At 65.8% G+C, this 54772-nt stretch carries 61 protein-coding genes (1 of these 61 cut by a window edge); 41 read left to right on the top strand and 20 right to left on the bottom strand.

Annotation, left to right across the window (positions count from 1 at the left end; all coding sequences use genetic code 11):
* Positions 1-172 (top strand): fasciclin domain-containing protein (locus GGR33_RS07630; RefSeq protein WP_183503634.1); only part of this gene is annotated, 172 nt, incomplete at its 5' end.
* 301 nt (positions 173-473) lie between these two features.
* On the top strand, positions 474-704 hold the full coding sequence (locus tag GGR33_RS07635; RefSeq protein ID WP_183505132.1) for a hypothetical protein: 231 nt from the start codon (positions 474-476) through the stop codon (positions 702-704).
* Positions 705-1487: 783 nt separating this feature from the next.
* Here the strand turns inward: GGR33_RS07635 and GGR33_RS26515 are convergent.
* From GGR33_RS26515 to GGR33_RS07645, 3 genes are all read right to left on the bottom strand, one after another.
* Positions 1488-1739, bottom strand: coding sequence for a DUF6894 family protein (locus GGR33_RS26515; RefSeq protein ID WP_425488755.1), 252 nt, complete (start codon positions 1737-1739; stop codon positions 1488-1490).
* Positions 1740-3013: 1274 nt separating this feature from the next.
* Positions 3014-3286: a hypothetical protein gene (locus tag GGR33_RS07640; RefSeq protein WP_183503636.1), complete on the bottom strand. Its 273-nt coding sequence runs from the start codon at positions 3284-3286 to the stop codon at positions 3014-3016.
* A complete protein-coding gene (locus GGR33_RS07645; protein WP_183503638.1) occupies positions 3270-3479 on the bottom strand; it encodes a hypothetical protein in 210 nt (69 codons plus the stop codon). Before GGR33_RS07645 ends, GGR33_RS07640 begins: the two co-directional genes overlap by 17 nt.
* Positions 3480-4170: 691 nt before the next feature.
* Between GGR33_RS07645 and GGR33_RS07650 the strand changes: the two genes are divergently transcribed.
* Positions 4171-4407, top strand: coding sequence for a hypothetical protein (locus GGR33_RS07650; RefSeq protein ID WP_183503640.1), 237 nt, complete (start codon positions 4171-4173; stop codon positions 4405-4407).
* A gap of 618 nt (positions 4408-5025) precedes the next feature.
* On the opposite strand, the gene GGR33_RS07655 is transcribed toward GGR33_RS07650, so the two are convergent.
* Positions 5026-5277 (bottom strand): hypothetical protein, encoded by a 252-nt coding sequence (locus GGR33_RS07655; protein ID WP_183503642.1) that lies wholly within the window; start codon positions 5275-5277, stop codon positions 5026-5028.
* Positions 5278-5375: 98 nt separating this feature from the next.
* On the opposite strand from GGR33_RS07655, the gene GGR33_RS07660 reads away from it, so the two are divergent.
* On the top strand, positions 5376-5831 hold the full coding sequence (locus GGR33_RS07660; RefSeq protein WP_183503644.1) for a LexA family protein: 456 nt from the start codon (positions 5376-5378) through the stop codon (positions 5829-5831).
* Positions 5828-6085 (top strand): hypothetical protein, encoded by a 258-nt coding sequence (locus GGR33_RS07665; RefSeq protein ID WP_183505134.1) that lies wholly within the window; start codon positions 5828-5830, stop codon positions 6083-6085. Before GGR33_RS07660 ends, GGR33_RS07665 begins: the two co-directional genes overlap by 4 nt.
* Before the next feature lie 411 nt (positions 6086-6496).
* On the opposite strand, the gene GGR33_RS07670 is transcribed toward GGR33_RS07665, so the two are convergent.
* The gene (locus tag GGR33_RS07670; protein WP_183503647.1) at positions 6497-7543 is read right to left on the bottom strand and encodes an IS110 family RNA-guided transposase; all 1047 of its coding nucleotides are present in this window, start codon (positions 7541-7543) and stop codon (positions 6497-6499) included.
* Positions 7544-7592: 49 nt separating this feature from the next.
* Between GGR33_RS07670 and GGR33_RS07675 the strand changes: the two genes are divergently transcribed.
* Positions 7593-8840 (top strand): Y-family DNA polymerase, encoded by a 1248-nt coding sequence (locus GGR33_RS07675; protein ID WP_183503649.1) that lies wholly within the window; start codon positions 7593-7595, stop codon positions 8838-8840.
* Here GGR33_RS07675 and GGR33_RS07680 read toward each other — a convergent pair.
* Together GGR33_RS07680 and GGR33_RS07685 are read right to left on the bottom strand one after the other, a co-directional pair.
* On the bottom strand, positions 8837-9061 hold the full coding sequence (locus GGR33_RS07680) for a hypothetical protein (RefSeq protein WP_183503652.1): 225 nt from the start codon (positions 9059-9061) through the stop codon (positions 8837-8839). The genes GGR33_RS07675 and GGR33_RS07680 overlap by 4 nt on opposite strands.
* Before the next feature lie 29 nt (positions 9062-9090).
* Entirely contained in the window at positions 9091-9282 is a 192-nt protein-coding gene (locus tag GGR33_RS07685; RefSeq protein ID WP_183503656.1) for a hypothetical protein, read from the bottom strand.
* Positions 9283-9375: 93 nt separating this feature from the next.
* Here GGR33_RS07685 and GGR33_RS07690 point away from each other — a divergent pair, with 93 nt between their 5' ends.
* The gene (locus GGR33_RS07690; RefSeq protein ID WP_183503659.1) at positions 9376-9564 is read left to right on the top strand and encodes a ribosome modulation factor; all 189 of its coding nucleotides are present in this window, start codon (positions 9376-9378) and stop codon (positions 9562-9564) included.
* 25 nt (positions 9565-9589) lie between these two features.
* Positions 9590-10252, top strand: coding sequence for an SOS response-associated peptidase (locus GGR33_RS07695; RefSeq protein WP_183503662.1), 663 nt, complete (start codon positions 9590-9592; stop codon positions 10250-10252).
* 42 nt (positions 10253-10294) lie between these two features.
* On the opposite strand, the gene GGR33_RS07700 is transcribed toward GGR33_RS07695, so the two are convergent.
* The 3 genes from GGR33_RS07700 to GGR33_RS07710 all read right to left on the bottom strand — a co-directional run bounded on the left by GGR33_RS07700 (position 10295) and on the right by GGR33_RS07710 (position 11519).
* A complete protein-coding gene (locus GGR33_RS07700) occupies positions 10295-10462 on the bottom strand; it encodes a hypothetical protein (RefSeq protein ID WP_183503664.1) in 168 nt (55 codons plus the stop codon).
* A 333-nt stretch (positions 10463-10795) separates the two neighbouring features.
* A complete protein-coding gene (locus tag GGR33_RS07705) occupies positions 10796-11026 on the bottom strand; it encodes a DUF6894 family protein (protein ID WP_183503666.1) in 231 nt (76 codons plus the stop codon).
* Positions 11027-11354: 328 nt separating this feature from the next.
* Entirely contained in the window at positions 11355-11519 is a 165-nt protein-coding gene (locus GGR33_RS07710) for a hypothetical protein (protein WP_183503669.1), read from the bottom strand.
* 425 nt (positions 11520-11944) lie between these two features.
* Between GGR33_RS07710 and GGR33_RS07715 the strand changes: the two genes are divergently transcribed.
* Positions 11945-12145 (top strand): hypothetical protein, encoded by a 201-nt coding sequence (locus tag GGR33_RS07715; protein ID WP_183503671.1) that lies wholly within the window; start codon positions 11945-11947, stop codon positions 12143-12145.
* A gap of 35 nt (positions 12146-12180) precedes the next feature.
* Here GGR33_RS07715 and GGR33_RS07720 read toward each other — a convergent pair whose 3' ends face one another.
* The 3 genes from GGR33_RS07720 to GGR33_RS07730 form a co-directional block, all read right to left on the bottom strand.
* Positions 12181-12864 carry a hypothetical protein gene (locus tag GGR33_RS07720; protein ID WP_183503673.1) on the bottom strand — a complete coding sequence of 228 codons (684 nt, stop codon included), beginning with the start codon at positions 12862-12864 and terminating at the stop codon, positions 12181-12183.
* A 3-nt stretch (positions 12865-12867) separates the two neighbouring features.
* Positions 12868-13266 (bottom strand): hypothetical protein, encoded by a 399-nt coding sequence (locus GGR33_RS07725; protein WP_183503676.1) that lies wholly within the window; start codon positions 13264-13266, stop codon positions 12868-12870.
* A gap of 71 nt (positions 13267-13337) precedes the next feature.
* Positions 13338-15302: a DNA cytosine methyltransferase gene (locus tag GGR33_RS07730; RefSeq protein WP_183503678.1), complete on the bottom strand. Its 1965-nt coding sequence runs from the start codon at positions 15300-15302 to the stop codon at positions 13338-13340.
* Between the two features lie 220 nt (positions 15303-15522).
* Here GGR33_RS07730 and GGR33_RS07735 point away from each other — a divergent pair, with 220 nt between their 5' ends.
* From GGR33_RS07735 to GGR33_RS07800, 14 genes are all read left to right on the top strand, one after another.
* The gene (locus GGR33_RS07735) at positions 15523-16122 is read left to right on the top strand and encodes a cysteine hydrolase family protein (RefSeq protein ID WP_183503681.1); all 600 of its coding nucleotides are present in this window, start codon (positions 15523-15525) and stop codon (positions 16120-16122) included.
* Between the two features lie 82 nt (positions 16123-16204).
* Positions 16205-17965 carry a ubiquinone-dependent pyruvate dehydrogenase gene (poxB, locus tag GGR33_RS07740; RefSeq protein WP_183503684.1) on the top strand — a complete coding sequence of 587 codons (1761 nt, stop codon included), beginning with the start codon at positions 16205-16207 and terminating at the stop codon, positions 17963-17965.
* 115 nt (positions 17966-18080) lie between these two features.
* On the top strand, positions 18081-18824 hold the full coding sequence (locus tag GGR33_RS07745; RefSeq protein WP_183503687.1) for a (Fe-S)-binding protein: 744 nt from the start codon (positions 18081-18083) through the stop codon (positions 18822-18824).
* Positions 18821-20386 carry a lactate utilization protein B gene (locus GGR33_RS07750; RefSeq protein ID WP_183503690.1) on the top strand — a complete coding sequence of 522 codons (1566 nt, stop codon included), beginning with the start codon at positions 18821-18823 and terminating at the stop codon, positions 20384-20386. Before GGR33_RS07745 ends, GGR33_RS07750 begins: the two co-directional genes overlap by 4 nt.
* Entirely contained in the window at positions 20383-20973 is a 591-nt protein-coding gene (locus GGR33_RS07755; RefSeq protein ID WP_183503693.1) for a LutC/YkgG family protein, read from the top strand. The genes GGR33_RS07750 and GGR33_RS07755 overlap by 4 nt, the downstream gene beginning before the upstream one ends.
* 67 nt (positions 20974-21040) lie before the next feature.
* Positions 21041-22423: an ethanolamine ammonia-lyase subunit EutB gene (locus GGR33_RS07760; RefSeq protein ID WP_183503696.1), complete on the top strand. Its 1383-nt coding sequence runs from the start codon at positions 21041-21043 to the stop codon at positions 22421-22423.
* Complete coding sequence (eutC, locus tag GGR33_RS07765; protein ID WP_183503698.1) at positions 22420-23199, top strand: ethanolamine ammonia-lyase subunit EutC; 780 nt, start codon at positions 22420-22422, stop codon at positions 23197-23199. The genes GGR33_RS07760 and eutC overlap by 4 nt, the downstream gene beginning before the upstream one ends.
* 119 nt (positions 23200-23318) lie before the next feature.
* The gene (locus GGR33_RS07770) at positions 23319-23696 is read left to right on the top strand and encodes a YcxB family protein (RefSeq protein ID WP_183503701.1); all 378 of its coding nucleotides are present in this window, start codon (positions 23319-23321) and stop codon (positions 23694-23696) included.
* Positions 23697-23786: 90 nt separating this feature from the next.
* Positions 23787-23954: a hypothetical protein gene (locus GGR33_RS07775; RefSeq protein ID WP_183503703.1), complete on the top strand. Its 168-nt coding sequence runs from the start codon at positions 23787-23789 to the stop codon at positions 23952-23954.
* A 5-nt stretch (positions 23955-23959) separates the two neighbouring features.
* Positions 23960-25345: a dihydrolipoyl dehydrogenase gene (locus tag GGR33_RS07780; protein WP_183503705.1), complete on the top strand. Its 1386-nt coding sequence runs from the start codon at positions 23960-23962 to the stop codon at positions 25343-25345.
* A 95-nt stretch (positions 25346-25440) separates the two neighbouring features.
* Complete coding sequence (locus GGR33_RS07785; RefSeq protein WP_183503707.1) at positions 25441-28053, top strand: histidine kinase dimerization/phosphoacceptor domain -containing protein; 2613 nt, start codon at positions 25441-25443, stop codon at positions 28051-28053.
* Positions 28050-28631: a biliverdin-producing heme oxygenase gene (locus GGR33_RS07790; protein ID WP_183503709.1), complete on the top strand. Its 582-nt coding sequence runs from the start codon at positions 28050-28052 to the stop codon at positions 28629-28631. Before GGR33_RS07785 ends, GGR33_RS07790 begins: the two co-directional genes overlap by 4 nt.
* Positions 28632-28792: 161 nt before the next feature.
* Positions 28793-29710 (top strand): hypothetical protein, encoded by a 918-nt coding sequence (locus GGR33_RS07795; protein WP_183503711.1) that lies wholly within the window; start codon positions 28793-28795, stop codon positions 29708-29710.
* A 97-nt stretch (positions 29711-29807) separates the two neighbouring features.
* Entirely contained in the window at positions 29808-30221 is a 414-nt protein-coding gene (locus GGR33_RS07800) for a hypothetical protein (RefSeq protein WP_183503713.1), read from the top strand.
* A gap of 205 nt (positions 30222-30426) precedes the next feature.
* Here GGR33_RS07800 and leuB read toward each other — a convergent pair whose 3' ends face one another.
* The 3 genes from leuB to GGR33_RS07815 form a co-directional block, all read right to left on the bottom strand.
* A complete protein-coding gene (gene leuB / locus GGR33_RS07805) occupies positions 30427-31527 on the bottom strand; it encodes a 3-isopropylmalate dehydrogenase (protein WP_183503715.1) in 1101 nt (366 codons plus the stop codon).
* Between the two features lie 102 nt (positions 31528-31629).
* The gene (locus tag GGR33_RS07810; protein WP_183503724.1) at positions 31630-33069 is read right to left on the bottom strand and encodes a diguanylate cyclase domain-containing protein; all 1440 of its coding nucleotides are present in this window, start codon (positions 33067-33069) and stop codon (positions 31630-31632) included.
* A 122-nt stretch (positions 33070-33191) separates the two neighbouring features.
* Positions 33192-35519: a hybrid sensor histidine kinase/response regulator gene (locus GGR33_RS07815; RefSeq protein ID WP_183503726.1), complete on the bottom strand. Its 2328-nt coding sequence runs from the start codon at positions 35517-35519 to the stop codon at positions 33192-33194.
* Positions 35520-35755: 236 nt separating this feature from the next.
* Between GGR33_RS07815 and GGR33_RS07820 the strand changes: the two genes are divergently transcribed.
* Both GGR33_RS07820 and GGR33_RS07825 read left to right on the top strand, forming a co-directional pair.
* Positions 35756-37297 carry a caspase family protein gene (locus GGR33_RS07820; protein ID WP_246412917.1) on the top strand — a complete coding sequence of 514 codons (1542 nt, stop codon included), beginning with the start codon at positions 35756-35758 and terminating at the stop codon, positions 37295-37297.
* 42 nt (positions 37298-37339) lie between these two features.
* Entirely contained in the window at positions 37340-38044 is a 705-nt protein-coding gene (locus tag GGR33_RS07825) for a DUF3053 family protein (protein WP_183503730.1), read from the top strand.
* 12 nt (positions 38045-38056) lie between these two features.
* Here GGR33_RS07825 and GGR33_RS07830 read toward each other — a convergent pair whose 3' ends face one another.
* A complete protein-coding gene (locus tag GGR33_RS07830) occupies positions 38057-39019 on the bottom strand; it encodes a polyprenyl synthetase family protein (RefSeq protein WP_183503732.1) in 963 nt (320 codons plus the stop codon).
* Positions 39020-39040: 21 nt separating this feature from the next.
* Between GGR33_RS07830 and mtgA the strand changes: the two genes are divergently transcribed.
* Both mtgA and GGR33_RS07840 read left to right on the top strand, forming a co-directional pair.
* Positions 39041-39814 (top strand): monofunctional biosynthetic peptidoglycan transglycosylase, encoded by a 774-nt coding sequence (gene mtgA, locus GGR33_RS07835; protein WP_306484287.1) that lies wholly within the window; start codon positions 39041-39043, stop codon positions 39812-39814.
* A 57-nt stretch (positions 39815-39871) separates the two neighbouring features.
* Positions 39872-40537 (top strand): hypothetical protein, encoded by a 666-nt coding sequence (locus GGR33_RS07840; RefSeq protein ID WP_183503734.1) that lies wholly within the window; start codon positions 39872-39874, stop codon positions 40535-40537.
* 36 nt (positions 40538-40573) lie between these two features.
* On the opposite strand, the gene GGR33_RS07845 is transcribed toward GGR33_RS07840, so the two are convergent.
* A complete protein-coding gene (locus tag GGR33_RS07845) occupies positions 40574-41818 on the bottom strand; it encodes an argininosuccinate synthase (protein ID WP_183503736.1) in 1245 nt (414 codons plus the stop codon).
* 198 nt (positions 41819-42016) lie between these two features.
* On the opposite strand from GGR33_RS07845, the gene GGR33_RS07850 reads away from it, so the two are divergent.
* The 9 genes from GGR33_RS07850 (at position 42017) to GGR33_RS07890 (ending at position 50445) form a co-directional block, all read left to right on the top strand.
* Positions 42017-42643, top strand: a complete 627-nt coding sequence (locus tag GGR33_RS07850) for a 2-hydroxychromene-2-carboxylate isomerase (protein WP_183503738.1) — start codon at positions 42017-42019, stop codon at positions 42641-42643.
* Between the two features lie 331 nt (positions 42644-42974).
* A complete protein-coding gene (gene oxlT, locus GGR33_RS07855; protein WP_183503740.1) occupies positions 42975-44264 on the top strand; it encodes an oxalate/formate MFS antiporter in 1290 nt (429 codons plus the stop codon).
* Positions 44265-44359: 95 nt separating this feature from the next.
* Positions 44360-44554, top strand: coding sequence for a hypothetical protein (locus tag GGR33_RS07860; protein WP_183503742.1), 195 nt, complete (start codon positions 44360-44362; stop codon positions 44552-44554).
* Between the two features lie 71 nt (positions 44555-44625).
* Positions 44626-45117 (top strand): 23S rRNA (pseudouridine(1915)-N(3))-methyltransferase RlmH, encoded by a 492-nt coding sequence (rlmH, locus tag GGR33_RS07865; protein ID WP_183503745.1) that lies wholly within the window; start codon positions 44626-44628, stop codon positions 45115-45117.
* A 7-nt stretch (positions 45118-45124) separates the two neighbouring features.
* Complete coding sequence (locus GGR33_RS07870; RefSeq protein WP_183503747.1) at positions 45125-46495, top strand: murein hydrolase activator EnvC family protein; 1371 nt, start codon at positions 45125-45127, stop codon at positions 46493-46495.
* The gene (locus GGR33_RS07875; protein ID WP_183503749.1) at positions 46495-47817 is read left to right on the top strand and encodes a S41 family peptidase; all 1323 of its coding nucleotides are present in this window, start codon (positions 46495-46497) and stop codon (positions 47815-47817) included. Before GGR33_RS07870 ends, GGR33_RS07875 begins: the two co-directional genes overlap by 1 nt.
* A 143-nt stretch (positions 47818-47960) precedes the next feature.
* On the top strand, positions 47961-49184 hold the full coding sequence (locus GGR33_RS07880; protein WP_183503751.1) for a divergent polysaccharide deacetylase family protein: 1224 nt from the start codon (positions 47961-47963) through the stop codon (positions 49182-49184).
* Positions 49185-49242: 58 nt separating this feature from the next.
* On the top strand, positions 49243-49788 hold the full coding sequence (locus tag GGR33_RS07885; RefSeq protein ID WP_183503752.1) for an RNA pyrophosphohydrolase: 546 nt from the start codon (positions 49243-49245) through the stop codon (positions 49786-49788).
* Between the two features lie 45 nt (positions 49789-49833).
* Positions 49834-50445, top strand: coding sequence for a DUF2939 domain-containing protein (locus GGR33_RS07890; protein ID WP_183503754.1), 612 nt, complete (start codon positions 49834-49836; stop codon positions 50443-50445).
* A 61-nt stretch (positions 50446-50506) separates the two neighbouring features.
* Here GGR33_RS07890 and GGR33_RS07895 read toward each other — a convergent pair whose 3' ends face one another.
* The gene (locus tag GGR33_RS07895; RefSeq protein ID WP_183503756.1) at positions 50507-50857 is read right to left on the bottom strand and encodes a photosystem reaction center subunit H; all 351 of its coding nucleotides are present in this window, start codon (positions 50855-50857) and stop codon (positions 50507-50509) included.
* A gap of 91 nt (positions 50858-50948) precedes the next feature.
* Entirely contained in the window at positions 50949-51383 is a 435-nt protein-coding gene (locus GGR33_RS07900; RefSeq protein WP_183504970.1) for a response regulator, read from the bottom strand.
* Positions 51384-51560: 177 nt separating this feature from the next.
* On the opposite strand from GGR33_RS07900, the gene GGR33_RS07905 reads away from it, so the two are divergent.
* From GGR33_RS07905 to GGR33_RS07925, 5 genes are all read left to right on the top strand, one after another.
* Entirely contained in the window at positions 51561-52232 is a 672-nt protein-coding gene (locus GGR33_RS07905) for a YoaK family protein (protein ID WP_183503758.1), read from the top strand.
* A 31-nt stretch (positions 52233-52263) separates the two neighbouring features.
* Complete coding sequence (locus tag GGR33_RS07910; RefSeq protein ID WP_183503760.1) at positions 52264-53271, top strand: WD40 repeat domain-containing protein; 1008 nt, start codon at positions 52264-52266, stop codon at positions 53269-53271.
* 7 nt (positions 53272-53278) lie between these two features.
* The gene (locus GGR33_RS07915; RefSeq protein ID WP_183503762.1) at positions 53279-53545 is read left to right on the top strand and encodes a hypothetical protein; all 267 of its coding nucleotides are present in this window, start codon (positions 53279-53281) and stop codon (positions 53543-53545) included.
* A 63-nt stretch (positions 53546-53608) separates the two neighbouring features.
* Positions 53609-54139 (top strand): DUF2937 family protein, encoded by a 531-nt coding sequence (locus tag GGR33_RS07920; protein ID WP_183503764.1) that lies wholly within the window; start codon positions 53609-53611, stop codon positions 54137-54139.
* Between the two features lie 127 nt (positions 54140-54266).
* On the top strand, positions 54267-54772 hold the 5' portion of the coding sequence (locus GGR33_RS07925; protein WP_183504972.1) for a peptide ABC transporter permease. It continues 736 nt past the right edge of the window; only the first 506 of its 1242 coding nucleotides appear in the window; it begins with the start codon at positions 54267-54269; its stop codon lies off the right edge, out of view.

Raw genomic sequence — 54772 nt, forward strand, 5'->3', positions numbered from 1 at the left:
CGGCGGACAGGCTACGCTCAAGACCGCCCAAGGCGAGCCCCTCACCGTCACCACCAAAGGCAAGAAGGTCTTGCTGACCGACGCCAAAGGCGGCATGGCCGTGGTCACGACCGCAAACGTGATGCAGTCAAACGGCGTAATCCACGTCATCAACGGTGTTCTACAGCCCTAAGGCTTTCTCACTCTCAATTATATGAACTGGTGCGGCGGAACGATCCGAAACCTTATCTAACCCACACCGTTAGCTGAGCGGATCTTCCACTCCAGCTTGAGGCGGCCCGGGTTCCGGTCCACCTCCTGGTTTCGGGAGCGTTTGATTCATCAAGCAGCCCGGCTGCAGAGCCCGCATCGGCCATCTGGCGTTTCACGGTGCTGGCTTTGTTGCGTCTGGCGCGACGCTTGCGACCACCTCAGCTTCCTCCCTGGGTACCTTGGCCCGCCCAGCGAAAGCCGGGCGGGCTTTTTCTGGTTTGATGCGTTGGCTTCTGCCGCCACGGGATGGCTGGCTGATCAGGCAGGAGCAACAAGTGGGCGACGTCGTCTCGAAGGACATCTACGAGGAAGGCAAGCGGGCGAAGGCAAACGGCACGTCGGACCAGGGCAATCCCTATCGGGCCGGCTCGCAGGAGAGCCTCGACTGGTTGGAGGGCTACACAGCCGGCGAGGCGGAGCCGAGCGCCACGGGTCCGGACACTGATCCGTGAGCCCATGAGGCCTGACGAAAAAAGTTTCAGCCCGCCCGGTTCGCCGTGGCGGGCTTTTTCGTTCCGCCTTCGGTTGCGTGACAAGTAATCGGGATGAAGGAATCGGCGGCCGCTATCCCTGCAATTCGAGACCTAAAACTCACTTCGCGCCAAGGACCGCGGAGATTTCAAATTACTTATTTTGATTGCATTCGCGATATGCCGCTTGATTATTTTAACGGGGTGATATTTGATATATTAGTCAATTGAAGGTATTTAATGTTATGGGTCTCTCACCATTATTGAACGATGTGCTGATGGCGCATATGTGCCCATCATGTGGGAAAAACAATAAAAAGCTAGGAAAATCTTTCAAAACGCTGTCATCTTATTCTTGCAAGCACTGCGCATCAAAAATTAGCATTCGGTACGAAGAAAAACTCAGTCTATTTTTAGCTCATAAGCATCTTGCTATAATTTGAACATGTATCGATGGAACTAATTGAGGTGGGCTGACGATTAATTTAGGTAATCCACTTAGCTGCTGCCTGAACGCTTTCGCCTTTAAGATGTCCAACTGTATCAAAAGCCGTCATTCGAATGGGTGGCCGCATAAGGCTTAATCTTAATCCGGCGACCCTACTTCGCCCGGCTCCGCGATCGCCAGCACGTTCCCTCCGGCATCCGTCAGAATTGAAACTGACTCACCCCGCCTGTCGCGAAACTCCTCCGCTCTTTCGCCAGATGGGCTTCGACGAACCCTGGCAGCGTGACCGGGATACAGCGCCGTGCCTCGTCGCAACTCTACGGCTCACGGGGACTTTTCGGCGACTCGATGTTGAAGGCCATTCGAACCGTCATTACGACTGTGTTCGGGGAACTGCGGATGACCACTACCACAGCCCCACCGCTGCTGCCCATCATGCTGGGCCTCGTTGCAAAAGACCCAGCGATCCGCACGGCTTCCATCTTCGCCGCCTCGAGATCCGGTAGCCTCTGGCCCACACTGTCCGTGACGTGGATGCCATCGTGAATGTCAAAAAAGAAGTAAGGCACGCTTCAGCTCCGGCCATCCGGCGGGAGCACGCTTTGCTCTCAGTCATCGACGCCGAGGACCAGCCGATGATGTCTCGGCATAGGCGCAAAAGCTCAGATTTTCTGTAACGTATGTTGGATTTCTAACCAAACTGAAACTGGCACCTGGGTTACGTCTTTCAGGAACACAAATTTTTCGAGCTTTTTCAAGCTGACTCACTACCGGGTTTCGCGTTGCTTGAGAGGTCGGTAGAGTGGCCGGACGTGGCTCGCGAGCCATAGCCGACCCGCTCGATCCCTCGTATCGCCACCACCATGCAAGCCGATCTCCCGACCGAGGTCGCCGCGTCGTGATACGCGCTCTGCGTCAACGCGCGCGGCGATCCCGATTGATGCCACAAAGCCGGGTTTCATTGAGACGGCGGCGCATGCCGCTCCAACCTCGAAACTGAGCCCGTCCGGCTTGCTGCGGCGGGTTTCTTTTTGCCAGTGAACATTCGGCCGCGCGGCCGGTTCTCCAAATGGTGGTGTTCCAGCATCCCTCCCTTAGATCGCGACTTGGCCCGCCCGGCGAAAGCTGGAGCGGGCTTTTCCGTGTCGTGCGGCTTGTAGGAGACATCTACGCAGCGCGGCGGGGGGTATGCTGGTGGGACGGTAGAGCCAAGCCCGATCAGGCCGAGCCGTTCCTACAAAGCCCGCCGGTTCGCCGAGCGGGCTTTTTGCTGCGTCTGAACCATCGCTCTCATGTCAGGTTCACCAGTCCTGGGCCCGGCTCATTCCTGTGAGCCCCCGGCTTCAAGGCCCGCCCGGGACCGTCCCCTGAGCGGTCTTTGTCGTGTCTCGCCTTCAATCATTCGGAACACCCGCAAAGGCGACCAGTTTGCAGAACGTCACGCTCAGGTGATGTGCCAAGTGAGATCGATATGAGTCAGCGCGAAACAGGAACTGGAGCGCGACAGGGCGAAAAGGGAAGACCCACGCTCGTAGCGCTGGTTATCGGCCTCGTCGTTGCCGTTGCGATTGGCGCGGTGATCCTCTCCTACCAGGGCTCTAAGTCGCCCTCCGACCCTTCAAGTCAGAGCGTGCAGGGTTCCGCGTCCGGTCCAACCGGCTCGAATGGTGCAGGTCCTGGCGAGCGCCCAGCGAACTAAACTAGTCCCTCTCGGTAGCAACCGAAGCCATAGGCTCGCTGCCCCATCTCCCGTGCTCGGGAGCGTTTCATTCAGCACGTAGCCCGGCGGCAGAGCCCGCCCGGCCATCCGGCGTTTCACGGGCGGACTTTGTTGCGCCTGGCATCAGCCAGGAAACACTTCGTCGAGACCTTGTGCGTCGTTGCTCATATGGTCATTGGTGGGCCGCCCGCGCGGTTCGGCCAAATCCTCGACGAAGGCCAGCGGTGGCCACATCGGGTGGCCGTCGTACTCGTCGAAGCCAAGTAGTCGAGCGCATAGGTCGGCGAAGCGGCGCTTTTGTTCGTCTGGAGTTGGCTCGCGGTCCATTACGCTCGACGTCGATGCTCGAGTTTTCGTTCCGTATGGCCCGGCGAACGATCTACGAAGAAACTTCATCGTTCCAGTTTACGATGCGATACGGGAGGCCATCGAGCTTCGTTGCAAGAAGAGCGTGCAGATCGTCCGTGAGGTCTCGGACCTTAACCGTGACCCAGTCCGTGCCGCCAACGACGACGTAGCGACCCGGCATGCCCATCTGAGCCATCAACCGGTTTGCAGCTTCTTGCCGATCCACAGCGTCGCTCGTCATCGATGGTGCTCCTACCGGCGCTGGTAGGCCTGCAATCGCTCGTCCGGCTCCGGTGTTCCGCCGGCCGATCGGTTCGATGCGCCTGAACCATCGCTCGCATCTTGGGTTCACCATGCCTGGGTCCGTCTCACCCTCCTGTGAGATCCAGCTTCAGAGCCCGCCCGGCTGAACTCCCCGGTGCGGGCTTTGTTGTGTCTGCGCTGAACTAGACGACGAGCACCGCGTTGCCGCTCGCAACAAGGAGTTTGTCATGCTCACGGGTGGTCTTTTGTGGCTCATCGGAATTCCGATTCCGGTCATTATCTTGGTCTGGCTCTTCTTCCTGCGCGGCCGCTAGGCGCATCAAGCTCGATATGCCGGTAGACTGTGAAATCTGGCTCGACGAAAAAACAGAGGTTGGTCGTTGCACTTTCGACCAGCTACCTCGCGCCGGTGACACCATATAGCTTCCAAGCGGCGAGGGTCACGCCTACCGGCACTTCCGCGTCGACAGCGTTACGCATCGAGCATCCGGGGAGACTTTGAGCGCCGCAACCTACCTTTTCGTATCCAAAGACGGCTGAGCGACCCGTTGGCTACGCTCCATCTCTAATTTTAGCCCGCCAGGTTCGCCGAGCGGGCTTTTTCATATCTGCTGAACTATCGATGCGAGCACGGGTTAGGTGGGCACTCGCACTTTTTAGGATCACCTATGAAAAAGCTCACGATCGCCGCTTGCGCCGCGGCACTGTCATCGCTGGTCATGGCCCAAATGACGGCCCCTGCGGATGCCCGCAGCCGCCACAAGCGCATGACCACCACCAAGAGTATGAGCCAGAGCAACACAGGCGGACGCGGCGCCTCGTCATCGGCAGCCGGCGGCAATTCGGCTTCGCCCTCCCAGCCGGGCGCTCGTGGAAGCGGCGGTGGCGGCAGCAACTCGAACTGAGCTGCGATCAATCAAGCTGACCCCGGCCAGCACCCGCTGAGCCGGGCTTTTTCGTGCGCCCTGAACCGACCTGCTCCACACGCGGTTTGCCTACTTTCTCCGGAGCGAGCCGATGTCCGAGACCCAAATCAGATGCGAGTGCGGAGCGATTTACCAGCGGGTCGAGGACGAGCAGGCTCTTGACGAGAAGGGCAGCTTCGAATGCGGGCTCTGCGGCAAGGAGATCGAGTCCTGGTACACTAATCGCTGGCCGAGGTTCGTCTTACTGGAGAAGCCAGGGCCATCGCCTTCGGCATAGCAATCCAGCGTTGCGTGGAGTTCGTAGCTGCTCGCTTTCGTAAGCGGCGGCCTATCCCTAGAAACCGAGGATGAAAGACCCACAGCCACCTCAGTGTCAGGCCATACTCACTAAAAAGCAGGCTTCCGTCGTGAGGGGTGGCGTCCGAGTCCACGTGCCGAAGGTGATCAAGAGCCGGTGCACACAGTGGGCGCGTGAGCACGGCCTGTGCTTCATCCACGCGAAGATGCAGCGTGAGGGGAAGCAGATCGAGCGTGCTGAGGACTAACCTCAATCCCGATCCGGTGCCTTCACCTCGTGTGGCCCAGCGTTCGCAGCCCTCAGCCAGCGAGGTTCTCAGCAAAATCATCCGGCACGTCGCCGAATTGACCCAGGATTGTCGCGCTCTCGAGTTCGCCTGTCTTGTCGTCCGCCATGACGCGGATCGCGGCGGTGCCGGGAATGCGCTTGGCCATCGCCTCGGCCTTCTTCAGAGCGCCGCTCTCAGTCGGTGCCGTTTCACGGTCTCCCGGCACCAGCCGTTTCCGCTTGATCACGAAGCTCTGGACGAGGTGTGTCGTCTTGATCGCCATGGCGAGAAACCGTTGTCCACAAGCGCGGTCGGTCGCGTTGACCGATCGTCAGCCGTCTGTCTGTTCTCTATGTGTTCCGCTTCGCATGGGAGAACAAGGTGCACGTCGTCACGGTCGACCAACTTCCCGTGGATGGCCTCGGCTCGGTCTCCGTTCCTTTTCTGGGGCAGTCGGTTTGCGCCGGCTTTCCGTCTCCGGCCGATGACTTCCTGGAAGAGGCGCTGGGCCTGCCACGCTGGCTGGTGCCGAATCCGCCGGCCGCCTTCCTATGGCGGGTCGCGGGCTGGTCGGTGGTCGGCGCCGGGATCCACGATGGAGACATCGTCGTGGTCGATCGCAGCGTCGAGCCGAAGCAAGACGACATCGTGCTTGCCATCATCGACGGCGCCGCATCGCTGAAGCGCTACCGACTCGACGGCAATCGGGCTGTCCTCGCCTTCGACAATCCCGAGTTGCCGGCAGCCGCCATCGAGGACATCAGCGAGGCCGCGATCTGGGGCGTCGTAACCGTCACTCTTCGCCTGAATCGGCCACTGGTCCGACTACGGCGGTGAGCCGCGCCATCGCGCTGATCGACGGCAACAGCTTCTACTGCTCCTGCGAACGCGTCTTCGACGGCAAGCTGGCCGACGTTCCCGTGATCGTGCTGAGCAATAATGATGGCTTCTGTAATCGGGCCCTCTCCGTCAAGCCTTGTTTTATGCCTCTCCTTGTCGTGGAGGTAAGCGCTGAGTTCAGATTTTACCTGTCTGATGGCCCATACAAAGACATAGTAAAACTGTTGTACCGAATGCGTCTTCCCGGCTGATGATACGCGCTCTTTGTATAGAGCGGAGTTCTAGAATCTCCTCCGTCGCGCACCACGAAAAAGTCGATCATCATCAATCGCCGAGAGCCTTTTTGCTTCCAGCGTCGTAGGACTAGCTTGCGATACGCTCCACTGCTTGGATGCTTTATCTTTTCTGCCTGACTTCTCCGAAACTGGTGTTTCGTTAGCCTCATCCTGTTCGTCTCACGGGGCTCCTGGCTTCTGTCCGTAGTCGGCACGGTGGCCGCCACATGATCGCGTTCCGATGAGAGGCGAGCCTATATGCGACAGCGGACTTGACCCAGGGGCCAGCACAGCCGTCATTCCGGCTTCATCTCCCGCCCGTCCCCGTGAGGACGACCCGATGAGGTCGAGCGTACCCGACCTCGATCCCTGCAAACCGTGAGATGTCTACGCGGCGGTGGCGGCCGGAGCCTCGACCGCACTGAAGCGGAAGGTCGTGCCGTCCACCCACATCCGATGCATTACCACCGCCATCTTGCGAGCCAGCGCCACGGTCGCGCGCTTGTTGCCCTGTCGCTGTGCCACCTTCGTCGCCCACGCCTTCAGCCCGGACCACTTCTTGACACGGTGCAGCATGACGTGTGCCGCCTCGAACAGCGCGGCGCGCGCCTCCGTATCGCCCGTCTTGGTGATCCTCCCGTTCCGGTCGATCTCGCCGGATTGATGCTTGCGCGGCACCAATCCGAGGATCGCCCCGACCGAGCGCGACTTGGCGAACCGGGCCGGGTTCTCAATGGCCGCAATGAAGGACAGGCTAACCACCGCGCCGACGCCTGGCACCGTCATCAGTCTGCGGCAGACCGAGTGCTCGCGGGCGATCTCCAGCACCATGCGGTTGAGTCGGTCGAGCGAGAGCAGCATCGCCGCGTGCGCCTGCAATAGCACGTCGAGGATGGCAGCCACGCGTGGCAGGTCGGCCGTCAGCTCGCGCACCCGCTCCGAGAAGGTCCGGCGCTTGGCCGTGCCGAGCTTGATCCCGAACAGACAGAGTGAACCACGAATCTGGTTCTCGACGTCGCCGATCTTCAGCACCAGCGTTTTGCGGCTGGTCAGCAAGGTCCTCAACTCCATCGTCCGACGTGCCTTCACGTGGACTTGCCGGAACCAGCCTGTGCGCAGCATTTGCGCAAGGCCGCGTGCGTCATTGCGGTCGGTCTCGTGGGTCATCGCGACCATCGCGGCGCGGGCGTGACGCGCGTCCATGCAGACGACATTGGGCACGCCGAGTTCGGTCATCTCCTCAAAGAGCCAGCCTGCAAGCGCGCCGGTCTCCAGGCCGACACGGGTCAGCGGTAGACCGAGTGCGTCGAGCCATGTGGCCAGCGCCTCTGGCTCGCTCGCGACCTTGGCCTCCCGGACGATCTTCCCGTCTTCATCGACGACGCACACCGAGGTCTCGGCCAGCGAGACATCGAGACCGGCATAGTAGCGCATGAGCCTGCTCCCGGATGATCGGTCGCGGGCTCTGATCCCGGCAGACCGGATGGCACCTCAGGCAGCTTGCCACGATCCGCGACGTGGGGAAGGCTGGCGACGGCCCGATTACCCGATCTGCGCCATCGCCCGCACCGCTGAGGCCAAGGCGCTCGGGATCAAGATGGGCGACCCCTACTTCAAGATCCGCGAGCTCTGCCGATCAAAGGGCGTGCGCGTATTCTCCTCGAACTACACGCTCTATGGAGACATGTCGGCGCGCATTAACGCGATCTATCGAGACGCTGCCCCGAGGGTCGAGGTCTACTCGATCGACGAGAGCTTTCTCGACCTGTCCGATGTGCGTGAGGGCGAGCGCGTCGGCCTCGCTCGCGACATTCGCTCGACGGTCCGCGCCTGGACCGGCATCCCGACCTGCGTTGGCATCGGCCCGACGAAGACGCTGGCGAAACTCGCCAATCACATCGCCAAGTCGGTCGCCGAGCTTGGCGGTGTCTGCGATCTCACCGACCCGACAACCTACGATTTCTGGCTGCCCCGTATCCACGTCGGCGAGCTGTGGGGCGTCGGCCGAGCATCACTCGCAAAGCTCGAGGCGATGGGCGTCGACTCGGTCGCCGACCTACGCGACCTCGACACCCGTTCGGTGCGCAAGGCGCTGACCGTCGTCGGCGAACGCATGATTCACGAACTGCGCGGCCAGTCCTGCCTTTCCCTCGAAGCGCTGCCTGCAGTGCGGAAGGGCTGCGCGGTGACGCGTTCGTTCGGTAACCGCGTGGAAGATCGGGCGCGGCTAGAGCAGGCCGTGGCCACTCACGCAACGCGACTGGGCGAAAAGCTACGACGCGAAGGTCTCGGCACCGACCACGTCACGGTTTTCTTCCATACCTCGGAGCACGATCGGGACAGCCCACAGCGCTCAGTCTCCACGGTCGTGACGCTCCCGGAAGCCTCGAACGACACGATGGCGCTGATCAAAGCGGCGCTGCATGGCGTCGCGCGGACCTGGCGACCGCAGGGTGATCCGCCCTGGCGCTACAGCAAGGCCGGCGTGATCACCGTCGACTTGGTGCCACTAGAGAAGAGCCAGCGCGCTCTCATCGGCCAACTCGACCGTGAGCACGGCGCGGCGCTGATGGCGGCGATGGATACCTGCAATGCTCGCTTCGGCCGCGGCGCCGTCGTCCCGGCGCGGGCTGGGCTGGAACGGGCACGTGCTGGCTGGTCGACGAAGTTCGAGATGCGGACGCCGCACTACACGACGCAGATCGACGAACTACCGGTCGCAACCGCCTAGGCTGAATCGCTTTCGTCCAGGTTAGGTGGAAGCCGGCGCCTGATCTCCATCATCACCGGGCCGTGCTCGCTGTCTTCCCAGACTGCAGCGAGCCCGACATGCGCGAGTTCAAGATCGACTTGCCGAGCTTGGCGCTCCGGCGAATAGATACGATTGATGCGGTCGAGCGCTTCCTGCGGGAGGTAGGTCGCGAGAACGTCGATGGGGATTCGATCAGTCATGACGCCGCTTGGTGCTTACCGGGCGCCGATCACTCGCACTCACCCTTGGCTTCGACCTCGGGCGGACACTCGACGGGCTTGAGAAAGCCTTGCTGAGTCAGCCAGTCCCCAAGGATCGCGTTCACGGCTTCGTTCTGACTTTGCTTCGGCTCCTGGGCGGCAATGAAGCGGTCGATCGCTTCGTTGATTTCAGGGGTCAGGGTGACGGTGTTCGCGGCCATGAGGTTCTCCTGCGCGATCAACGGGAGATGTCCCCGCTCCGATCCATGCGAACTCTCGCGGCAGCTACGGGTTTTCAGGCAGGAGGCAATGAAATGGCCGAAAAGCTGGATCCGAACCGCGTGATCGAACTTACGCGGGAGGGAACCCGCGTTCGAGCGTCCGGTCGACCTAAGGACGCCTGCCCCTACCCACTCGACTCGCCAGAACGCATCGCATGGATGGAGGGCTTCGACGGCGAGCAAGCGGATCAAGCACCCGATCTGCCGATGGACCAAATCTGAAGCCAGCCAGAGGCAGACTACCGGAATGTGCGGACGCTTTACCCAATATCCGACCTGGGCTCAGGTTCACGAGGCGATGAGCATCATCGGCCCGCGGCGAAACCTGCGCGCCCGCTACAACATCGCTCCAACCACGACCGTCGAGGCGGTTCGTCAGGGCGAGGAAGGACGCGAGATCGTTCCGATGCGCTGGGGGCTCGTCCCAATGTGGTGGAAGAAGCCGCTAAAGAGCGTGCCGGCGACCTTCAACGCCCGCGCCGAGACCGTGGCCGAGAAGCCCATGTTCCGCGACGCGTTCAAGAAGCGGCGGTGCATCATCCCTGCGAGCGGTTTCTACGAATGGACCGGCGAGAAGGGTGACAAGCAGCCGCATCTCTTCACTGCGGCCGACGATGCCCCCGTATTGGCGATCGCAGGCCTATGGGACCGTTGGAGCGACCCGGATGGCGAGCAAATGCTCTCCTGCACGATGGTCGTCACAGAGCCGTCGGATTGGATGGAGCCCTATCACGACCGCATGCCGGTGATCCTCGACGGCAAGCAGATCGACGCTTGGCTCGACGGCTCGGCCGGCACCGAGATCCTGAAACCAGCTGAGGAGAGCGCGCTAAAGGAATTCCCGGTCTCGAAGCGCGTCAACAAGGTCGGTAATGACGATGACCCGACCTTGATTGAGGAAGCCGCCTAAGGCCGAGGCGATCAGAGAATACCGAAACGTTACTCGGCCAGCTTATTGTTCCTCCGCGGCAACAGCCAGAACCGCGGCAATTGCATTCTGCAGTTCCGCGATTTGTCGAAGCGTAGGAGCAGCTGGAATTATATTCAGCTCGGCCGCTTCCATAATTAGCTCGCGCTGACGAGCTTTCAGGCGTGCGAGAAGGACTTCGAGCTTTTCCATGGTGGTCACCTAGAGGCGACCAAGTCCTCTGCCAAGGCGCAATTGTCCGGAGTTGGGTAGCAAATTTACTACCGCGCCTAACGGTCATCAAATGTTAGAAAAACTACCTTCGCCGAAAAAATTCTGCTTGGGGGTAGTCGGTCCCGAGATAAGTTCTAAATCCTGGAACGCCGATAACTGACCCGGCAGGGGTATGGATGGCCGAGAAGCAAGACGTCACTGAGTTGGTGGGTGAGCTTTTCCGGGAGGCGAGAGAGAAGCTTGGACCGAATGCCAGCTTCCGCCTGCGTGTCCTGCTCGACATGGCCTTGGTTGAGCTTGATAGAGAGGCCGCTACAGCTCCTCGACCTGACAAACCAGCCGAACCTTCAGTGGAGTAACGCCGGCTGCATCCCGCACGGTGAGAACGAGGGTAGTTTCCCTAGCGTCGTCTGCCTCTGCCGCCATGAGTGCTGTCACCACCTTCAGGGCCTCCGCCCGCAGGATCGAGCCGCTTTCAAGGTCTCGCCCAATTTCGTCGCGCAGGTCGACCCCGTCATGCACGTCGAAGAAGTATCGGGGCATTGAAGCTGTCCTATATGGCGAGACGGAGCCCCCGTTCGTCTTGTTATTATCCTGGAAAATAGTGAAATATTAGGGGCAGACTACCCGCGTTTTTCGCCGAGCAGCGATACAAAGGATCGATAGTTCCATCCGCCACCTTCGTCAGCGCCCGCGCCACGGCCTTCCCGAGCGCAATGGCGTCCTCCTTGATGAGGCACCTTCGAACCGACCGCCGCACTTGGTCTCCTTCGTCGTAGCAGATCGAGCACACCGACGCGCTCTCCGAGTCGCTAATGGCGAAGGACTCGCCCGTTGGCCGGATGCGAAGCGACAGGGCGAAGGTCGAGGGTCACCGCTTCCGCTTCTCAGCCAGCGCTTTGATCGCGGCCACATAGAGATCGATGCTCGACGGTGGCACAAAGAACCCCGTCCCGCGGTAGCTCTCCGCGCGCTGGGCGATATTCTCCAAGTCGGCAGCAGTGTAGTCGGCGGGGTTCTTCAGGGACTCGGCCATGCCTCAAGCTACCACAATCCGATCGCCCTTGATGTCCAGTAGGCCATCGGCAAAACGCTCGCTCCGACCAGAAAGCTGGCGAGAAGCGTGAAGATCACGGTGCGGAGAGGGGTCGGGGATTCGGCCATGGCGATGCCTACCACCAATCGGCCAGCCATCCGATCAGGTAGACAACGAATGCCACTCCCGCCCAGACGCCCAATGCCGGGAGAACGATAGTCCAGCGGGGCTCGTGAGACTCGGCCATGACCCAGGTTATGCGGGATCGGGCGGGGAGGGGAGAGTGGCGCGCGAAAACGCAGACAAAGCCCGCTTTGTGTGCGTAAGCGCACAATAAACGTTCATTTCGTCTACAATATGCGCCAACACAGGCCCGCGCGGTGGCGATTCCCTCCCGGCGCCAGGCAGAGTTGGAGACTGTATCGATGACTGGTCGTATCGCTTTCTTCGCCGTGGCCGTGAGCCTAATGGCCGGCGCCGCTCAGGCGCAGTCGGTCCCGAACGTGCAGGGACAGCCCGCCTCGGACTTTTTCACCTCGTCGCACTCCGTCAGCCGGCGCGACGTGCCGGTGACGGGTTCGGTCACGACTCCTGTGCGCCGGAGCATCAAGCGCTCAGCGCGCTGATCGGCGCCACGCGCGCTTCAGTCCGTCGCCCATCTTCACTTCCCTCCCTGCGCGGGGGAGGGGAGCGGGGTGGCGTCAATGTTCGAGCGGATGACGGAAAACGAAACGGCGGCGACCCATGGATTGGCAGCCCAGGCGTCGGGGCCGTTAATCAAGCCCCACAGCTCGCGGAAGGCCTCGCGCGGTGTCGCGTAGCGCCAACCTTCGCGCTGCCACGTCCAGCGGTCATGCGAAGAACCATCGCCGACCGAGCCGCGCTCGTAGATGCCTTCCGCTTCTGAGTCGGCCTGGCTGATGTCCTGAAGCCGCTGCACGCGAATATCAGCGACGAGGAGCGTCAGGCGAGACGCCCAGCGAGGCATGTGGATGGAGGGGCGCCAGCGCGAGATCTCGCCATCGACCGTGCCCTGATCGGCTCGGTAGAAGCCCTTCTCGGCAAACGCTCTCGTGCCCGGATCGTTGTGGGTCAGAGCGTCCAGTGGTGCCCATGCCTCGCGGACGTAGAGACGATCGCCGACGACCCAGCGGTGAAGGCGGAGGAGTTCGGCATCGCTGATGCTGATCCTGCCGCCAATGCACCCACGAGCGTTCCAGTACGGCCGTCCATCAGTCACAAACGGGTAGGGCTGCGGCTTCAGGATACGCCTCGTCTGCGTTTTCCGACCGGCGAGCAGAGCCGAGATCATCGGCGCCGAGAAGATGAGGGGACGATCCGTCATCGCTCACCGCCCCCGTGCTTGTGCGGGGGAGGGGACGGCATCGGGAAGCTCGAAGCGAAGGCGCCGAAGCTTCAGCCGCATCGCACCCGAGTTCCTGACGACCGGACCAGTGTTACCGTCAATGCGGCCGCAGCCCTCGGTATCGGGATCGGTCGCAAGCGCTTCGATGTCCTCGCACCGAACGGCGAAGCGCTCCCCGACCCCAACGTGGTCCCTGAGCTTTTCCAGATAGCGGCGGCACGTGTGATAGCTGCCGCTCTTGATGATCTCCGACTCGGTGTAGCGGCCCGCCCATGGCAGGGGGTACGCGTACCCTGCGCTGTCTGGGCGCCAGAGCGTGATGTACGGGTTCTTCGTCCACTCGCGGCGAAGGTCGACGACGAAATAGAGCTGCTCACCCACGGCTCACCCCCTCTCGCTGGTTGATGACCGCGCGGGAAGGGGTGGGGGAGCCTGCTGGATCTCCATGGCCATCACTCCGCTGCGAACATTGGCATGGGCTCCAGCTCGCGCCGGCGCTCGGGCACGTGCACCTGGTCCTCGCGGTAATTCGGTAGGACAAGCGCTTCGGACATCTGCGGGCACACGCTGTTGCCGCACATCCGACCCTGCTGTTCGAGGGTCAGCGGCTGGATCGTGCCGTCTTCGAGCTCGCCACGATCGATGACGTAGTCGGTGCGGAACCCCTGAGCCGAGAAGCGCTCGCGCGGCGTCAGCATCCGCATGCCGATGTCGACGATGGCGTAGCGCTGGCCCTCGATCGTCACCGTGACGACGCCGTGCCGGGGTTTGGTGGTAACGGTATGCAGCGGCTCGCCGGCGGTCTGTCCGTCGAGTTCGGAGCCGTAGTAGGTCTGCAAAAAGGCGTAGACGGCAGCTGCGTGGTTGCCTCCGCTTGTCGCGGTCGGCGCCGGTGCATCGATGGGGCCGCCGCGGCGATCCGAGCCCCGCAAGTTGAGCATGTGGCTGGCGACGACGGTCTGGTGGCCGCCGCCAGACGTGATGGTCGAGATGGGCTCGCGCACGTCACTCCCGGCTTTGATGCCGGCGCCGCGCTCGGTGTTGTGCTGAGCGAGGAAAGCCGCGACGACGCCAGCCTTGCCCGCGCCTCCGGCGGTGATCGTGCCGACGGGCTCCTCAGCAGCCGAACCTACCGAAGCGCCGAACTGACGCGTCATGTGGATCGCTGCGAGGCTGCCCTCGTTGCCGGTTGGCACGATGACGGGTGCGGGTTGATCAACGGCACGAGCTCGCGGCTCTTGGCCGGCGCGCTCGCCGTACCGAGGCACCAAGATCCCCGACACGAGGCCGAGAGGCGCCGCGCCGCCACCGTGCGTGTCGCTCGAATGCGAGGTGACGGTGTTCACCGGCTCGTCGATGCCGCGTCCGACCGACCCGGTGTTGAATTCGGTGATGAAGGGCGCGACGACCGCGTTCTGATCCTTCGGGCTCGCGGTGATCGTGTGCAGTGGATCGGATGGGTCCCGGCTGGCACCGCCCTGCTGGCCGTAGCTGACGAACGGTGCGACCAGAGCATCCCCGCCGTAGTGCGTCGCCGTCGGCATCGGCTCGTCGAGTCCACGGTCGCGCCGGCCCCCACTGTCACCGTGGTTGACGCGCACGAGGAACGGCTTCGCCGCAGTGATGACGTAGCGCCACGTGCCCTTGGCGATCCGGGCCATCGTCGCCTCGGCGAGCGGGCGCTTCGAGGCGGTGCCGTGCTTCGCCTTGATCTCGGTGGACGTCTCGAAGATCGACGGACACGGAAGCGACCAGTCGATAATCTCGGCGGCGGTCCGCCATGGCTTCAGCCGGCCGGACAACACGCCTTCCGAGGTCGGGGCGCCATGCGTCGGCTCCGGCCACACGATCGGCTTGCCATCGCGGCGAGCGACGAGGAACAAGCGCTTCCGTATCGTCGGCGCGCCATAGTCGCAGGCCCGCAGCTCGCGCCACTCGACCGCGTAGCCCATGGCGTGGAAGGCCGCGACGAAGGACCGGAAGGTTGCGCCGCGCTGGAGAGGACACGGCTTGCCGTCATCGAGGAGGGGACCCCATTCCTGAAACTCCTCGACGTTCTCCAGGAAGACGACGCGCGGACGCTGCGCCTTCGGCAGGCTCTTGATCCAGCGCACGCCGACCCACGCGAGGCCGCGGATCTCCTTCTCGCGGGGCTTGCCGCCCTTCGCCTTTGAGAAGTGCTTGCAGTCGGGGCTCATCCAGAGAAGCCCGACCGAACGGCCGGCGCACAGTGAGCGCGCGTCGACGTTCCAGACGTCTTCCTCGATGTGATGCGTATCCGGATGGTTGATCCGGTGCATTGCGAGCGCGAGGCGATCGTGGTTCAGCGCATAGTCGGGGTCACGGCCGATCGCGGCACGGATGCCCTCTGATGCGCCACCGCCGCCGGCGAAGCTGTCGATGATCAGCGGGTGCATCCAGCGCCTCCCGAGGTCGAGAGGGCAGGGGCCGACGGCGTTCCGACAAATCCAAAAAACCCAACAAACTCAATGTTGGGGTAAACCGTGAAACTGTCGGAATGCGCTTTGCGCTTGCTCAGCGCGCAGATGACTTCTAAGCGGCAGGTCGAAGGTTCGAGCCCTTCCGGGGTCGCCATTGCCCCAAGTCATTGCAGACAAACGATAGAGAGCTTGGCCAATGTCGGATCTCAAGACGCTGCGCGATGTCTCCGGCCTCAGCCCGAGACCGGCTCCGCTGCGCGATTCCGCGCTGATCATGATCGACCTGCAGAACACCTATCGCGAAGGGCTGATGCAACTCTCGGGCGTCGAGCCTGCCATCGCCGAGGCCAAGGCGCTGCTGGAGCGGGCGCGCAAAGCGGGCATCCCGATCTTCCATGTGCGCCACAATGCCGGGGCCGGCTCGCCCTACGACGTCGAAGCACGGATCGGGCAGATCAGCGACGAGGTCGCACCGCAGGGCGACGAGCCTGTGATCACCAAGGGCTATCCGAGCTCCTTCGTCGGCACCGATCTGCAGGCGCAGCTTGAGAAGGCCGGAGCGAAGAACCTGATCCTCGCCGGCTTCATGACGCATATGTGCGTGAACTCGACGGCGCGCGGCGCCTTCAACCTCGGCTTCTCGCCGACCGTGGTGGCCGAGGCCACCGCGACGCGCGATCTGCCCTCTGCCGATGGTTCGGTGGTGAGGGCCGAGGCGCTGCAGTCTGCGAGCCTCGCCGCACTCGGCGATCTCTTCGCCGTGGTCACGCGCCGGCAGTCCGACGTCCCGGATTGAGGTTCGCGCCCTTCGCATTGCTGCAGCGCGGAACACGGCGCCGCTTCAACGGTTCAGGCTCCACGCAGCAGGAGCCGGACCGATGGCCATCACGAACGTTGCCGACCTTTTCGTCGAAACCCTCGTCCAGGCCGGCATCGAGCGCGTCTACGGCCTCGTCGGCGACAGCCTGAATGCGATCACGGAATCGATCCGTACCCGCGAGAGCATCGACTGGGTCCATGTCCGCCACGAGGAGGTCGCGGCTTTCGCGGCCGGCGCCGAGAGCCAGATCACCGGAAAGCTCGCCGTCTGTGCCGGATCTTGCGGGCCGGGCAATCTCCACCTGATCAACGGCCTGTTCGATTGCCACCGCTCGCGCACGCCAGTGCTCGCCATTGCAGCTCACATCCCCTCGGCCGAGATTGGCTCGGGCTACTTCCAGGAGACGCATCCGGAAAACCTGTTCCGCGAGTGCAGCCACTATTGCGAACTGGTCTCGGACGCGTCCCAGCTTCCTCAGGTCATTGAGGCCGCGATCCGAGCCGCCGTCGGCCAGAGCGGCGTCGCCGTCATCGTCATCCCTGGCGACGTTGCCATGGCCGAGGCGCCCTCGCGCGGCATCGCACCGAATGCCGGGCTGATCCCGCGCAAGCCCGTGGTGCGCCCGGCCGAGCCTGATCTCGACGCGCTCGCCGAGCTGCTGAACGGCTCCTCGCGCGTCACCCTGCTGTGCGGGCGCGGCTGCGCCGGAGTGCATGGCGACCTGCTGCGCCTCGCCGAGACCCTGAAGAGCCCGATCGTTCATGCGCTGGGCGGCAAGGAATTCGTCGAATACGACAACCCCTACGATGTCGGCATGACCGGACTGATCGGCTTCTCGTCCGGCTACGCGGCGATGATGAGCTGCGACGTGCTGCTGATGCTCGGCACGGATTTTCCGTACCGGCAGTTCTATCCGGGCAATGCCCGGATCGCGCAGGTCGACATCCGGCCCGAGAATCTCGGGCGGCGCTGCAAGCTCGACCTCGGCCTCGTCGGCGATGTCGGTGCCACGATCGATGCCCTGCTGCCGAAGCTGCGCACCAAGACCGACCGCGCCTTCCTCGACGACAGCCTCAAGCACTACGAGAAGGCCCGCGAGGGGCTCGACGAACTCGCGACGGCGAAGCCCGCGCGTGGCTGGCTCGGCCTGAAGCGCGGCAAGCCGGTGATCCATCCGCAATACGTGGCGAAGGTCATCAGCGAGACGGCGGCGGACGATGCCGTGTTCACGGTGGATGTCGGCACGCCGACGATCTGGGCCGCGCGCTACCTCAAGATGAACGGCCGGCGCCGGTTGCTCGGCTCCTTCGTGCACGGCTCGATGGCCAACGCCATGTGCCAGGCGATCGGTGTGCAGGCCTCGCATCCGAACCGTCAGGTGGTCTCGCTCTCTGGCGACGGCGGCTTCACCATGCTGATGGGTGACCTACTGACGCTGCGCCAGGAGAAGCTGCCGGCGAAGATCGTGATCTTCAACAATGGCTCGCTCGGCTTTGTCGAGATGGAGATGAAGGCGGCCGGCTATCTTGAGACGGGCGTGAGCCTCGAGAACCCGGACTTCGCCGCGATGGCGCGGGCCGTCGGCATCCACGGCATACGGGTCGAGGACCCGTCGGAATTGGCCTCGGCGGCTGCGGACGTGCTCGGCCATGACGGGCCGGCCCTGCTCGACGTGGTGGTCGCCCGCAACGAGCTCTCCATGCCCCCGAAAATCGCCGGCCAGCAGGTGAAAGGGTTCAGCCTCTACGTCCTGCGCGCGGTGATGAGCGGCCGCGGCGATTCCGTTCTCGATCTCGCCAAGACGAACCTGCTGCGATAGATCGCTCAGGTTACAAAGGTTCCAGTCTGCGAACCTCGCCCGTCATTCCGGGGCCGCGCAGCGGAACCCGGAATGACCGCGCTAAGACGTTCGCGGTCATCGAGTCGGAAAACCCATGCGCGTCGGGCTGTTCGTCCCCTGTTACGTCGATGCCTTCGAGCCCGAGGTCGGCATCGCCACGCTGGAGTTGCTGGAGCGCTTCGGCCTCAAGGTCGAATATCCCTACGACCAGACCTGCTGCGGCCAGCCGATGACCAATACCGGCTGCCACGCCGAGGCCGCTGCTACCGAAGCGCTGTTCGTGAAGAACTTTTCGGGGTTCGACTACATCGTCGCGCCGTCAGGCAGCTGCGTGCATCAGGTCCGCGAGCATCTAACCGCGATCCCGCAAACGGAGGAGGTGAAGGCGGTGCGCAGTCGGACCTTCGAGCTCGTCGAATTCCTGCACGATGTCCTGAAGATCGAAGAATTGCCCTGGGCGGAATTCCCGCACCGGGTCGCCTATCACAACAACTGCAACTCGCTGCGCGGCATCCATCACGCACGGCCCTCGGAGCTGAACAAGCCGTTCTTCTCCAAGCCCCTCGACCTCCTGAAGAAGGTGAAGGGTATCGAGATCGTCGACCTCGCCCGGCCCGACGAGTGCTGCGGCTTCGGCGGCACCTTCTCCGTGTTCGAGCCGGCCGTCTCGGCCAAGATGGGCTACGACAAGGTCACCGATCAGTCGAAGGCCGGTGCTGATTACGTCGTCTCCGCCGATTCCTCCTGCCTGATGCACCAGAAGGGCTGCGCCGAGCGTCTCGGACTGCCGACGAAGTATATCCACATCGCGCAAGTGCTGAACGGAGCCGCCGCATGAGCGCCGAAGGCATGAACCCACAAAAGGACCCGCTCCACCCGCAGGTCCAACCGCCCACCGACGAGAGCGCCCGCGGCCAGGACGGCCAGCGCTTGCAGCATGCCGAGGGTGCCTCGAAGCCCGTGCGCGCACCCGCCGCCCGCGAGGCCCAGCCCCGCGGCGCCAAGATCCGCGGCGACCGGCCGATCGATCAGGCCGAGGCGGCCGAGCGCTTTATCGCCGCGCCTTTGCACCAGGCCGCGCACGATGCCCGGCTCTGGGACGTGCGCAAGAAGCGCGATGCCGCCACCCAGGCGATCCCGGAATGGGAGGAACTCCGCGAACTCGCCTCGCAGATCAAGACCCACACGTTGGCCAACCTCGATACCTACCTCGAACAGTTCGAGGCGGCGGCGAAGGCGAATGGCGTCCATGTCCACTGGGCGGCGGACGGGGCCGAGCACAACCGCATCGTCCACGGCATCCTGCGCGATCACGGCGCCAAGACGCTGATCAAGTCGAAGTCGATGCTCACCGAGGAGTGCGGCTTCCGCCACTACATGGCGGCCAACGGCATCGACATCATCGAGACCGATCTCGGCGAGCGCATCCAGCAACTCGACGACGAGGAGCCGAGCCACGTCGTGATGCCGGCGGTCCACAAGACCCGGATCGACGTCGCCGAGGTCTTCGCCCGCACGCTGGGCACCGACCCGACCAACGACGACGCGCATTACCTCGCCGAGAGTCAGCGCGTGACGACGCGCCCGCTCATCCTGCAGGCCGATGCCGGCATGACCGGCTGCAACTTCGCCATCGCCGAAACCGGCACCGTCGTCACCTGCACCAACGAGGGCAATGCCGACCTCTCCGGCAACGTCCCGAAGCTTCAGATTCACTCTATCGGCATCGAGAAGTTGATCCCGCGGATCGAGCATCTCGGCGTGTTCATCCGGGTGCTCGCGCGCTCGGCGCTCGGCTCGACCATCACCCAATACACCTCGCATTTCCGCGCGCCCCGCAAGGGCACCGAGATGCACATGGTGCTCGTCGATAACGGCCGCTCGGCCCGGCTCGGGATGGAGGAATTCTGGACCTCGCTGAAGTGCATCCGCTGCGGCGCCTGCATGAACACCTGCCCGGTCTACCGGCGCTCGGGCGGGCTCTCCTACGGCGCGACCTATTCGGGGCCGATCGGACTGATCATCGACCCGACCTTCAACAAGCGAAAGTATTCGACGCTGCCGTTCTCCTCGACGATGAACGGCTCCTGCACCAACGTCTGCCCGGTGAAGATCAACATTCACGAGCAGATTTTTGCCTGGCGCAAGGTGCTGGCCGAGGAGCACCAGATCCCGCTGCTCAAGCAGGGCATGATGAAGGCGGCCGGCGCCGTGCTCAGCCGCCCGGCCGCCTACCGCGCCGCGATCGGCGCCGCGGATTCCGCTCTCAAGGCGCTGCCCCGCTTCGCCGTCTACAACCCGGCGAACACCTGGGGGAAGAAGCGCGAGATGCCCGAGACCCCGAAGCAGAGCTTCCACGCCTGGTACAAGCAGAACCGCATGAAGGGCGGCGCGAAATGACAAGCCGCGAAGCGACGCTCGCCGCCATCCGGGCGAACCGGCCGAAGGGCGATTTCCCGCTGCCGCCGATCCCGGCCTTCACGCCGCTGGTCGGCGAGGATCTCGTCGCCGAGTTCGGCGAGCGGCTGAAGCGCATGGGCGGCCGCATCGAGCCGGTGGCCGAGGGCAGCGACCCGCTGGCCGGCATCCGCGAGCGACTTGCCGGCGCCAAGGTCGTGGCCTCGGCGGTGCCCGAGGTCACCGGCAACCGAGACCTCACGATGGTCGCCAAACCCGGCGACCTCGAAGACGTCGACATCGCCGTGGTGCGCGCGGTCTTCGGGATCGCAGAATCGGGCTCCGTGCTGTTCACGGAAGGAGAGCTGATCGTGAACTCGGTCGCGTATCTCGCCCAGCATCTCATCGTGCTGCTCGACCCGACCGACCTCGTCGACACGGTGCAGTCGGCCTATCGCCGGCCGGAATTCGCGAGTTCAGCCTATGCCGTGCTGCATACCGGGCCGTCGGCGACCGCGGATATCGAGGGCGTGCTCATCCACGGTGCACAGGGCGTGCGCTCGCTGACGGTGGTGATGCTGCCGCGCTGAGGCGGCCAGGCTCGACAGCTGGCCCAATCCTGGCATCCTGCCGGCCGATGACATCAGGAGACACCGGATGGCTTTTCGCCATGTCGTCGGCCCGCGTACCCATGTCTTCGGCGACCTCGCCACACTCCTGGCCAAGGCGACGCCTGTGCGCTCCGGCGACCGGTTGGCCGGCCTCGCGGCGGAGTCGGCGGAAGAGGCCATGGCGGCGCGCTGGTGCCTCGCCGAGGTGCCGCTGTCGCAGATTCTCGCGCAGCCGCTGATCCCATACGAGGACGACGACGTCACGCGGCTGATCCTCGACACGCACGATCAGGCTGCCTTCGCCGAGATCGCCCACCTCACCGTCGGCGATTTTCGCGAGTTCCTGCTCACGGCCTCGTCGGGGACGCTCGCTCGCATCGCTCCGGCCGTGACGCCGGAGATCGCGGCAGCGGTCTCCAAGATCATGCGCAATCAGGATTTGATCCTCGTCGCCCGCAAATGCCGGGTCGTCACGAAGTTCCGCAACACGATCGGCCTGCCCGGCACCCTGGCGGTCCGGTTGCAGCCGAACCATCCCACCGACGATCCGAAGGGTATCACCGCCTCGATCCTCGACGGCCTCTCCTATGGCTGCGGCGATGCGGTGATCGGCATCAACCCGGCCTCGGATTCGATCCGAACGTTGTCCGACCTGCTGCGCCTACTCGACGACGTGATCCAGCGTCTCGCCATCCCGACGCAGTCCTGCGTGCTGACGCACGTCACCACGACGCTCGACGCGATGAATCGCGGCCTCCCGGTGGATCTCGTCTTCCAGTCGATCGCAGGCACGCAGGCCGCCAATGCGAGTTTCGGCGTCACGCTGCCGCTCCTCAAGGAGGCGCACGAGGCGGCCTTGGCGTTGAAACGCGGGCCGCTCGGCGACAACGTCATGTATTTCGAGACCGGGCAGGGTTCGGCCCTCTCGGCCGACGCGCATCACGGCATCGACCAGCAGACGCTGGAGGCGCGGGCCTATGCGGTCGCCCGCGTCTACAGGCCGCTTCTGGTCAACACCGTCGTCGGCTTCATCGGCCCCGAATATCTCTATGACGGCAAGGAGATCATAAGGGCGGGACTGGAGGACCATTTCTGCGGCAAGCTCATGGGCGTGCCGCTCGGCGTGGACGTCTGCTACACAAACCATGCCGAGGCCGATCAGGACGACATGGACACCCTGCTGACGCTGCTCGGTGCGGCCGGCTGCACCTACATCATGGGCGTGCCGGGCGCCGACGACGTCATGCTGAACTACCAATCCACGTCGTTCCATGACGCGCTCTATGTCCGCGAAGTTCTCGGCCTCAGGCGCGCGCCCGAATTCGAAACCTGGCTCGAACGCATCGGTCTGACGGACGGGGAGGGCGCCCTGCTTCCCGGCGATGCGGCCACCGCCTTGCTCACTGCTGCGCCGGATCTCGCCGCGTGAGCGAGGACGATCTCTGGAAAAGGCTCTCGCGGCTGACGCCGGCCCGCATCGGCCTCGGCCGCGCCGGGGCGGGCTTGCCGACGCGAGAGGTGCTGAGCTTCGGCCTCGCCCATGCCCAGGCGCGCGACGCCGTGCATGCGCCCCTCGATGCCGACGCGATCGTGTCCGCCATCGAGAGACTGGGGTTCGCCTCGCTCACGGTGGCATCCCATGCCGTCGATCGCGCGACTTATCTGCGCCGCCCGGATCATGGCCGCCGGTTATCGGAGGAGAGCGAGGCCGCGCTGAGGCAGTCCGTGAGCGAGCCCGTCGACCTCGCCGTCGTCGTCGCGGATGGTCTCTCCGCTCGCGCCGTCCACGAGGGCGCCGCTCCGATGCTCGCGGCGCTGAAGCCGCTCGTCGAAAAGTCCGGCTGGAGCCTTGCTCCGATCGTGGTGGCGCTGCAGGCGCGGGTCGCGCTCGGCGACGCCGTCGGTGCGCTCTTGAAGGCGCGGGCGGTCGTTGTGCTGATCGGGGAGCGGCCGGGCCTATCTTCGCCCGACAGCCTCGGGCTCTACCTCACCTTCGGTCCTCGACCGGGGCGATCAGATGCCGAGCGCAACTGCATCTCGAACGTTCGCCCGGCCGGGCTTTCGCACGAACTGGCGGCGAACAAGCTGCACTGGCTGATCGCGCAGGCTCTCACGCGCGGTCTGACGGGCGTGAACCTCAAGGACGAGAGCGACGCGTTGCTGGCCGCTCCCGAGACGCATGCCGAACTCGACGGCCCCCGTTGATAGGGCCGCCCTACCGCTTCGAGGTGCGGTACGACGAAACGATCGTCCGTCAGGCGGCCTGGCAGTTCGCCCGTCGTCGGCTTGGGGGCCGATGGGGGGTGTGGTGCCTCGTTCTCCTCGTGAGCGCGGTCCACGTCGTCCTGATCGTCCATTCCGGGGAATGGACCTTCGTCAGTGCGGTCTTGGCTGCCCTGTGGATCATCCTGATCGGCCTCTCCCTCGCCGGTTGGCTGATGCATCGGCAGGCGGCGATGCGAAAGCTGAAGGCCCTCGACGCTATGCGGGCGAGCCTCGCCTTCGAGGAATCCGGCGTCACGATGACGTCCCCATTGGGCTCGACCCATCTCGTCTGGGCGGCTCTGGAGCAGGTCAGGGTCCACGAACGGTTCTGGATCGTGGCCACGGCAGCCAACTCCTATTTCACGCTTCCCCTCGAGGGAGCACCGCCCGCGGCCTTGGACTTCGCCCGTGCCAAGCTCGGCGGGCGCCTGTCGTAGCTTTCGGTCGGCGGTGAATGCGCGAACCGCCGCAGGAACGTTCGAAGGGGCGCCGGGTTGGCCGACGACCGGGCAACGGAACGAGCGCTCATGGATATCGTCATCATCGTCGGCATCGCCGTCGTCCCCGACAATCTCTTCGAGGTCGACATCGAAGGTCGGCGCGACATCACGGCCGTCGTCCAGATGGCATCCGGCGACATCGCTGCCTCCATGATGGACCTCATCGTCGCCACCGCCATGACCAAGGCCGCCTAATGCCGATGCGGGACATCACCTGTGACGTCGCGGTGATCGGGGCCGGCACAGCGGGCATTGCCGCGCACCGGGCTGCGCTCGATGCCGGCGTGCGATCGGTACTGATCGAGCAGGGGCCGGGCGGAACGACCTGCGCCCGGGTCGGCTGCATGCCGTCGAAACTCCTGATCACGGCGGCCCATGCAGCGCAGGCGGCGCGTGAGGTGCAGGTGTTCGGCGTCCATGTCGGGGCCGTCCGGATCGAAGGCCGCGAGGTCCTACAGCGGGTTCGGCGAGAGCGCGACCGTTTCGTCGCCAGTGTGTTCGAGGGGCTGGATCGATTGCCGGCAGAGAGCCGGATCACGGGCCGAGCCGTATTCGAGGGAGACGGGTGCCTGCGCATCGACGAGGCGACCCGTCTGCACTTCAAGGCGGCCGTGATCGCCACTGGGTCGAGCCCGAGCGTGCCGGAACCGCTGAGCGGCCTCGGCGACCGGCTGCTCACCACCGACACGATCTTCGAGATGGCCGATCTTCCCCGGTCCATCGCGATCCTCGGCGCCGGCGCAATCGGGCTGGAACTCGCCCAGGCGTTGTCTCGCCTCGGCGTCGAGACCACCGTGATCGAGCCGGGCGCGGTGGCCGGCGGGCTCCGGGATCCCGTCCTAGCGAGCGCCGCCATCGAGATTTTCGGAGAACACATCACATTGCGTCTAGGCGCCCGGGTCGACCGTGCGGAGGCGGTGCAGGGTGGCGCGGTGCTGCACTGGTCGCAAGAAGACGGCGAGAGCGGATCGGGCCGGTTCGAGCGGGTTCTGGCCGCTGCGGGCCGGCCGCCGAATCTGCGCGGGATCGGGCTCGATACGACTCGTCTGCGCCTTGATGAGGCCGGGATGCCGGCTTTCGACCGGTCCTCGCTACTTTGTGAAGGCGCGCCGATCCTGATCGCGGGCGACGCGAACGCGGAGCGGCCCGTCCTGCACGAGGCTAGCCGACAGGGCGGCCTCGCGGGGCGGAACGCGGCTGCGATCGCACGTTCGGAGAGCGCCAAGATCGAGCAGCCGCGGCACTGGGTGAACCTCGCCATCGTCTTCACCGATCCGCAGATCGCCGCAATCGGCGAACTCGACGACGATGCGATCGTCGGAAAAGCCGACTTCGGCGATCAGGGTCGTGCGCGGGTGATGGGCCGCAATCAGGGTGGCCTGCGCCTCTACGCGGACCGGGCCGGCCGGCTCCTGGGGGCAGAGATGCTGGGGCCCGAGATCGAGCATCTCGCGCACATTCTTGCCTTCGCGATCCAGGACGGACAGGCGGCTCAGGCATTGTCGGACAGGCCGTTCTACCACCCGACTCTCGAAGAGGGGCTGAGGTCCGCACTGTCTGATATCATACGCCAAGTCACGGGCTGAGCACGATATTTTGCTGCGACGTCTACACCGCAGATGTCGAACCGTGGCGTTCCGAGGATTGCGCCTGGGGCTGGGCGCGGTCATACCGGGGCCGAATGAGCGACCCGTCTCCATCCCGGACCCAGGACGTCCTCGACGGGTCCGTCGATCTCGACGGCCTGTCTCCCGAAGATCTCGACCGTCTCGACCAAGGCGTCATCGCGCTGAGCGCCGACGGCCGCGTGCTGTCCTACAGCGAGGGGGCAGCGAGCCAGTCGGGCCTCTCGGCCGAGGCCGTGGTCGGGCGGCATTATTTCCGCGAGGTCTCTCCCAGCACGAACGTCCCGGGCTTCCATGGCCGCTTCCTGAGCGGTGTGCGCCGCGGTCGGCTCGATGAGGCTTTCGAGTTCGTTTTCGGCCGCACGCCGCATCCGCTGCGGACCCGCATCGAGATGCGCAGCTCCGCCAGCCCCGGCCGGTACTGGATGGTGATCACGCCGCTGGAGCAGGTGGGCGCCGGTCGTTCGCGCGAGGCGGTGATGGCTGCCGTCGGCCAGCGTGTCCGGGCCGAGCCCGTCGATCCGGGCCTGTGCGAGCGCGAGCCGATCCACATCCCGGGCTCGATCCAGCCGAATGCCATCATGGTCGCGGCCGACGCGGAGAGCCTCGAAGTCCTCGCCCACAGCGCCAACATCGGCGACATCCTCTCCGACGGTGTGCCGATCGAGGGCCGGCCGCTGAGCGCGATCCTGCCGGCGCCCTTCATAGCGTCGATCGAAGCGGGCATCGTGGCGCACAGCCTGGAGGACGGCCGGCTGCTGCGTCAGACCATCGCCCTGGCCGGGCGTCCGGACGAACGCTTCTATGCCGTGGCGCATGTCCAGGGCGGCCGGGTCATCGTCGAACTCGAGCGCGCGCCGGAGCGGCCGGACGATTTCGGGTCCGCCAGCCCACTCGATCTGGAGCTTGCGGTGGTGCGGTTGCGTGCTGCCGGCACCCTCGACGAGGCGGCGCGGATCGCTGCGAGCGAGCTGCGGCTCCTCACGGGGTTCGAATCCGTCCTCGTCTATCGCTTTGACGAGGAGTGGAACGGCGAGGCCATTGCCGAGGATATGGTCCCGGACTGGGACCGTCCCCTGATCGGATTGCGCTTTCCCTCCTCCGACATCCCGGCCCAGGCGCGCGCGCTGTATCACAAGGCCAAGAGCCGGTTCGTGATCGATCGCGACTGCGTGCCGGTGCCGCTGGTGGCGGGCAAGGCTGCCGGAAACGGCCCGATCGACCTGACCTTCGCGCAAAATCGCACGCTCTCGCCGATCCACCTTGAGTATCAGCGCAATCTTGGCGTGAACGGCTCGATGTCGATCTCGATCCTGGTCGAGGGCCGGCTCTGGGGGCTGATGATCGGCCATCACCGGCAGCAGCACTACGTCGCGCCGGAGACCCGGGCGGCCTCGACCGTGCTCACCGACGCCTTCGCCATGCGCGTGCAGGAGATCGAGGCCCACGCTCAATGGGCCGAGCAGCAGTCGCATCTCGACATTGAGGGGCGGCTCGTTCGCAGCCTCGCCCAGTCCGACGATTTCGTGCAGGCACTGACCGTAGGGTCGACTACGCTGCTCGATCTGTTCGAGGCCGGCGGGGCCGGCATCGTCTCGGAGGATCACATCAGCCTGATCGGGGCTTGTCCGAGCGAGCGAGAGGTCCTCGCGCTTGCCGCATGGCTCAAGGAGACCCTGCCGTCGGGACAGCCGAGCTACACCACCGATGCCCTCGGCAGCGCGCATCCGCGCGCCGGCGCCTACGCTCAGACAGCGAGCGGACTGCTCGCGGCTTTCGTCGATGCGCAGCGGATGCATCTGCTGCTCTGGTTCCGGCCGGAGGTTCCGAGCGCCGTGACCTGGGGTGGCGATCCGCGCAAGCCGGTCATCGCGGGATCCGGCTCGGTGGCCGTGCTGCCGCGCCGCTCCTTCGAGCGCTGGGTGGAGGAGCGGCGCGGCGTCTCGGCGCCCTTCCTGCATTGGCAGGTCTCGCTAGCGGAACAGCTGGCGCAAGCCGTCGAGGGCGTCGTCCTGCGCCAGCGGCGCAAGATCGAGGAGCTGACGCAGCTCCTCGTCGACAAGGAGCGCCTGCTCGCTCAGAAGGACCTGCTGACGCGCGAGATCGATCACCGGGTCAAGAACTCGCTGCAGATCGTTTCGGCCTTCCTGCACATGCAGCGCCGCCAGATTACCGACCCTGAGGCCCGGCAGGCCTTCGCCGAGACGTCGGGACGCGTCATGAGCGTCGCCCGGGTGCACGACAGCCTCTACCAGGCTGGTAGCGTGGAAGAGGTGGATCTCGGCCAGACGATCGAGAACCTGTGCAACGATCTCACCGGTCTCGCCGGCAACCAGCACAGCGTCGAGCTCACTGCGGAACCCGGGCTGATGGTCCCCTACCAGAAGGCCGTCTCGCTCTCGCTGATCGCCACCGAACTCGTGACCAACGCCTTCAAGTATGGCGGCAGCGAAGACCGTGGCGCACAGGTCAACGTCAGCGTCTCGGGCGTGGCGAACGGTGTCACGCTCAAGGTCTGCGACGACGGCGTGGGCCTGCCCGAAGGTTGGGACACCCGCGCCAAGGGCACCGGCCTCGGCATGAAGTTGGTGCGCGCCATGCTCGAGCAGATCGATGCGCGGATCGAGGTCGAGAACGTCCCTGGCGCCTGCTTCACAGTGCACGCGTGAGCAGCGGACTCCACGCCCGGCTTCGCGCGGCGACGGCGGACGCGCATCAGGCGCTCGAAGATGGGCTGCAGTGGGAAGCGCGCATCGCCACGCTCGACGGATACCGCATGCTGCTGGCGCTGATGCGCGGCTTCCATGCCGGTTTCGAGCCCGTAATCGGGCAGGCGCTCGACGACGAGGCCTTCTTCGCACCGCGCCGCCGGCTCGCGCTTCTCGATGCCGACCTGGACCGCCTCGGGCTCGACGCCGCGAACATCGCGGCTTTGCCGGTGATCACACCCATCACGCTCGCGACGAAAGCCTCGGCTTACGGAGCGCTCTATGTCCTGGAAGGCTCGACGCTGGGCGGCCAAGTCATCGGCCGCACCATCGCCGCGCGTCACGGACCCGCGGCCGAGGCGGCCTGCAGCTACTATCGCGGCCATGGCCGTGACACCGGCCGCATGTGGAACGCCTTCCGCGCCCACCTGGAGGCTCTCGACGACGACGAAGTTCTGGCGGCCGGTGTCGCGACCTTCGACGCCTTGAGGCTTTGGGTCGCCGAGCCGCGACCGGTACGAGCGGCCATCCCGGTTTAGGGACGCGACCAGCGCCAAGGTTCGATTCACCTTCGGGTGAAGTAGCGGGGGATAAATCGTCCTCGACCGTGCCCGCGGAAACCGGATCCTTCGCACCTGCGGGTCACAGCATCGGAGAGGGCTCAGCGCCGCTGCAGCCGATCCGATGCGAGGCGTTCACGATGCGGCGCGAACCGACCTTCGAAGACCTGGATCTCGATGAAGCGGACGGAGAAATCCATCCTCTGGCCTCGCCGAAGCCGTTCGGCCGTCTGCGGCTCGCAGCGCATCTCGTCCTGGCCGCCGCAGCAGTTGCGGGTTTGACGGTGTTCGCGCGCGACCGAGCCTCCCCAGATCCGTCGCCGCGCGCCTGGACCGAGCCGCCGCGCGTTCCCTCTGCGCCCGCTGCCCGCGCCGCGACCCCGGCGAGCACAGCCGGTCCGCTGCTCGCCATGGACGCGGCCGAGCCGCCGGGCCGGCCCGAACCCCCACGCTGGAATGCGGCGACCGGGCTTCGCGAGGATGCGCTGACGCAGGGCGGCTTCGACGCGATCGAAGTGCCGTTCCTGCGTCTGACCTTGACCGAGGCGCCGCAGGCGCCCGAGCCCGCGACAAGCCTGTTCGTCACGCTCGCGCGGCGCGCGGCCGAGATGCAAGGCCTGTCCGTGCTCCGCACCGGAATGAGGGGCACAATCGAGACCAAGTTCGGGGCGTTCGAGACCGTCGAGACCACGCTCAGCGGCAACGGCACGCGACTCTGTACCGGGTTTTCAGGTATCGGGACCAAGGCGATGCGGATCGACGGCTGGCTCTGCGGCGTGCTCGGCCAGCCGCCGGAGCCTCAGGCCGTCGCCTGCGCCATCGATTCCGTCAGGCTCGCCATCTCCGCGACGCCGACGATCGAGGTGGCCTTCGGGGAGGCGGAGCTGCGCCGCACTGCCGGCTGTGCCGCTCCTCCCGCCGCCACCACCGCGAGCGGCCGCGGCGGCGACCAGACTGGATCGATCACCAGCCGCAAAACTGCAACAGGCGAACGCAATCCGCGCCGTGCTCGAAAAAATGAGGCGGAACTGCGGCGAAATACGGAAGCGCGGCTGTAAGGATGGAACAACGGCTCAGCTCGGGCGTCTTATTCACAACGGGCTAAATGTTAACGAGCCCCCCGTAGCTTCAGCCCACGCAAATCAGGGTTCCGCCATGCGCCTCACCAAGATCGCCCTTCTGGGCGCCCTCTCGCTCACCGCCATCGGGTTCGGCTCGGCCGCCGAGGCGCAGGGTCCGTATGGCGGTCCGGGTTACGTCCGCGTCAGCCGTCCGCTGCCGATCCGCATCCGTCCGCGCAGCTGGCTCGATGCTGGCCGCACGACCGAGCCCTATAACGGTTCCGTCTCGAACCCGGCGACCAGCCCCTACCTGATCCAGGCCAGCAACATGCTGTCGCCGGTCTATGGCCGCAACGACATGTACGGCGGCTCCAACCTGCCCGACCCGATCACCAACGGCCCGTTCATCGGCGCCCGCAGCACGGCGATCCGCAACATCGACTTCTCGGCCGTCGACGTGATCGATCCGACCTCCTACCGCTCGCGTACGGGCATGTCGCCCTACTAGGATCGAGCGAGCCTCTGAAACGGAAACGGGCCCCTTCACGGGGCCCGTTTTCGTTTGAACTGTCTCAGTCGTCATGCCGGGCTCGCGCGAGCGAGAACCCGGAATCCACCGGAGAGGCCGCGTGGGGCGTCGCTTCCCGTTATGGATTCCGAGCTCGCCTTCGGCGCCCCGGAATGACGATGACTGTTTGGGCGCTCAGGCGCCGCTACGCGCCCAGCTCGCGCAGGATGGCATCGCCCATCTCGGCGGTGCTGATGACCTTGCCGCCCTTGCTGGCGATGTCGCGGGTGCGGGCACCGGAGGCGAGGGTGCGCGTGATCGCGGCGTCCAGCTGGTCGGCGGCGTCGCCCAGACCGAAGGAATAGCGCAGGCACATCGCGAGCGAGCCGATCATCGCGATCGGGTTGGCGAAACCCTTGCCGGCGATATCGGGTGCCGAGCCGTGGACCGGCTCGTAGAGTGCCTTGCGCGTCCCCTTGGCGTCGATGGCGCCGAGCGAGGCCGAGGGCAGCATACCGAGCGAGCCCGTCAACATCGCCGCGACGTCCGAGAGCACGTCTCCAAACAGGTTGTCGGTGACGAGCACGTCGAACTGCTTGGGCCGACGCACGAGCTGCATGGCGCAGTTGTCGGCGAGCACATGCTCCAGCTCGACCTCGGCATAGTGCTCCTGGTGGACGCGGGTGACGACCTCCTTCCAGAGGACGCCGGTCTTCATCACGTTGTTTTTCTCGGCCGAGGCGACGCGGCCCGAGCGTTTGCGGGCAAGGTCGAAGGCGACGTGGGCGATGCGCTCGATCTCAGCGGTGGTGTAGACCTGGGTGTCGACGGCGCGCTTGGAGCCGTCCGGCAGCGTCGTGATCTCCTTCGGTTCCCCGAAATAGACACCTCCGGTCAGCTCGCGCACGATCATCATGTCGAGGCCTTCGACTAGCTCGGGCTTGAGCGCGGAGGCCGAAGCCAGGGCCGGGTAGCAGATCGCCGGGCGCAGGTTGGCGAACAGGCCGAGTTCCTTGCGCAGGCGCAGCAGGCCGGCTTCGGGGCGGTTCTCGTAGGCGACGCCGGTCCATTTCGGGCCACCGACCGCCCCGAGCAGAATCGCGTCGGCGGCATCGGCCTTGGCCAGCGTCGCGTCGGCGAGCGGCTTGCCGTGCACGTCGATGGCCGCGCCGCCAACGAGGTCGGTCTCAGTCTCGAACGTGGCAAGGCCGGCTTTCCCGAGCCAGGCCACCACCTTCTCGACCTCGGCCATCACCTCGGGGCCAATTCCGTCGCCGGGCAGGAGCAGGAGCTTGTAGCTGGTCATGGTCGCCGTGGCCTTCTCGCACCCGGGCTGCGTCGTGCCGGGCCGTTGCTGCGGCGGCTGTAAAGTTCACATCCCCGTGCTGGCAAGCCCGGCGGCTGCGGATCAGTGCGTCGTCGTCCCGGGGAAGCCACGGCGCTCGCCAACCTGTGCGATCGGCCAGGGGATGCGCCGCTCGCTGTCGGCGCCCATCCCGGCGACGAAAGTTCGCACGGTACCGCGGCCTGCAGCCTTGGCAGCGTAGAGGGCGATGTCGGCCTGGGTGAACAGGTCGGAGGGCGTGCAAGGCCCGTCGACATGGGCGATGCCGACGGAGGCGCCGACGTGCAGGACATGGGCCGCGGACGCCATCGGTTTCGCGAGGCCGGTCACGATCTCTCGCCCCAGGGTCTCGATGGCGTCCCGTTCGAAAACCGGACCGAGCAGAACTGCGAACTCGTCTCCGCCGATCCGTGCGACGAGCTCGGCTTGCGCGCAGATCGCGCTCAGCCGGAGAGCGGATTCCTTAAGGCACGCATCGCCGGCCGCGTGACCGAAGCCATCATTGACCTGCTTGAAGCCGTCGAGATCCACCAGGATCAAGGCCTCGATCGGAGAATGGCCCAGTGGGTCGCCGTCGAGGGTCGCGAAGCGCTCCTCGAATTGCGTTCGGTTGGCGAGGCCGGTCATGGCGTCGCGTTGCGCGAGGAATCGCGTCTGTTCGAGCTGGAGCTTCTGCTCGGTGATGTCCTGTTTCATCCCGAACAGGCGGAAGGGTCGTCCAGCCCGACAATCGACCGCTGCGTTGATCCGGATCCAGCGGTTCGCGCCTCTGGTCGTGGTGATCTCGGCATCGAGCTGGAAGCCGTGGCGCCGTTCGAGCGCTTCTCGGCGGATGCGCTCCAGTAATCCGCGCGAGGCGTCGGCATAGCATTCGAGCGATTGCTGGCGAACGAGGCGGCCGCCTCGCGCGATGCCGAACATGTCGTAGACCTGACCGCTCCAGGTCAGGCTTTCGTCGTGCAGCGCGCATTCCCACAGGCCGACACGTGCCCCCGTTGCGGCCCGCTCGAAGGTGTCGCGGCTTCGCGCGAACATTTCGGCCTGTTTCTCGATCCGTTGCCTCAGGCGCGCGATCGTCACCGCATCGCGCCGGCGCTGGGCGAGGGGAGCGAGTTCGGCCGCCAGGTCCTCGAAGACGCGCACGTGCTCGGGCGAGAGCCAGCGCGGGTGAGAGTGGAACAGGCTGAGGACTCCGAAGACCTGCCCCGTGTCGGAGAGGAGAGGGATGCCCGCAAAGAAGCGGATGCGCGCCTTGTCGAGGAACTCGTCCGGCACATCCGCTTCGAAGCCGACGTCCGACACGATGACGGTCTCGGTCGCCGCGAGCCTCTGGAGGCGATGGATGGTCGAGCTTGCGGCCCGGGCGATCGGCGCGCCGGCGTAGAGCTCGATGGGGCCGACTTCCTCGTCGATCAGACGGAGCTGGGCGGCACGAACGTAAAAGCTGCAGCGAACGCGCTCCAGCATCGAGGCCAGCGGATCGGATGTGCTGACGGCACTCACGCCAAGAACGACATTCGTGTGAAGTCTCCGTCACGCCGGACGGACCGCCCAGCTCACGACTTTTCAAAGACTTAGCGGTGATCCGTTAATCCGCACTTAACCATTGGGAAAACGTGTCGGAGTCAAGCGGCTGCGGCAGCGCGGCCGCGCGACCAGCGCTCGACGGCGGCGGTGAGATCGGTGCGCTTGAACGGCTTGCCGACATGGTCATCCATTCCGGCCTCTCGGAACCGGGTGATCTCGGCTGGCAGCACGTTTGCCGTCATCGCGACGATGATCACGGAGTTGCAGGGGTGGTCGAGGTCGCGGATGGCGCGGCTCGCGGCGAGCCCGTCCATGCGCGGCATCTGCACGTCCATCAGCACGAGGTCGTATGCCTTCGCCTGAACCGCGGCGACCGCCTCGACGCCGTCGGCGACGACATCCACGGAATATCCGGCCATCTCCAAGAGCTTGCAGGCGATCTCCTGGTTGATGGCGACGTCCTCGGCGAGCAGGATTTGCAACCGTTCGGGTCGCGCCGACTCGGCGCCAGGCGCGGAAGGCGCCGCGATCTCAGGCGCTCGGGGCAGGCTCACCGTGAAGGTGAAGCACGATCCGCGATCGACTTCGCTTTCTACGCTCATCGTGCCGCCCATCAACTCCGCCAACTGCCGGGAGATGGCGAGGCCGAGGCCGGTGCCGCCGAATTCGCGCCCGATCGAGCCGTCGACCTGGGAGAAGCGATGGAACAGGCGGTCGAGCTTGTCGGCGGGGATGCCGATGCCGGTATCCGTCACCGTGAAGAGCAGGGTGCAGCCGTCATTTTCGCCCGCAGCTCCGGTGACCGCGAGTGAGACCGAGCCGTGACGGGTGAACTTGATCGCGTTGTTGAGGAGGTTCAGCAGGATCTGTCGCAGCCGGCTCTCGTCGCCGACGAGGCGCCCGGGCAGGTCTGGGGCGACGCTGACGGTGAGGGCGAGCCCCTTGGCCGCTGCGCCGAGCGCCACGATGGAGGAGGCCTCGTCGACCAGAGCGGAGAGAGCGAAGGGCCGCAGGTCGAGGGCGATCTCGCCGGATTCCACCTTCGAGAAGTCGAGAATGTCATTGACGATGGTCAGTAGCGCGTTGCCGGCGCCGCGGATGCGCTCGACCGAGCGGCGCTGCTCGGGGGGCAGCCCGTTCTCCTCCAGCAGGATCTCGGTGTAGCCGATCACGCCGTTGAGCGGCGTGCGGATCTCGTGGCTCATCGTGGCCAGGAACTCGGTCTTGGCCTGGCTCGCCTGCTCGGCGGTCCGGCGCATGCCTTCCAGCTCGCGCGTGCGGTCCTCGACGCGGCGTTCGAGCTGCTCGTTGGCTTCGGCGAGCCTGCGGTCGCGCTCGGCCACGGCCTCTCCCATCCGCGTGAAGGCCGCCGCGAGCCGGCGGACCTCCACCGTGCCGCTCGGCGCCAGGGTGGTCGCCGAGTCGGGCGAGCGGGCGAGGGCGTCGGCGGCTTCCGTCAGGCGCACCAGCGGTCGCGAGATCCGCCGTCCGATCAGGACGCCGAGGCATGCCGCGACGAGCGCCAGGATGAGGCCGCCGGTGAACAGGCGGCTCGCGAGCCGGTGCGCGGGCGCGAAGGCGAGGGCCACCGGCTGACGCACGATCACGGTCCAGCCGAGCCCGGGATAGTCGTTGACGCCGATCGTACGGCTCGCGCCGACGAGATAGGTGACGCCGTCGGGCCAGTGCTCGACCGCGAATTTGTCCCCCGCCGTCGCCTTGCGCCATAGCTTGGCGGTGTCGGGCATCGCCGAGCCCTGCACGCTGGCGGGCCCGAGGATAATCGATCCGTCCTTGTCGACGATGAGCACTTCGATGCCGGGTGATTTCACCGCGTGCGGGTCTACGACGGACGAGGTCAGCCCTCGCGCCCAGGCCCAGCTCAGATGTGCGCCGACGACGCCGTCCGCGGAGCCGGCCGCATCGAGGAGCGGCGCCGAGACGTCGATGAAACGCCATGGCCCGCCGTCCTCGCTGGCCGGCATGTAGCGCTCCAGCAGCAGGGCCTTGTGCACGTCGCCCGCGAAGGGGGCGACCAGGCCTTTGGTGAACCACGGCCGCTCGGCGACGCTGGCGCCTTCGAGAACTCGTCCGGTGGAGGCCGTCACCACGCCATTGCGGTCGGCAAAGCCGATCCAGGCATAGGCCGGAAAGGAGCCTTTGACGGCCTCGAGCCAAGCTCTGCGGCTGTCCACGGTCGGCGCGATCGTATGAGCCACCGCCGACAGCACGCGGATGTCGCGCCAGCCGCCATAGACGCTGCGGTCGAGGACGCGGCGCACTTGCCCGGCAACGGTCGCCATCTCGCCGCCGATCTGGGCGCGCAACTGCTTGCCGGCGAGTTTCAGGGTGACTGCCGAGCCCAGCAGCGTGAGGATCAGCGCGATCGCTGCGAACAGCACCGCGTGGAGGGTTCGGAGGCGCATGCTGAAATCCGCGACGTCAATGGGATTTCATCCCTTACGGGCGTTAACGTCTCGTTAGCGAAACTTCGGAGGTCGCCCGTTCGCGGTGGCCACGCATCACCTGTGCGTCGTCGTACAAGCGCCGATGGTCCGCGCTGGTAGACCCGATGCGGCTGCCGGGTTGCGCGGCGGCGCTCGGCCGTTTCGCGCGTCCGAGCGATGCCTTAAGAGCGTTTCGACCAAACCGGGAGGATTCGATGAGGTGGCGCCTCGCGCTCTTGGCCGTGATCGTCGCCGGGCTGGCACTCGCGTCGACCGCACAGGCCGAGACGCGGGTCGCCCTCGTCATCGGGAATTCCGGCTACAGGGCCGTGCCGGCCCTGCCCAATCCCCGCCGCGATGCAGGGCGCGTCGCTGCCGCGCTTCGCTCTGCCGGCTTCCAGTCCGTCACGGTGTTGGACGATGCCAGCCGTGCCGACATCATCACTGCACTGAACCGGTTCTCGGACGCCGCCGAACGGGCCGATTGGGCCATCGTCTACTATGCCGGGCACGGAATCGAGATCGGCGGCGCCAACTACCTCATCCCGGTCGACGCACGGCTGAAGAGCGACCGCGACATCACGGACGAGGCGATCCCGCTGGACCGCGTGCTCCAGGCCATCGAGGCGGCCCACAAGCTGCGCGTCGTCGTGCTCGATGCCTGCCGCGACAATCCTTTCGCCGGCTCCATGCGCCGGACCATCGCGACGCGCTCGGTTGGCCGAGGTCTCGCCCAGGTCGAGCCGGAGGGCGGTACGCTGGTCGCCTTCGCGGCCAAGCACGGCCAGACCGCCCTCGACGGCGATGGCGAGAACAGCCCGTTCGCCGAGGCGCTGGCGCGGCGGATCGTGACGCCGGGCGTGGAGATCAACAAGCTCTTCCGGCTCGTGCGCGACGACGTCATGGCCTCGACCGGGCGGCGCCAGGAGCCCTTCGTCTACGGCTCGCTGCCGGGTGAGGACTTCTTCTTCGTCGGCAACAGCCTCGCGACCCAGCCGGCCGTCGCCGGCACAGACTTGCCGGCGAAGCTGCCGAGCACGTCGCCGGCACCCACACCGCCCGTCGCGCAGAAGCCTGCGCAGGTCGCCGCATTGCCGCCGGCCCAGGATCTGCTGCCGCCGGCGCGGCAATCGACGCCGGATGCGACCAATGCACCGGTCAACGCGCCGCTCGTCAGCTTCTCGCGCAGCAACAGCGGATGGAGCGCGACGATCTCGCTGCCCGAACCGGCCATCGCCATTTCCTGGCGCCTCGGCGACAAGGGCGAGTATCAGGAGACGGGCTTCCTCGACGTCATCGACCAGCGTGTCGGGCGCCGCATGCCCAACCCGTCGATCCCTCTCGACATCGACACTCCGGCGAGCACGCTGAACCTGCGCTACGTCGATGCCGCGGGCGTGACGGTCGGTCCGTTCCCGATCTCGTTCGACCCGAGGGCGGCGCTCTTCAAGGACCAGCGCAAGATCATCGAGATGGTTGCCGGAAGCTGGCTCTCCTTCCGCGATTTCAACGGGGTGCTGCTCTACTACACGGCGCTGGTCTCCTATCGCTGCGCGATCAAGGAGCTGCGCATCGGCCTCGACAAGGCCGAGCCGGACCGCGTCATCCCGCTACCGCCCTGCGACGAGGCCAACCCTTTCGCGATCCCGGGCAACTTCACGCCCTATTTGAAGGCGCCCCCGGGTACGCGCTCGGCCTCGGCCCAGATCGTCTACCGCGACGGCACGCTGTCGCCCCTGAAGATGTTCCGGCACTGACGCCATCTGCCACGCACCAGAGGCCCATCGAGAATGCGACGATTGCCGAATAAGCTCACCCTCGGGCTCACGCTCGCGGCGATGACGGCGCTCGCTGCCTGTGGCGATCCCGAGCCGGAACAGCGGAAGGCCTTCCTGTCCTTCCTGCAGACTCGGATCATCGACAAGCCGGGTATCCACGTGCCGATCCTGACGCCGGACGAGCGCAAGGCTTTCGGCCCCTATGCCGAGCACTACGCCGTGATCTCGAACTTCCATAAGGTGATGAACGAGAGCGTCTCGCCGAAGTTTTCGAGCGCGGTCTCGAAGGCTTCGATCCACTCGGCGGCGGATCTCGCGGCGCGGCGTGATGATTTCAAGATCGCGAAGACGACGATCGGCGAGATGAATGCCGCCCTCGGAGGCGATCTCACTCAGGCCGATGCCGAGCACGGCAAGCTCAGCCAGCCGGCCGACCTGAAGCCGGTCTACGACAAGGCCTACGATCGGCTGGTGACCTCGGTGGCTGCGACCTTCCGGGAAATCGCGCCGATCGCCGACAGGGTCTTCGCCGACGCGCTCGACCTCGGCGACTACATCGATCAGCACAAGACCGGCCTGAAGATCACCGGCCCCGTGGTGCAGGCCACGGACGCGGCGACGCAGAAAGCGTTCAATGCGAAGCTGCAGGCGCTGCAGAGCAGCCAGCAGGCCGTGAACGCCGCACAGGCGAAGTTTCGTGAGCTGATCTACGGGGCGGGCAGGTGACCCGTACCGAATTCAGGTCTTGCGAGCGACGGTGAAGCGGGCCGCCTCGCGCAGGATATGCGCGCGCTCGCCCCAGGGTGCGACGGCCTCCTCGCAGACGCCGACCAGGCGGTCGCATTCGGCGCGGGCGCCGTCGAGGCCGAGCCGGTCGACCAGGGTCGCCTTGCCGGCATCCTTGTCCTTGCCGGTGGCCTTGCCCATCGCTTCGGGCGACGCCTCGCGGTCGAGGATGTCGTCGGCGACCTGGAAGGCCTGCCCGAGCGCCTTGCCGTAGCGCAGCAGGGCAGCGCGCTGCTCGCGGTCGGCATGGCCGACGATGGCGCCGGCCTCGACCGAGAAGGCGAGGATCGCGCCGGTCTTCATGGCCTGCATGCGCAGCGTGTCGTCGACGTCGAGGGAGACCTCACCGAAGCGGCCCTCCGCCGTGAGATCGAGCAACTGGCCGCCGACCATGCCGCCGAGCCCGGAGGATTTGGCGAGGCCGAGCACGAGATCGGCGCGGATCGCCGGATCGGGCTGCCATTGCGCATCGGCGGTGATCTCGAAGGCCAGCGTCTGCAGTGCGTCACCGACGAGGATCGCGGTGGCCTCGTCATAAGCCTTGTGGACCGTGGGCTTGCCGCGGCGCAGGTCGTCGTCGTCCATCGCCGGCAGGTCGTCGTGGACGAGCGAGTAGCAATGCACCAGCTCGACGCCGGCACCGGCCGCCATCGCGCTCCGTTCGGAACCGCCAAGCATCCGGGCCGTTTCGATCGCGAGGAAGGGGCGCAGGCGCTTGCCGCCGCCGAGAACCGCGTGGCGCATCGCCTCCATCAGGCGCGGCGGCCGGACGATTTCGCCGGCGCGCAGGGTCTCGTCGAGAAGCGCGACCAGAAAGCGCTCTACGTCATCCGCCACGGTGGCGAGCCTGTGGGTAAACGGTTCGTCGGGGGAGTGCGCCTTGACCGAGGCGTCGGAACCCTGCGTTGAGGTCATCGGTAGAGGCCTGGTTCGGGGATGGGCGCGAGCAGCGTGCTGAGGGTGGAACGCGAGGAGGAGATCCGCCGGCGGCATCCGCAGGAGCGCAGCCTGCGACGGATCGATCCTGCGCGGCGAAGGACGATGGCACGGCGCATCGCCAGCCTGGCCATGCGTCTCGCCCTCGGAATCGTCGCCCTCACGCTTGTGCTGACGCTCGTCTATCGCGTGGTGATGCCCGTCTCAACCCCGATGCTGGGGCGATGGTTGACGGGCCAGTCGGTGACTCGGGAGGCGGTACCGCTGGAGCGGATCTCGCCGGCCCTGGTTCGCGCCGTCTTCACGGCCGAGGACCAGCGGTTCTGCGTGCACAACGGTGTCGACTGGAAATCGCTGAGCGAGGTCGTCGAAGACGAGGGCGGCCCGAGCCGCGGCGCCTCGACCATCACCATGCAGACGGTGAAGAACGTCTTCCTGTGGCCTGGCCGCTCCTACATCCGCAAGGCGATCGAGATTCCGCTCTCGATCTTCGTCGACACCGTCTGGGGCAAGCGGCGCACGATGGAGATCTACCTGAATGTCGCCGAATGGGGCGATGGCATCTTCGGAGCCGAGGCGGCTGCGCGGCACTGGTTCAACAAGAGCGCCCGCGACCTCAAGCCGTCGGAAGCGATCCTGCTCGCCACGACCTTGCCGAACCCGATCGAGCGCGATCCCCGTAAGCCCACCGCCGAGATGAGGGCGAAGGCTGGCCGTATCCAGTCCGCATACGGCGCGATGGACGACTATATCGGCTGTCTCAAGCCACGATAGCGGCCGTCACGTTCATCCTGTACTGGCTCCAGAAAACCCGAGACAGAGCGGACCCGGATGGCCGAAGACACGACCTTCGAACTCACCCTTGAACGGATCGCCCTGATCCGGCGCATGGCGGTCGCCTGGGACGGCACCGAGTCGGGCGCGCCGATCATCCATCCGGACGCACCCTACGGCAGCACCGACCGCGACGGCGACATCGAGAACGTCACCGGTGACGACGAGGGGCTCGACGAGGAGCATCGCGCGCTCGGCGATGCCCTCGAAGTCTTCGTGCAGAATGCCGTGCTGAGGCCGGGCCGCTACCAGTACCACAACCCGCTCGCCAAGCTGGCCCCGTCCGAAGTGTTCGACCTGTTTCGCGACGAGGTCACCGGCGAGACACCGGAGCAGATCTCCTTCGAGGTCACGCCGGAGCACCTGAAGCTCATTCCGAATCTCGCGCTGCGCTGGGACGACGAAAACGACGTTCCCGGCGTCGACCCCAAGCGGCCCTACGGGGCCATGACCTGGTACACCGTCGAGATGGCCGTGCATCTCGGCGAGGCGCCGCCCAAGGACGACGAGGGCCGGGCGATCCTGTCGGACGAGCAGGAGGAGCGGTTGATGCGGCTTCACCGCGAGATGCAGCCGGTCCTGCAGATCTTCTTGCGGTCGGCGGATCTGGCACCGGGCATGTTCAGGCAGCCGGCTGGGACGATCGGGTGGGAGCCCGTCTGAGGCGACGGGCTTCTTCGCTGGAGGGGCCGAGGGGGCTTAACCCTCGCGCTTCTTCCGCTGAGCCAGCGTGCGCAGCCGCAGGGCGTTGAGCTTGATGAAGCCAGCCGCGTCGCGGTGATCGTAAGCCACGGCGCCCTCCTCGAAGGTGACGAGGTCCTGGTCATAGAGCGAGTGCGGGCTGGTACGGCCGATGACGTGGACGCCGCCCTTGTAGAGCTTCAGCCGGACGTCGCCGGTCACCTTCTCCTGGCTCTTGTCGATCAGAGCCTGGAGCATCTCGCGCTCGGGCGAGAACCAGAAGCCGTTATAGATCAGCTCCGCATATTGCGGCATGATCTGATCCTTGAGGTGCGCAGCACCCCGGTCGAGCGTGATCGACTCGATGGCGCGGTGGGCCGGCAGCAGGATGGTGCCGCCGGGCGTTTCGTACATGCCGCGGCTCTTCATGCCGACGAAGCGGTTCTCGACGAGATCGAGCCGGCCGATACCGTTGTCGTGGCCGAGCTGGTTCAGCTTGGCGAGCAGCGTGGCGGGCGACAGGCGCTCTCCGTCGATGGAGACGGCGTCGCCCTTCTCGAAACCGATGGTGATCACCGTCGGGGTATCGGGCGCTTCCTCAGGAGAGATCGTGCGCGAGAAGACGTAATCCGGCACCTCGTCGGCCGGGTCCTCCAGCACCTTGCCTTCCGAAGAGGCGTGTAGGAGGTTGGCGTCCACCGAAAACGGGCTCTCGCCGCGCTTGTCCTTGGCGATCGGGATCTGGTGCTGCTCGGCGAAGGCGATGAGCTGCTCGCGGCTCTTCAGGTCCCATTCGCGCCAGGGGGCGATCACCGTCACGTCGGGCTTCAAGGCGTAGTAGCCGAGCTCGAACCGGACCTGGTCGTTGCCCTTGCCGGTGGCGCCGTGACAGACGGCGTCAGCCCCGAGCTTCTCCGCGATCTCGATCTGCTTCTTGGCGATCAGCGGCCGCGCGATCGAAGTGCCGAGCAGGTAGACGCCCTCGTAGACGGCGTTGGCGCGGAACATCGGGAAGACGTAGTCCCGCACGAACTCCTCGCGCAGGTCCTCGATGAAGATGTTCTCAGGCTTGATGCCGAGCAGCTCCGCCTTCTTGCGCGCCGGTTCCAGCTCCTCGCCCTGTCCGAGATCGGCGGTGAAGGTGATGACCTCGCAGCCGTAGGTGGTCTGCAGCCACTTCAGGATGATCGAGGTATCGAGGCCGCCGGAATAGGCGAGCACGACCTTCTTCACGGTCTTGGGGGCGAGGGGATCTACGGACATGTGTGTCATCGCATCGGGCGGCCGGGAACCGGCGGCTTAACAGCGGAGTCGCGAGCCGCGCAACCATGCCGGCTGCCCGGCGTTCACCGGCGAGTCTGCCGGCCTGTGTCTTCCGCTGGCTGCGACGCAAAACGGCCTTGCAGCGGCCACGCTCTCGCAAGACACTACTTAGGCATCAGCTCTCCGGAGATTCGACGAATGGCGCGGCGGCCGACCCTCGAATTCTGGTACGAGTTCGCGTCAACGTATTCCTATCTCGCGGTGATGCGGATCGAGGCTCTGGCAGAGGCGGCCGAGGTCGACCTGCGCTGGCGGCCCTTCCTGCTCGGGCCGATCTTCGCCGCGCAGGGCTGGAACAACTCGCCCTTCAACATTTACCCGGTGAAGGGTCGCAACATGTGGCGCGACCTCGACCGAGAGGCGGCGCGCCTTTCGCTGCCGCCGGTCACTCGGCCCAACCCGTTCCCGCAGAACTCGCTGGTGGCGACGCGTGTGGCGATCTACGCCGCGGATCAGGACTGGCTGGTGCCTTTCACCAAAGCAGCCTTCGAGGTCTCGTTCGCGAAGGGCTGCTCCATCGCCGAACCGCAGGCCGTCTCCGCGATCCTCGACGGCCTCGGGCTCGACGGCACCTCGATCCTCAAGGCGGCGACCTCCGACACCAACAAGGGCCGGCTCAAGCTGGCGGGAGAGGAGGCGCGCTCGCGTGGCATCTACGGCGCGCCAAACTTCCTTGCGGAGGATGGCGAGCTGTTCTGGGGCAACGACCGGCTGGAGCAGGCACTCGACTGGGCGCAGGGCAACCGGCCCGGTCGGATGCGCTGACACGCGCCGCATTTCGATCGGTACGCCGTCACGTGCCACGATCATCGCGGCACGGATAATCCATCTCTCTGTCTAAAAATCCATAACCGTTGTATTCATAGAGGTGATGGCATCGGATCGACTGATGTTGGCGTTCGATTGATCGACATACGTTCAGAGTTCGTTTTTAATCCAGTGATATAACCTTGCAAATGCAAAATATTGCATTTGCAAGCCTCCGAAATATGCAAAATATTGTATATCAGCCGCGGTAACGCGGCTCGCTGGCGCACGCCATCGGCGGACCTGGAACAAATGCCGGGCGTCAGCGCATCGACGAGGGAGGTCACACATGGAGATTACGGCCACCGCGCCGATCGCGGAGCGCGCAAGCGCGAACCGATGGCTGCAACTGGGCTTCGGCGTCGCCTGCATGGTGGCTGCCGCGAACATCCAATACGCCTGGACGCTCTTCGTCCCGGAAATTCAGAAGACCTTCGGCTGGGATCGCGCCGCCATCCAAGTCGCGTTCACGATCTTCGTCATCGTCCAGACGTGGCTGACGCCGATCGAGGGATATTTCATCGACAAATACGGCCCGAGTCGCGTGGTGCTGTTCGGCGGCCTGATGACGGGTCTGGCCTGGATCATCAACTCCTACGCGGACTCACTGACGGGCTTCTATCTCGGCTCCGTCGTCGGCGGCATCGGCGTCGGCTGCGTCTACGCGACCTGCATCAACAACGCCTTGAAGTGGTTTCCGGACAAGCGAGGCTTGGCGGTTGGCCTCACGGCGGGCGGCTATGGGGCCGGCTCGGCCCTGACCATCCTGCCGATCGCCAACATGATCGCTGCCGGCAGCTACCAACAGGCCTTCTTCACCTTCGGCCTGATCCAGGGATGCGTGATCATGTTCGCGGCCCTGTTCCTGCGCGGACCGGCGAAGGGCGAAGTGACCTTTTCGACCAAGGTGCTGCAGAGCCGGCGCGACTACACCCTGCGCGAGGCCCTGAGCCAGCGGGTCTTCTGGGTCATGCTCCTGATGTTCACCTGTACCGTGACGGGTGGCCTAATGGCGGTCGCGCAACTCGGCGTGATCGCGCAGGATCTGGGTGTGAAGAACTTCCAGGTAAACCTGTACTTCTTCGCCATGGCGGCGCTGCCGTTCGCCCTGATGCTCGATCGCATCATGAACGGCATCTCCCGCCCGCTTTTCGGCTGGGTGTCCGACCGGATCGGCCGCGAATACACGATGTTCATCGCCTTCTCGCTCGAGGGCATCGGCATCGTGGCCTTGGGCTATTTCGGCTCGAACCCCTGGGCGTTCGTGATTCTGTCCGGCATCGTGTTCCTGGCCTGGGGTGAGGTCTACTCGCTGTTCAGCGCAACGGCCGCCGACACCTTCGGTGCGAAGCACATCGGCAAGATCTACGGCGTGCTCTATTGCGCGAAGGGCCTCGCGGCGCTCTTCGTGCCGGTCGGCAACATCATCATGCAGGCGACCGGAACCTGGGCGACCGTTCTCTACACCGTTGCGGCCTTGGATCTTCTGGCGGCCTTCCTCGCGGTCATGGTGCTTCGCCCGATGCTCGTACGTCACCACGCGTCCAACGGCTCGCCGATGCCGGTGGCATCTCACTGAGAGCGTCGCATCAGACGACGACGTCCAAGATATCGGCGACCCGCCCGGGTCGCCGATATCGAGCACTGTGGATCGATCAAACGCTGGATCGCTCGATGAACGTCGCAGCCGCATTGGCTCTGCAGAGCATCCCCTTCGCCTTGCTGTTCCTGATGTCGGCAGCATCGCATCGCGACGTGTTCGCGATCGCCTATGCTGCGGCGCTTGGTCTCACCCTCTCGCTCATTGCATTCGCGGACGGGCATCCGGCCTTTCCTCACGCTCTGGCGGCGGCTTACGCGATACGCTGATGGCTGTGCTTTTCAGCCACAATCGTGCAGGTGCTTGCGGGGTTCGTCCTCGCCAATAAGCATTCGCTCCCTTGAATATCCAAGCCATCGCCGTGGGCCGGCTCAAACCCGGCATCGAGCGCGATCACGCGGCGCGATACTTCGACCGAAGCCTCGCGCTCGGTCGCAGCCAGGGCCTTCCCGTGCTCGATCTGATCGAGCTGCCCGAGAGTCGTACTCGCAGGGCGCCAGACCGACACGCCGAGGAAGCGGCTGCCATTCTCGCTAGAGTGCCAAACGACGCGGCGGTCATCGTCTTCGACGAGCGCGGCCGCGCCGATCTCGCGAGCGAAGCCATCGCGGGACGGATTGGTCGCTGGCGCGACGAGGGTCGATCGACGCTCGCCATGGTCATCGGCGGACCGGACGGCCTCCATGACTCGGTCCGGTCTCGCGCCGACCTTATTCTCGCCTTCGGAGCAGCGACATTGCCGCATGGTCTGGTGCGTGTGCTCGTCTTCGAGCAGATGTATCGGACCCTCACCATCCTGGCCGGCCATCCGTATCATCGCGGGGAGGCCTGAGGGCTGAATGCGGCTGACGGGGACGACGACGCGACAAGCGCGCAAGATCGCTGGCTTGGTCACTGCCGCCTTTCTGGGGCTGGCGGCGCCGTCGCTCGCGCAGGAAGCCAAGGATCCCGATGCGATCCAGCGCACGATCGAGGAGAAAGCTCGTCGCGCCGAGAGCCTCAAGCAGATCCAGGATGCGCTCAATGCCAGCGCGGCGAACCGAGGCAGCCTCGAATCCGAGATCGCCGCGATCGGCAATGATCGAGCGAAGCTGAACCTCGCGCTGCTCGATGCCGGACGTCAGGCGCAGGCGACGGAAGACCGGCTCAGCCGCCTCGAAGAGCGCCTGAAGAACCTGAACAACAGCGAAGGCGCGATCCGCAAATCGCTCGACGCGCGCCGCAGCGTTATCGCCGAGATCCTGGCCGCTCTGCAGCGCATGGGCCGCCGGCCGCCTCCCGCCGTTCTCGTGCGGCCCGAGGACGTGCTGGCAGTGATCCGCACCTCCATGTTGCTCGGTGCGGTTGTGCCGGAGCTGCGCGGCGAGGCCGAGACGCTCGCCGCCGATCTGACGGAACTCGTCCGCGTGCGCGGGCAGATCGCCTCCGATCGCGAAAGCTTGAAGACCGATCTCGCCGGCTGGGCCAAGGAGAGGCAGCGCCTCGACCTCCTGGTCGAGGCACGCCGCAAGCGCATGGCCGAGGTCGAAGGCAACCTCACAGCGGAACGCCAGCGCACGGCCGAACTCGGCTCACAGGCCAAATCCCTGAAAGATCTCATCGAGCGCATGGAGGGCGAGGTCTCCTCGGCGCGACGCGCGGCCGATGAGGCCAAGGCGGCCCAGGATCGCGAGGCCAAGGCCACGCAGGAGCGCTTTGCCGCAGCGGGCTTCCGCGACCCGGCGCGACTCGCCCCGAAGGTGAAGTTCGCGGATCTTCGCGGCGACGTGCCGAGGCCCGTCAGCGGCAACCTGACGCGCGGCTTCAACCAGCCCGACGGCAACGGCGGCACCATGCGCGGCGTTTCGTTCACGACGCGTCCGAAGGCCGGCGTCTCGTCTCCGGCGGATGGCTGGGTGTCCTTTGCCGGCCCGTTCCGCTCCTATGGTCGACTCTTGATCATCAACGCGGGCGACGGCTACTATCTGCTGCTTGCAGGCATGGATCGCATCGACGTCGAGGTCGGTCAGTTCGTGCTCGCGGGAGAGCCGGTCGGGGCCATGGGCGAGGGTGGCACCGGCGGTTCTGCCGTAAATACGTCGCAAACTGCGTCATCGAAGGACGATGATCGGGGCGATCCAGTCCTATACGTCGAGTTCAGAAAAGACGGCGGCTCCATTGATCCGGAGCCTTGGTGGGCGAAGAGCCCCAGCGAGAAGGTTCGCGGATAATGCGCAAGGTGTCCCTCGTCCTGTTCGGCGCGTTCCTCGGCGCCGGCCTGACCGCGGTGTCGACGCAGACCCATCTGCTGTCGAGCACGAGCGCGGTGGCGGCTTCGGCCGAAACCTACCGCCAGCTCAGCCTGTTCGGCGATGTCTTCGAGAAGGTGCGGACCGACTACGTCGAGAAGCCCGAGGAATCGAAGCTGATTGAGACCGCCGTCAACGGCATGCTGACCGCGCTCGATCCGCATTCGAGCTACATGGATGCCAAGGCGTTCCGCGACATGCAGACCACCACGCGCGGTGAGTTCGGCGGTCTCGGCATCGAGGTCACCATGGAGGACGGCCTGATCAAGGTCGTCTCCCCGATCGACGACACCCCGGCCTCGAAGGCCGGTCTGCTTGCCAACGACATCATCACCCAGATCGACGAGGATCAGGTTCAGGGGCTCACCCTCAATCAGGCCGTCGACAAGATGCGCGGCCCGGTGAACTCCCCGGTCAAGCTCAAGATCTCCCGCAAGGAGGCCAAAGAGCCGATTGAGGTCACGCTCAACCGCGACATCATCAAGATCCGCCCGGTGCGCTCGAAGGTCGAGGGCAATGACGTCGGCTACATCCGCCTGACGCAGTTCAACGAGCAGACCTTCGACGGCCTCAAGACGGCCATCGACAAGCTCAACACCGATATCGGTGCGGAGAAGATCAAGGGCTACGTGATCGATCTGCGCAACAACCCGGGCGGCCTGCTCGATCAGGCGGTGATGGTCTCCGACGCGTTCCTCGATCGCGGCGAGATCGTCTCCACCCGCGGCCGCAACCCGGACGAGACCCAGCGCTTCTCGGCTAAAGCCGGCGACCTCGCCAAGGGCAAGCCGATCGTGGTGCTCGTGAACGGCGGCGCGGCCTCGGCCTCCGAGATCGTCGCCGGTGCCCTGCAGGACCACAAGCGCGCGACCATCATGGGCACGCGCTCATTCGGCAAGGGCTCGGTGCAGTCAATCATCCCGCTCGGCGGCCAGGGCGCCCTGCGCCTGACCACGGCGCGCTACTACACGCCGTCGGGCCGCTCGATCCAGGCCAAGGGCATCGAGCCGGATCAGGAGATCCTGCAGGACGTGCCCGACGATCTGAAGGGTAAGGACGAGACCAAGGGCGAGGCCGGCCTGAAGGGCCACCTCAAGCAGAAGGATGTCGAGGAGCGCGGCGGTTCGTCGGCCTACATCCCGCCAGATCCGGCCAAGGACAAGCAGCTCATCGCCGCCGTCGACTTCCTGCATGGCATCCAGAAGGGTGCCGCCAACGTCGCCAAGTCGCCGACGCAGAACTGAGCCGGATCGCTGCCTTTCGCGGCTTTCGCGCCGCGAATTAGCGATGCGTTAACCATGACGGCCCGCAATGTCGGTTGAGACCGATGCTGCGGGCCGTCTTGCGTTCAAGCTGTCCCGCTGCTGCGCCTGGGCCTGGATCAGCGGTGAGCGTGCCTTCCGACGATATTCTGACCCGTCCGCTCGGCGTCGACGCGCCGAAGCCGAGCCGTTTCGCTGTGCTGAAGCCCTATGCTCGCTACGTGGCGCCTGCCCTCGGCGGCGCCGCGGTGCTCGGGATCGGTCTGCTCGCATTGACGGGCGATCCTCGCGGTGGAGAGCCGCGCGCGATCGCGACGATCGCCGTTCGCGAGACACCCGCTGCGCAGGGGCACGCTGCCGTCGCATCCGCCGACGTTCAGCCTGAGACGACGTCTCAGCCGTCAAACCACAGCTCGGCCCAGGAGGTCGAAAGAGCCTCCGGCGTCACGGTGACCCGCCCTGCCGGCAAGAGCGCACCGGAAGAAGCGGTGATCATCCGCGTGCCGACGCCCGATTCGACCCGTCTCTCGGCGGCGCCGGACCCGCGCCTGACCGAGCGCGGCCGGCATGGCACGATGCCGCGGATCGGCGAAGGACGCCTGCGTCCGCTCGACGTCTACGCGCGTCCCGACAACAGCTCGGGGCCGGCCCGCATCGCGGTCCTGGTCTCCGGCATCGGCATCAGCCAAGCGGCGACCGCCTCGGCCATTGCGCGCCTGCCGCCGGCGATCAGCCTCGCCCTCTCACCCTATGCTTCGGACCTCGAAAAGACTGCCGCCCGCGCCCGCGAGGCCGGTCACGAACTGCTGCTGCAGACCCCGATGGAGCCGTTCGATTATCCCGACAGCGATCCCGGCCCGCAAACGCTGCTGACCTCTTCGCGTCCGGCGGAGAATCTGGACCGTCTCGCCTGGGCAATGAGCCGGTTCCCCGGCTTCGTCGGTCTCGTCAACTTCATGGGCGGCAAGCTCATGAGCGATGCGAATTCCCTGGAGCCGGTCATGAAGGAAGTCGCCGCCCGCGGACTCGGCTTCATCGACGATGGCGCCGCGCAGGGCTCGAAGGCCGCCACGAGCGCGGCCAAGTTCAAGACGCCCAATGCCCGCGCCGAGATCGTGCTCGACGCCGTGGCGCGGCCGGACGCCATCGACCGCGAGTTGGCGCGCCTCGAAGCGCAGGCGAAGAAGAACGGCTTCGCCCTCGCATCCGCGAGCGCTCAGCAGCTCTCCATCGACCGCATCGCCCGCTGGACACGCGACCTCGAGAGCCGTGGCATCCGGCTCGTCCCGGTGAGCACGGCTTTGCGCGGCAACCCACCTCCGACGAAGCTCTCATCGGCCGAGCGTTGATTGAGGCGGCTACCGGTCATTGCGATCGAATAACCGCTCAGCCTATGGTCGTGAGGTGATGAGCGTTTCTCCGCCCGAGCCCCAAGAGCGGCACGATGCCGCCTACCGTCCCTGCGTCGGGATCGCGCTGTTCAACCGCAACGGGCTGGTCTTCCTCGGACGGCGCCGTGGCATCGGCGATTCCGTGGCACAGGCCCATGCCTGGCAGATGCCGCAGGGCGGAATCGACGAGGGCGAGGCGCCGCACGACGCGGCCCTGCGCGAACTCTACGAAGAGACCAACGTCTCCGCCGGTTCGGTCACCTTGCTCGGCCAGACCGAGGGCTGGCTGACCTACGAACTGCCCCCAGACCTGCTGAAGCAATCTTGGAAAGGTCGCTATCGCGGACAGGCCCAGAAGTGGTTCGCCTTCGGCCTCATGGGGCCGGATGACGAGATAGACATCGACCACCCTGCGGCCGGCGCCCATAAGCCGGAATTCGACGCCTGGCGCTGGGAGCGGCTCGGGGCGACGTTGGGTCTGATCGTTCCCTTCAAACGGTCGGTCTACGAGACCGTGGTGGCGGCCTTTACCCGCCATGAGGCATGGCGGGTCGAGGCGTGAGGACGTCGTCCGACCTCTCGCCCGGCATGTGACGCGGGCCGTTTCATGCGTTGGTGGCTCATCCCGATCGTGGCGGCGCTCGGCTGGTTCGCGTTCACGCTGACCCCGCTTTGGGCGCTCTACGACCTCGCTCATGCGGTCCGGTCGGGCGACACGGCCTATGTCGAGAAGCACGTCAATTTCCGGGCGCTCCGCCTATCGCTGACGCGCCAGCTCACGACGGCAATCAGGGTCGGCAGTGCGGATTTGGAGTCGCGCGAGCGCCAGAGGATCAATGATCTCGCCGGGGCACTTGCGCTTCCGCTGGCCGAGGCGCTGGTCACGCCGCAGACCACGATCGATCTCCTGAACGACGGCTGGCCGCAGAGCCTCGACCTGCCGAACCCGCCTCAGCTCTTCGCTTCGAGCGGGCTGAGGGCGGACCGGATCAGCCGGCTCGGCGCCTTCTACACCGTCTCGGAGATGCGGGGCTTCCGCACGGTGGTCGTCGCCGTGCCGCCGAACCGGAAGGGGCCGCAGCAGTTCAAGCTCCGCTTACGCCTGCACAATTGGTCTTGGCGGCTGATCGATGTCGAGCTGTCGGAGACCTTGCGCAGTCGGATCGCCGAGAAGGTCGCCCGTCTTGCCGCCAAGCGCGGGGGCGAGCCCGGCGGCTAAGCCCCTGTGGGCGAGGAGCAGCCGTTGCGACCGGGCACGGAGCCCTGAAGGCGCCCTTCGATTATTTCGGCTTTGCCGGCGCCTTCGGTTCGCGCTCCTGCTCGATCTCCTCGGCCTTTTCCTCGTCGGTGTCGCCGCCGCGCTCGATCGTCTTGATCGGCTGAGCCGTCAGCTGGCGGACGATGGCAACCAGGCGCTCGCATTCCGGCTCGAACTTGAAGGCGTCGAGGACGATCGCCGCGTCGCGCAGCGTGCGCAAGTCGCGCACCGTCTGCTCGTTGGCTGGAGCCTGCAGCTCCTTCTTGCCCACGATCTCCTCTTCGAGCTTCAGACCTTTCACGTCGCAGGCTGCGGAGGCAGCGCAGCCGCTCGCCAGCAGGATCGCAAAGGCCATCGGCAGGGCAGAGCGCATGGGACGCGATCCTTCGGTCGTCTCGGGGGCAGGGGAGCGCAGGCGCTCGCGCTGATCAAACTGCCGAGCTGTCCTCTGGTTGCACCGGCGCTCAGACGTGATGCGGGCTCGCGGCGCGGCGCAGGATGTCGTTGGTGAGCGCGACGATGTCGCTCGGCAGGTAGGGCTTCGGCACGAAGACCGAGTCGCAGACTGCCTCGTTTTCCGACAGGCCACCGCAGCCACCCGAGGTGTAGACCACCGGCAGGTCCGGACAATGGCGGCGCGCGCGATGGGCGAGCACCAAGCCGTTGGTGTTGTGGGCCAAGTCGATATCGGTGAAGAGCAGGTCGACTCGCTCGTGGGCCAGAATTTGCTCGGCCTCCATCGCATCGGCGGCGGTGAGCACGCGGTAGCCCTCGTCATGCAGGGCCTCGGCGGCGAGCTCGCAGACCATGAACTCATCCTCGACGACGAGCACGACGCGATCGGCCATGCCGTCGAGGCGGAAGGCGGGAGCGGCGGGAAGACAGGCGAAGGGCAGCATGAAGGAACTCCAACTCACCCGAAACCCTGCAACGGCAAAGCTTTCGGATCGCCGGACCAACGGCTCCGCTAAGGCCGTCGTTCACCGTGATTCCCTCGATTTGCGCCGAACTGGTAACCGAATCGTTAACCTTTCGCCCGCTGGCGTTAAGAACTGTTTTCCCGGAGAGTCCGCGCGGTGAGCCGACCGATCCTGATCGCCTTCGGGCTCATGCTCACGGCGCTCGCCGGCTTCATCGACGCCATCGGATTCATCCGGCTCGGCGGCCTCTACACCTCGCTGATGAGCGGCAACACGACCCAGCTCGCCGTTGCCATCGGGCATGGCGAGGGACAGCACGCGCTGCTGCCGTTCCTGCTGATCCTGGCCTTCCTGGTGGGCGCGGTGATGGGCGGTGCCATCGCAGCGCTGGCGCCGGAGCGCTGGGCAACGCCGGCCATCCTCGCCTTCGAGACCATCGCCGTGGCTTCGGCTTTCCTGAGCGCGCACGAACAGCTGCGGCTCGGCACCGCGGCGCTGTTTCTGTCGCTGGCCATGGGCACGCAGAACGCGGTGCTCGCCCATATCCAGGGATTTCGCGCGGGCACCACCTTTGTGACCGGCGCGCTGTTCTCCTTCGGCCAGAAGATCGCCTTGGCTCTCGCTGGGCGCGGTACGCGCTTCGGCTGGGCCGGCGACGGGCTCGTCTGGCTGGCGCTGATGGTGGGTGCCGTCGCGGGCACGGTCGCCCATACCCATTACGACATCGATGCCCTCGCCATCCCGGCCGTTATCATGGCGGTGCTCGCGGCCTGGGCGGCGACCGCCGCGCTCGTCACCGGCAGGGCGATCGTGAAGCCGTCCTCTTGACCTCTCCCCTGTCTCGATTAGGCCCGCGCGGATGAGTTCCAGCCTTCCCTTCCTGACCGATCATGTCGCGCCGCTCGACACAGGCGCTTATGTCGCCCTCGCGCATTGGCTCAAGGACACCGTGGCCCTTGCCCTGGCCGAGGGTGGCGTCGTGCTGGTGCGCGGCGACGAGCGGCAGATCGTGGCCCCGCATGGCGACGGCGGCATCCTGGTCGCGACCGGCGATGCGCGCCGGCTGGTCACCGGAGGCGACGACGGCCGGGTCATGGCCATTTCGGCCGACGGGTCGGTCGCAGAGCTCGCAGCCGCGAAGGGCGGCGCCTGGATCGACGCCCTGGCGCTGCATCCCGACGGCGGAGTGGCCTACTCGGTCGGCCGCAACGTCACGGCACGCGACGCCAAGGGCCGAGAGAGGACGTTCAGCGCCCCCTCCAGCGCCCGCGGGCTCGCCTTCGCGCCGAAGGGCTACAGGCTGGCAGTCGCCCACTATAACGGCGTCAGCCTCTGGTATCCGAACCTTGAGACGCCGGCCGAATTCGTCGAGTGGAAGGGCTCCCATCTCGACGTGACGTGGTCGACGGATGGCCGCTTCGTCATCTCGACGATGCAGGAGAATGCCCTCCATGGCTGGCGCCTCCAGCCCGACCGTGGCCATATGCGGATGTCCGGCTACCCGGCCAAGGTGCGCTCGACGGCCTGGTCGCATGACGGCGATTGGCTCGCGACGAGCGGCGCGGAAGCCGCCATCGTCTGGCCCTTCGACTCGAAGGAGGGGCCGACCGGGAAGGCGCCCCGCGAATGCGGCGTGCGCCCGGCCCGCGTCTCCCGCGTTGCCTTCCATCCCAAGGCCCTGGTGCTCGCCATCGGCTACGAGGATGGCTGCATCCTGCTCGTGCGCTTCACCGATGCGGCCGAGCTGCTGGTGCGCCCCGCCGTGAAGGACAGCGGCATCTCGGCGCTCGCCTGGGATGCCACCGGCGGCCGTCTCGCCTTCGGGTGTGCCGATGGACAGGCCGGCATCCTGACGCTTCCGCGCTGAGCTTGCCGTGACGCTGTTCGGCTTCGGCAGACCGCGCCCCGGCGAGGCAGAGCGGCGCAGGATCGAGGACTGGGCGCGAGAGGCCGGAGGTTACGGCGAGACCGTCGTCGTGAAGGTCAACGAGATCGTCTGCGCCGATCCGGCCTGTCCGGGCTTCGAGACGGTGCTTCTGATCATGGCACCGAAGACGCGCAGCGCGGCCGCCAAGATCGCCAAGCCGCTCGCCGAGGTCACCCGCGAAGACGTCGTGGCCGCGATCTCTGCATCTTCGTGATCCGGGCGGTTGGAACAGCTAGGCCGGTCATGCTTTTGTCCTCGGGAAATCGAGGAGACAATCGTGTTCCGGGTCATCCGCACATTCGGCCTCGCTCTCGGCCTCATCGGTGCCGCCATCGCGGCGCAGGCACCTGAATTCGCTCAGCAATACGCTCAGCGTCTCGGCGGCGCGATCGAGGAACTGCGGCGTCAGATCGCGACGCTGGATGCGGACGCGCAGGCCACCGGCAATACCCGCGACAGCGCCATCGAGAATCTGCGCAAGAACGCCGATGCCCTCGTCGCACGGCGTGGCGAGGCGGTACGCGGCGACGTCGAGCGCTTCAAGGCGCTCGACGCGCAGAAACAAGAGATCGACTCGGCCTCGTCACCGCTCGGGAAGACGGTTGCGGTGGTTCGGAATCCCGATATGGCCGTCGCCCGCGCCGCTTATCGGGACTACCAGCCGGCAGTGCCGACCACGACCGATGGGCTGGTCGCCGGCCTCGTCGGTTTCCTGGCGGCCTGGGGTGGCTGGCGGATCATCGCCGATCTCGGCCGCGGCATGGGCCGCCGAGCCCGCCGCTCACCGCCCGTGACGCGCGCCGTCTGAGCTTTCACGAATCCGTGTTCGACGGGGCACGGGTGTTGCAGGAGCCCTACAGCGTCGAGGCGGCGAGTTATCTAGGAGAAGCATGACCGAGCCAGCATCCGCTGGCCGCGCCGGACCTGTTTCGAATATGGCGCGCGCGCCCGCCTCTACCGCCGATCCGGCCCTCGACGCCGCAGCCCTGCTGCGCCGCATCGGGTTCTTCACGCTATTCGTGATCGTGCCGGTCGCGGCCCAGGTCTCGCGCCGCGCGACGGTGGTGCTCGCGCCGATCACCATCGTTCTGCTCATCATCGCGAGCGCGATCGACCGCAAGAACCGGCCGCCTGGCGCGAGCGTCGGCCGCCTCGTCCGGTCGCCAGCCTTCGCCGCAGCCATCTTGATCGTCTTCTGGTCTGCGCTCTCGCTAGCCTGGACGCCGTTTCCGGCGCCTGCCGCTGAACGCCTCGCCAATCTCGTCGCCACCCTCGGGCTGACGCTCGCCGGCTATCTCGCGCTGCCGGACCGGATGCGTTCTGCGAACCTCTACCTGCTGCCGCTCGGCGTGGGAGCGGCGGCGATCGTCGCGATTCTGATCGGGCTGTTCGGCGACGCGATGATGCGCGATGCCGGCGATGCCGACGGCGCCCTCGAACG

Source organism: Methylobacterium brachythecii (assembly GCF_014196345.1).
Classification (GTDB): domain Bacteria; phylum Pseudomonadota; class Alphaproteobacteria; order Rhizobiales; family Beijerinckiaceae; genus Methylobacterium; species Methylobacterium brachythecii.

Bases quoted from the DNA above. Each gene is read 5' to 3' on its own strand.
- GGR33_RS07635 (WP_183505132.1), top strand. From the start codon at position 474: ATGCGTTGGCTTCTGCCGCCACGGGATGGCTGGCTGATCAGGCAGGAG.
- GGR33_RS07640 (WP_183503636.1), bottom strand. From the start codon at position 3,286: ATGAAGTTTCTTCGTAGATCGTTCGCCGGGCCATACGGAACGAAAACT.
- GGR33_RS07645 (WP_183503638.1), bottom strand. From the start codon at position 3,479: ATGACGAGCGACGCTGTGGATCGGCAAGAAGCTGCAAACCGGTTGATG.
- GGR33_RS07650 (WP_183503640.1), top strand. From the start codon at position 4,171: ATGAAAAAGCTCACGATCGCCGCTTGCGCCGCGGCACTGTCATCGCTG.
- GGR33_RS07655 (WP_183503642.1), bottom strand. From the start codon at position 5,277: ATGGCGATCAAGACGACACACCTCGTCCAGAGCTTCGTGATCAAGCGG.
- GGR33_RS07670 (WP_183503647.1), bottom strand. From the start codon at position 7,543: ATGCGCTACTATGCCGGTCTCGATGTCTCGCTGGCCGAGACCTCGGTG.
- GGR33_RS07675 (WP_183503649.1), top strand. From the start codon at position 7,593: ATGGCACCTCAGGCAGCTTGCCACGATCCGCGACGTGGGGAAGGCTGG.
- GGR33_RS07680 (WP_183503652.1), bottom strand. From the start codon at position 9,061: ATGACTGATCGAATCCCCATCGACGTTCTCGCGACCTACCTCCCGCAG.
- GGR33_RS07685 (WP_183503656.1), bottom strand. From the start codon at position 9,282: ATGGCCGCGAACACCGTCACCCTGACCCCTGAAATCAACGAAGCGATC.
- GGR33_RS07690 (WP_183503659.1), top strand. From the start codon at position 9,376: ATGGCCGAAAAGCTGGATCCGAACCGCGTGATCGAACTTACGCGGGAG.
- GGR33_RS07695 (WP_183503662.1), top strand. From the start codon at position 9,590: ATGTGCGGACGCTTTACCCAATATCCGACCTGGGCTCAGGTTCACGAG.
- GGR33_RS07700 (WP_183503664.1), bottom strand. From the start codon at position 10,462: ATGGAAAAGCTCGAAGTCCTTCTCGCACGCCTGAAAGCTCGTCAGCGC.
- GGR33_RS07705 (WP_183503666.1), bottom strand. From the start codon at position 11,026: ATGCCCCGATACTTCTTCGACGTGCATGACGGGGTCGACCTGCGCGAC.
- GGR33_RS07710 (WP_183503669.1), bottom strand. From the start codon at position 11,519: ATGGCCGAGTCCCTGAAGAACCCCGCCGACTACACTGCTGCCGACTTG.
- GGR33_RS07715 (WP_183503671.1), top strand. From the start codon at position 11,945: ATGACTGGTCGTATCGCTTTCTTCGCCGTGGCCGTGAGCCTAATGGCC.
- GGR33_RS07720 (WP_183503673.1), bottom strand. From the start codon at position 12,864: ATGACGGATCGTCCCCTCATCTTCTCGGCGCCGATGATCTCGGCTCTG.
- GGR33_RS07730 (WP_183503678.1), bottom strand. From the start codon at position 15,302: ATGCACCCGCTGATCATCGACAGCTTCGCCGGCGGCGGTGGCGCATCA.
- GGR33_RS07735 (WP_183503681.1), top strand. From the start codon at position 15,523: ATGTCGGATCTCAAGACGCTGCGCGATGTCTCCGGCCTCAGCCCGAGA.
- poxB (WP_183503684.1), top strand. From the start codon at position 16,205: ATGGCCATCACGAACGTTGCCGACCTTTTCGTCGAAACCCTCGTCCAG.
- GGR33_RS07745 (WP_183503687.1), top strand. From the start codon at position 18,081: ATGCGCGTCGGGCTGTTCGTCCCCTGTTACGTCGATGCCTTCGAGCCC.
- GGR33_RS07750 (WP_183503690.1), top strand. From the start codon at position 18,821: ATGAGCGCCGAAGGCATGAACCCACAAAAGGACCCGCTCCACCCGCAG.
- GGR33_RS07755 (WP_183503693.1), top strand. From the start codon at position 20,383: ATGACAAGCCGCGAAGCGACGCTCGCCGCCATCCGGGCGAACCGGCCG.
- GGR33_RS07760 (WP_183503696.1), top strand. From the start codon at position 21,041: ATGGCTTTTCGCCATGTCGTCGGCCCGCGTACCCATGTCTTCGGCGAC.
- GGR33_RS07775 (WP_183503703.1), top strand. From the start codon at position 23,787: ATGGATATCGTCATCATCGTCGGCATCGCCGTCGTCCCCGACAATCTC.
- GGR33_RS07780 (WP_183503705.1), top strand. From the start codon at position 23,960: ATGCGGGACATCACCTGTGACGTCGCGGTGATCGGGGCCGGCACAGCG.
- GGR33_RS07785 (WP_183503707.1), top strand. From the start codon at position 25,441: ATGAGCGACCCGTCTCCATCCCGGACCCAGGACGTCCTCGACGGGTCC.
- GGR33_RS07795 (WP_183503711.1), top strand. From the start codon at position 28,793: ATGCGGCGCGAACCGACCTTCGAAGACCTGGATCTCGATGAAGCGGAC.
- GGR33_RS07800 (WP_183503713.1), top strand. From the start codon at position 29,808: ATGCGCCTCACCAAGATCGCCCTTCTGGGCGCCCTCTCGCTCACCGCC.
- leuB (WP_183503715.1), bottom strand. From the start codon at position 31,527: ATGACCAGCTACAAGCTCCTGCTCCTGCCCGGCGACGGAATTGGCCCC.
- GGR33_RS07815 (WP_183503726.1), bottom strand. From the start codon at position 35,519: ATGCGCCTCCGAACCCTCCACGCGGTGCTGTTCGCAGCGATCGCGCTG.
- GGR33_RS07820 (WP_246412917.1), top strand. From the start codon at position 35,756: ATGAGGTGGCGCCTCGCGCTCTTGGCCGTGATCGTCGCCGGGCTGGCA.
- GGR33_RS07830 (WP_183503732.1), bottom strand. From the start codon at position 39,019: ATGACCTCAACGCAGGGTTCCGACGCCTCGGTCAAGGCGCACTCCCCC.
- mtgA (WP_306484287.1), top strand. From the start codon at position 39,041: ATGGGCGCGAGCAGCGTGCTGAGGGTGGAACGCGAGGAGGAGATCCGC.
- GGR33_RS07840 (WP_183503734.1), top strand. From the start codon at position 39,872: ATGGCCGAAGACACGACCTTCGAACTCACCCTTGAACGGATCGCCCTG.
- GGR33_RS07845 (WP_183503736.1), bottom strand. From the start codon at position 41,818: ATGTCCGTAGATCCCCTCGCCCCCAAGACCGTGAAGAAGGTCGTGCTC.
- GGR33_RS07850 (WP_183503738.1), top strand. From the start codon at position 42,017: ATGGCGCGGCGGCCGACCCTCGAATTCTGGTACGAGTTCGCGTCAACG.
- oxlT (WP_183503740.1), top strand. From the start codon at position 42,975: ATGGAGATTACGGCCACCGCGCCGATCGCGGAGCGCGCAAGCGCGAAC.
- GGR33_RS07860 (WP_183503742.1), top strand. From the start codon at position 44,360: ATGAACGTCGCAGCCGCATTGGCTCTGCAGAGCATCCCCTTCGCCTTG.
- GGR33_RS07870 (WP_183503747.1), top strand. From the start codon at position 45,125: ATGCGGCTGACGGGGACGACGACGCGACAAGCGCGCAAGATCGCTGGC.
- GGR33_RS07875 (WP_183503749.1), top strand. From the start codon at position 46,495: ATGCGCAAGGTGTCCCTCGTCCTGTTCGGCGCGTTCCTCGGCGCCGGC.
- GGR33_RS07885 (WP_183503752.1), top strand. From the start codon at position 49,243: ATGAGCGTTTCTCCGCCCGAGCCCCAAGAGCGGCACGATGCCGCCTAC.
- GGR33_RS07890 (WP_183503754.1), top strand. From the start codon at position 49,834: ATGCGTTGGTGGCTCATCCCGATCGTGGCGGCGCTCGGCTGGTTCGCG.
- GGR33_RS07895 (WP_183503756.1), bottom strand. From the start codon at position 50,857: ATGCGCTCTGCCCTGCCGATGGCCTTTGCGATCCTGCTGGCGAGCGGC.
- GGR33_RS07900 (WP_183504970.1), bottom strand. From the start codon at position 51,383: ATGCTGCCCTTCGCCTGTCTTCCCGCCGCTCCCGCCTTCCGCCTCGAC.
- GGR33_RS07910 (WP_183503760.1), top strand. From the start codon at position 52,264: ATGAGTTCCAGCCTTCCCTTCCTGACCGATCATGTCGCGCCGCTCGAC.